Origin of the sequence: Paraburkholderia sp. SECH2, assembly GCF_030464795.1 — a bacterium.
Taxonomy (GTDB): domain Bacteria; phylum Pseudomonadota; class Gammaproteobacteria; order Burkholderiales; family Burkholderiaceae; genus Paraburkholderia; species Paraburkholderia aspalathi.
Map to the genome: position 1 here is coordinate 168,623 of NZ_JALPRH010000002.1, position 41,034 is coordinate 209,656.

At 63.1% G+C, this 41,034-nt stretch carries 38 protein-coding genes (1 of these 38 running past the window's edge); 19 read left to right on the top strand and 19 right to left on the bottom strand.

The window, feature by feature from the left end:
- The 3 genes in view from queG to xerD are tightly spaced (at most 28 nt apart) and all read left to right on the top strand, a layout consistent with a single transcriptional unit that may run on beyond the window.
- Positions 1 to 125 carry the final stretch of a tRNA epoxyqueuosine(34) reductase QueG gene (gene queG / locus M0D66_RS05120; protein ID WP_266209209.1) on the top strand. Its footprint begins 1,117 nt before the window's first position, so 125 of the gene's 1,242 nt are visible here — the last part of the coding sequence; the start codon falls outside the window, past its left edge; it ends in the stop codon at positions 123 to 125.
- A 28-nt stretch (positions 126 to 153) separates the two neighbouring features.
- Positions 154 to 624 (top strand): methylated-DNA--[protein]-cysteine S-methyltransferase, encoded by a 471-nt coding sequence (locus tag M0D66_RS05125; RefSeq protein ID WP_266209210.1) that lies wholly within the window; start codon positions 154 to 156, stop codon positions 622 to 624.
- Complete coding sequence (gene xerD, locus M0D66_RS05130) at positions 621 to 1,556, top strand: site-specific tyrosine recombinase XerD (RefSeq protein ID WP_211705861.1); 936 nt, start codon at positions 621 to 623, stop codon at positions 1,554 to 1,556. The genes M0D66_RS05125 and xerD overlap by 4 nt, the downstream gene beginning before the upstream one ends.
- A 6-nt stretch (positions 1,557 to 1,562) precedes the next feature.
- On the opposite strand, the gene M0D66_RS05135 is transcribed toward xerD, so the two are convergent.
- On the bottom strand, positions 1,563 to 3,125 hold the full coding sequence (locus M0D66_RS05135; RefSeq protein WP_266209211.1) for a class I adenylate-forming enzyme family protein: 1,563 nt from the start codon (positions 3,123 to 3,125) through the stop codon (positions 1,563 to 1,565).
- Between the two features lie 223 nt (positions 3,126 to 3,348).
- Here M0D66_RS05135 and ybaK point away from each other — a divergent pair, with 223 nt between their 5' ends.
- Together ybaK and plsY are read left to right on the top strand one after the other, a co-directional pair.
- The gene (gene ybaK, locus M0D66_RS05140; RefSeq protein ID WP_266209212.1) at positions 3,349 to 3,840 is read left to right on the top strand and encodes a Cys-tRNA(Pro) deacylase; all 492 of its coding nucleotides are present in this window, start codon (positions 3,349 to 3,351) and stop codon (positions 3,838 to 3,840) included.
- A 113-nt stretch (positions 3,841 to 3,953) separates the two neighbouring features.
- Positions 3,954 to 4,574, top strand: coding sequence for a glycerol-3-phosphate 1-O-acyltransferase PlsY (gene plsY / locus M0D66_RS05145; RefSeq protein ID WP_266209214.1), 621 nt, complete (start codon positions 3,954 to 3,956; stop codon positions 4,572 to 4,574).
- Between the two features lie 234 nt (positions 4,575 to 4,808).
- Here the strand turns inward: plsY and M0D66_RS05150 are convergent, their stop codons facing one another.
- A complete protein-coding gene (locus M0D66_RS05150; protein ID WP_054034313.1) occupies positions 4,809 to 5,294 on the bottom strand; it encodes a YajQ family cyclic di-GMP-binding protein in 486 nt (161 codons plus the stop codon).
- Positions 5,295 to 5,478: 184 nt separating this feature from the next.
- Here M0D66_RS05150 and murB point away from each other — a divergent pair, with 184 nt between their 5' ends.
- Positions 5,479 to 6,522: a UDP-N-acetylmuramate dehydrogenase gene (gene murB, locus M0D66_RS05155; RefSeq protein ID WP_266209217.1), complete on the top strand. Its 1,044-nt coding sequence runs from the start codon at positions 5,479 to 5,481 to the stop codon at positions 6,520 to 6,522.
- A 119-nt stretch (positions 6,523 to 6,641) separates the two neighbouring features.
- Here murB and M0D66_RS05160 read toward each other — a convergent pair whose 3' ends face one another.
- Both M0D66_RS05160 and argF read right to left on the bottom strand, forming a co-directional pair.
- The gene (locus tag M0D66_RS05160) at positions 6,642 to 7,868 is read right to left on the bottom strand and encodes an argininosuccinate synthase (protein ID WP_054034311.1); all 1,227 of its coding nucleotides are present in this window, start codon (positions 7,866 to 7,868) and stop codon (positions 6,642 to 6,644) included.
- Positions 7,869 to 8,107: 239 nt separating this feature from the next.
- A complete protein-coding gene (gene argF, locus M0D66_RS05165) occupies positions 8,108 to 9,037 on the bottom strand; it encodes an ornithine carbamoyltransferase (RefSeq protein ID WP_054034310.1) in 930 nt (309 codons plus the stop codon).
- Between the two features lie 437 nt (positions 9,038 to 9,474).
- On the opposite strand from argF, the gene M0D66_RS05170 reads away from it, so the two are divergent.
- A complete protein-coding gene (locus tag M0D66_RS05170) occupies positions 9,475 to 9,822 on the top strand; it encodes a DUF3579 domain-containing protein (RefSeq protein WP_054034308.1) in 348 nt (115 codons plus the stop codon).
- A 229-nt stretch (positions 9,823 to 10,051) separates the two neighbouring features.
- Here M0D66_RS05170 and rpsT read toward each other — a convergent pair whose 3' ends face one another.
- The gene (gene rpsT / locus M0D66_RS05175) at positions 10,052 to 10,330 is read right to left on the bottom strand and encodes a 30S ribosomal protein S20 (RefSeq protein ID WP_054034306.1); all 279 of its coding nucleotides are present in this window, start codon (positions 10,328 to 10,330) and stop codon (positions 10,052 to 10,054) included.
- A gap of 576 nt (positions 10,331 to 10,906) precedes the next feature.
- Between rpsT and murJ the strand changes: the two genes are divergently transcribed.
- Positions 10,907 to 12,457, top strand: a complete 1,551-nt coding sequence (gene murJ, locus M0D66_RS05180; RefSeq protein WP_093635712.1) for a murein biosynthesis integral membrane protein MurJ — start codon at positions 10,907 to 10,909, stop codon at positions 12,455 to 12,457.
- Between the two features lie 5 nt (positions 12,458 to 12,462).
- Positions 12,463 to 13,305, top strand: a complete 843-nt coding sequence (locus M0D66_RS05185) for a SirB1 family protein (protein WP_093635760.1) — start codon at positions 12,463 to 12,465, stop codon at positions 13,303 to 13,305.
- Positions 13,306 to 13,422: 117 nt separating this feature from the next.
- Here the strand turns inward: M0D66_RS05185 and M0D66_RS05190 are convergent, their stop codons facing one another.
- The 5 genes from M0D66_RS05190 to lpxK form a co-directional block, all read right to left on the bottom strand.
- Entirely contained in the window at positions 13,423 to 14,181 is a 759-nt protein-coding gene (locus tag M0D66_RS05190) for a 3-hydroxyacyl-CoA dehydrogenase (protein WP_093635714.1), read from the bottom strand.
- Between the two features lie 288 nt (positions 14,182 to 14,469).
- Positions 14,470 to 15,135 (bottom strand): adenylate kinase, encoded by a 666-nt coding sequence (gene adk, locus M0D66_RS05195; RefSeq protein ID WP_054034304.1) that lies wholly within the window; start codon positions 15,133 to 15,135, stop codon positions 14,470 to 14,472.
- 214 nt (positions 15,136 to 15,349) lie between these two features.
- Entirely contained in the window at positions 15,350 to 16,150 is an 801-nt protein-coding gene (kdsB, locus tag M0D66_RS05200) for a 3-deoxy-manno-octulosonate cytidylyltransferase (RefSeq protein ID WP_211705866.1), read from the bottom strand.
- A gap of 169 nt (positions 16,151 to 16,319) precedes the next feature.
- Positions 16,320 to 16,523 (bottom strand): Trm112 family protein, encoded by a 204-nt coding sequence (locus M0D66_RS05205; protein WP_006050060.1) that lies wholly within the window; start codon positions 16,521 to 16,523, stop codon positions 16,320 to 16,322.
- Positions 16,504 to 17,520, bottom strand: a complete 1,017-nt coding sequence (gene lpxK / locus M0D66_RS05210) for a tetraacyldisaccharide 4'-kinase (RefSeq protein WP_256455494.1) — start codon at positions 17,518 to 17,520, stop codon at positions 16,504 to 16,506. Before lpxK ends, M0D66_RS05205 begins: the two co-directional genes overlap by 20 nt.
- Before the next feature lie 576 nt (positions 17,521 to 18,096).
- Between lpxK and xseA the strand changes: the two genes are divergently transcribed.
- The 3 genes from xseA to M0D66_RS05225 all read left to right on the top strand — a co-directional run bounded on the left by xseA (position 18,097) and on the right by M0D66_RS05225 (position 23,374).
- The gene (xseA, locus tag M0D66_RS05215; protein ID WP_266209226.1) at positions 18,097 to 19,476 is read left to right on the top strand and encodes an exodeoxyribonuclease VII large subunit; all 1,380 of its coding nucleotides are present in this window, start codon (positions 18,097 to 18,099) and stop codon (positions 19,474 to 19,476) included.
- Between the two features lie 219 nt (positions 19,477 to 19,695).
- A complete protein-coding gene (locus tag M0D66_RS05220) occupies positions 19,696 to 20,274 on the top strand; it encodes a superoxide dismutase (protein ID WP_120289858.1) in 579 nt (192 codons plus the stop codon).
- 631 nt (positions 20,275 to 20,905) lie between these two features.
- Positions 20,906 to 23,374, top strand: a complete 2,469-nt coding sequence (locus M0D66_RS05225) for a glycosyltransferase family 41 protein (RefSeq protein WP_266209227.1) — start codon at positions 20,906 to 20,908, stop codon at positions 23,372 to 23,374.
- 130 nt (positions 23,375 to 23,504) lie between these two features.
- On the opposite strand, the gene M0D66_RS05230 is transcribed toward M0D66_RS05225, so the two are convergent.
- A complete protein-coding gene (locus M0D66_RS05230; RefSeq protein WP_200618252.1) occupies positions 23,505 to 23,783 on the bottom strand; it encodes a hypothetical protein in 279 nt (92 codons plus the stop codon).
- 253 nt (positions 23,784 to 24,036) lie between these two features.
- Here M0D66_RS05230 and M0D66_RS05235 point away from each other — a divergent pair, with 253 nt between their 5' ends.
- Positions 24,037 to 24,615 carry a glycine zipper family protein gene (locus M0D66_RS05235; RefSeq protein ID WP_093635762.1) on the top strand — a complete coding sequence of 193 codons (579 nt, stop codon included), beginning with the start codon at positions 24,037 to 24,039 and terminating at the stop codon, positions 24,613 to 24,615.
- Positions 24,616 to 24,948: 333 nt separating this feature from the next.
- On the top strand, positions 24,949 to 26,652 hold the full coding sequence (locus M0D66_RS05240) for a PQQ-binding-like beta-propeller repeat protein (RefSeq protein ID WP_234487519.1): 1,704 nt from the start codon (positions 24,949 to 24,951) through the stop codon (positions 26,650 to 26,652).
- 143 nt (positions 26,653 to 26,795) lie between these two features.
- On the opposite strand, the gene M0D66_RS05245 is transcribed toward M0D66_RS05240, so the two are convergent.
- Both M0D66_RS05245 and clpP read right to left on the bottom strand, forming a co-directional pair.
- Positions 26,796 to 28,226, bottom strand: coding sequence for an NYN domain-containing protein (locus M0D66_RS05245; protein ID WP_266209228.1), 1,431 nt, complete (start codon positions 28,224 to 28,226; stop codon positions 26,796 to 26,798).
- Between the two features lie 155 nt (positions 28,227 to 28,381).
- Positions 28,382 to 29,038, bottom strand: coding sequence for an ATP-dependent Clp endopeptidase proteolytic subunit ClpP (gene clpP / locus M0D66_RS05250; RefSeq protein ID WP_200618256.1), 657 nt, complete (start codon positions 29,036 to 29,038; stop codon positions 28,382 to 28,384).
- Between the two features lie 211 nt (positions 29,039 to 29,249).
- Here clpP and M0D66_RS05255 point away from each other — a divergent pair, with 211 nt between their 5' ends.
- Complete coding sequence (locus tag M0D66_RS05255) at positions 29,250 to 30,224, top strand: sigma-70 family RNA polymerase sigma factor (protein WP_266209229.1); 975 nt, start codon at positions 29,250 to 29,252, stop codon at positions 30,222 to 30,224.
- Here the strand turns inward: M0D66_RS05255 and M0D66_RS05260 are convergent.
- The 3 genes from M0D66_RS05260 to M0D66_RS05270 all read right to left on the bottom strand — a co-directional run bounded on the left by M0D66_RS05260 (position 30,180) and on the right by M0D66_RS05270 (position 34,722).
- Positions 30,180 to 31,454, bottom strand: coding sequence for an EAL domain-containing protein (locus M0D66_RS05260; protein ID WP_093635764.1), 1,275 nt, complete (start codon positions 31,452 to 31,454; stop codon positions 30,180 to 30,182). The genes M0D66_RS05255 and M0D66_RS05260 overlap by 45 nt on opposite strands.
- A gap of 283 nt (positions 31,455 to 31,737) precedes the next feature.
- Entirely contained in the window at positions 31,738 to 33,198 is a 1,461-nt protein-coding gene (gene mdtD, locus M0D66_RS05265) for a multidrug transporter subunit MdtD (protein ID WP_093635734.1), read from the bottom strand.
- A 105-nt stretch (positions 33,199 to 33,303) separates the two neighbouring features.
- Positions 33,304 to 34,722, bottom strand: a complete 1,419-nt coding sequence (locus M0D66_RS05270) for a PLP-dependent aminotransferase family protein (RefSeq protein WP_093635736.1) — start codon at positions 34,720 to 34,722, stop codon at positions 33,304 to 33,306.
- A gap of 214 nt (positions 34,723 to 34,936) precedes the next feature.
- Between M0D66_RS05270 and M0D66_RS05275 the strand changes: the two genes are divergently transcribed.
- Entirely contained in the window at positions 34,937 to 35,242 is a 306-nt protein-coding gene (locus M0D66_RS05275) for a DUF2917 domain-containing protein (RefSeq protein WP_054043580.1), read from the top strand.
- 92 nt (positions 35,243 to 35,334) lie between these two features.
- Here M0D66_RS05275 and M0D66_RS05280 read toward each other — a convergent pair whose 3' ends face one another.
- Positions 35,335 to 36,570, bottom strand: a complete 1,236-nt coding sequence (locus tag M0D66_RS05280; RefSeq protein ID WP_266209233.1) for a citrate/2-methylcitrate synthase — start codon at positions 36,568 to 36,570, stop codon at positions 35,335 to 35,337.
- Between the two features lie 134 nt (positions 36,571 to 36,704).
- Here M0D66_RS05280 and M0D66_RS05285 point away from each other — a divergent pair, with 134 nt between their 5' ends.
- Positions 36,705 to 38,096, top strand: coding sequence for a CoA transferase (locus M0D66_RS05285; RefSeq protein WP_266210423.1), 1,392 nt, complete (start codon positions 36,705 to 36,707; stop codon positions 38,094 to 38,096).
- Between the two features lie 36 nt (positions 38,097 to 38,132).
- Here M0D66_RS05285 and M0D66_RS05290 read toward each other — a convergent pair whose 3' ends face one another.
- Complete coding sequence (locus tag M0D66_RS05290) at positions 38,133 to 38,879, bottom strand: GntR family transcriptional regulator (protein ID WP_093635740.1); 747 nt, start codon at positions 38,877 to 38,879, stop codon at positions 38,133 to 38,135.
- A 204-nt stretch (positions 38,880 to 39,083) separates the two neighbouring features.
- Between M0D66_RS05290 and M0D66_RS05295 the strand changes: the two genes are divergently transcribed.
- Positions 39,084 to 39,929: an aldo/keto reductase gene (locus M0D66_RS05295; protein WP_200617993.1), complete on the top strand. Its 846-nt coding sequence runs from the start codon at positions 39,084 to 39,086 to the stop codon at positions 39,927 to 39,929.
- 80 nt (positions 39,930 to 40,009) lie between these two features.
- Here M0D66_RS05295 and M0D66_RS05300 read toward each other — a convergent pair whose 3' ends face one another.
- Entirely contained in the window at positions 40,010 to 40,492 is a 483-nt protein-coding gene (locus M0D66_RS05300) for a hypothetical protein (RefSeq protein WP_266209236.1), read from the bottom strand.
- Between the two features lie 321 nt (positions 40,493 to 40,813).
- Between M0D66_RS05300 and M0D66_RS05305 the strand changes: the two genes are divergently transcribed.
- Positions 40,814 to 41,034: hypothetical protein (locus M0D66_RS05305; protein WP_301772801.1), on the top strand; the 221-nt coding region annotated here is incomplete at its 3' end.

Here is a 41,034-nt window from a genome sequence, read left to right on the forward strand (position 1 = left end):
GGGCTTCGTCGGAGAGTTTGAGTGGGGATGCGCGCGAGGCAATTGTTGATGCGCTGAAGTTGCGCGTTGAAGATCCTTCTGCCGTCGTGCGCGAGCATGTGGAGTGGGCGTTGGAAGCGGCGTAAAGTAGCGGCAATCACGGAGCAGGCAACCATGTTCAATGCAGTGATCGATGCACCGTTCGGCAAGGTCGGCATTCGCCTCGAAGGCGAGGCCGTACGTGAGATCGTCTATCTGCCGGAGTCGGTGCAGAGCGTGACGCCGGACACGCCTCTGGCAAAGCAGGCCGTCGAGCAGATCGAGCAATATTTCGAGCGGGCGTCCGCGAAGTTCGAATTGCCGCTGGCAGCGGTCGGCACCCCGTTTCAGCGGCGCGTGTGGCAAGCGATCAGCGACATCCCGCCGGGCGTCGTGTTGACCTACGGGCAACTTGCACGGCAGCTAGGTAGTGTGCCGCGCGCGGTCGGCCAGGCGTGTGGTTCCAATTACTTTCCGATCGTGATCCCGTGTCATCGGGTGGTTAGTGCGAGCGGCATCGGCGGATTCGCGCATCACGCCGGAGACGGCTTCTTTCGCAACGTCAAGCGCTGGCTTCTGGCGCATGAAGGCATTTCCTACGCATGAGCGACACCGTGGCTGACGACGCGCCCATCGCGTCACCTTTGTTTGTATCGAGCTCGGCCTCGATCGACGCCTTCTGCGACGCGTTGTGGCTCGAGCACGGCTTGTCGCGCAACACGCTCGATGCGTACCGGCGCGATCTGCGCCTGTTCTGCGAATGGCTCGCGCAAGCCCGCAACACGTCGCTCGACACGGCCAGCGAGGCCGATCTCAACGCCTACAGCGCGGCTCGTCAGAAAGACAAATCCACTTCGGCGAACCGGCGGCTCTCGGTGTTTCGCCGCTATTACGGCTGGGCCGTGCGCGAGCATCGCGCAAAGGCCGATCCGACGGTGCGTATCCGTTCAGCCAAGCAACCGCCGCGTTTTCCGTCGACGCTCAGCGAAGCGCAAGTCGAAGCGCTTCTAGGTGCGCCGGATATCGGCACGCCCTTGGGCCTGCGCGATCGCACCATGCTGGAATTGATGTACGCAAGCGGCTTGCGTGTCACCGAACTCGTCACGCTGAAGACGGTGGAAGTGGGCCTGAACGAAGGCGTAGTGCGCGTGATGGGCAAGGGTTCGAAAGAGCGCCTGATTCCGTTCGGCGAAGAGGCGCACGGCTGGATCGAACGTTATCTGCGCGAAGCGCGTCCGGCTTTGCTCGGTGCGCGCGCGACGGATGCGCTGTTCGTCACGAGCCGCGCGGAGGGCATGACCCGCCAGCAGTTCTGGAACATCATCAAGCGTCACGCGGCGGCGGCCGACGTGCGCGCGCCGCTCTCGCCGCATACGTTGCGGCACGCGTTCGCGACGCACCTGCTGAACCATGGCGCCGATTTGCGCGTCGTTCAGTTGCTACTCGGTCATACGGATATCTCGACCACGCAAATCTATACGCACGTGGCCCGCGAACGCTTGAAGTCGCTGCATGCGCAGCATCATCCGCGCGGGTGAGGCGCGTTAGACGAATTCGCGAAGCCGGTGCTTGAGAATCTTGCCAGTCGACGCGGCCGGCAGCGCGGCGAGCACCTTCACTTCGGCAGGGCGCTTGTACGGCGCGAGACGCTCGCCGCACCACGCGATCAGTTCAGCCGGCGTCACCGTCGCGCCCGCGATCAATTCGACGAACGCGACCACTTCCTCGTTACCCTCCACCGCGCGCCCGATCACCGCCGACTGCACCACCTGCGGATGCGCGTTCAACACGTGCTCGACTTCCGCGGGATACACGTTGAAGCCCGAGCGGATGATCAGCTCCTTGCTGCGCCCGACGATATGCAATGCGCCGTCCGCGTCCTGCCGGGCGAGATCGCCGGTCTTGAGCCAGCCGTCTTCGGTAACGACGGCGCGGGTCTGCTCTGGGCTGCGGTAGTAGCCCAGCATCACGTTCGGGCCACGCACCCACAGTTCGCCGATTTCGCCCGGCGCGGCATCCACGCCGTCGAGTCCGACGAACCGCACCTCGACGCCAGGAATGACCTCACCGACTGAGCAATCGCTGCGCGGCGCATCGAGCATGGTGTGGGAGACGGTCGGACTGCTCTCGGTCATGCCATAGCCGTTGTGGAGCGGCAGGCCGTAGACGCTTTCGACGTGCGCCTTGAGCGCGGCGTCGAGCGGCGAGCCGCCCGAATAGGCAAAGCGTAGACGCGGCGCGGACCACGCGTGGCCGTGCGTTTGCAAATGTTCGAGCAGTTTGGCGTGCATGGCCGGGACGCCCTGAAAGATCGACACGCGCTCGTCGGCGAGCGCCCGCCGCACCGCTTCCGGTGCGAAACGCGGAGCGAGGCGCAAGGTCGCGCCGGCGTGCAGGCTGCCGAGGCAGACCGACGCAAAGCCGTACACGTGCGAGATCGGCAGAACGGCGTACACGACATCGTCCGGACCGACATTGCGCAAACGGCTCGAGACGGCTGCGATGAAGAGCAGATTGCGGTGGGACAGCATTACGCCTTTCGGCGCGCCCGTGGTTCCCGTGGTGTAGATCAGCGCGGCGCATTGACGGTCATTCGCGGCTTCGACCGGCTCGGCTTTCGCGTCGGCGTCGATCGTGTACGACCAGGCGCCGATATCCGGCGTGATGGCAGGCGCTGTCGTGGCTTGGTGCCGCTGCGCATGCTGTTGGGCATCCACGGAGCTTTCGACCTCATACGCGACCAAGCGAGGCTGCGCGTGCGCCCGGATCGCGTCGAGTTCGGCGGCGGACAGACGGGCATTCGACACCAGCGCCCACGCGTCGAGTTGCGCGGTGGCGAACAGCAGCACGATCTGCACGATGCTGTTCTCGGCCACGATCATCACGCGATCGCCGCCACGCACGCCCCATTCGCGCAACTGCGCGGCGGTGGCATTGACGGCTTCCAGAAGCTGCGCGCTGGTGAGGCGGCGCGCATCCTCGATCAGGGCGACGTGTTGCGGATCGCGCGCGGCCGCGAGCGCCGGAATGTCGGCAATACGCGTGGGCAGGGCGGCCAGCAGCGCGGGAATGTCGATCGTGGAACGGGTGGATGAATCGAGGCTCAATGCTGTCTCCTGTGTCGACCAGAGTTGGCGCTTTAGCGCCTTACTCTGGTCCCATGCAAAGCTGTCGACCAGAGTTCGCGCTCTGCATAGTCGCTAAACGTATTCAGTGCCCGGCATACAGTGTGCCGAAAGATTTGCGAACGATCGTGCCACAATCGCCGATCCCGCACAATTGGCCGTTCGGCAAATAGCCGTTGCGCAAACTCGCCATTACAATGCGCCGATGAGCAAATCCAGACACGTTTCCGAAACGCCCGCGACGCAGTTTCTGCGCCGTCACGGCGTCACTTTCGGCGAACATCCTTATGATTACGTGGAGCACGGCGGCACCGAGGAATCGGCGCGCCAGCTCGGCGTGGACGAACACCATGTCGTGAAGACGTTGGTGATGGAAGACGAGCACGCCAAGCCGCTGATCGTGTTGATGCACGGCGATCGCACCGTCAGCACCAAGAATCTGGCGCGACAGATCGGTGTGAAACGCGTCGAGCCATGCAAACCCGAGGTGGCGAACCGGCATTCCGGCTATCTGATCGGCGGCACATCGCCGTTTGGTACGCGCAAACAGATGCCGGTGTACGTCGAGTCGAGCATCCTCGAGATGGACAAGATCTGGCTGAACGGCGGGCGGCGCGGTTTTCTGGTCAGCATCGAGCCCACGATTTTGACCGGCTTGCTGGCGGCGAAGCCGGTTCAGTGCGCGAGCGTCGATTGACGTTTGTCTCAATGTTTTCCGGGCGGGTGGGTTCGGTAGAATGTGCGCCGCCTTGTTCCCTGTTGCGGTTGGGGTGTCGAGTTTCAGACCGCCGATCCTTATAAGAGTCCCAGATGCAAAACCTGATCGTTGCTGTCGTTGCCTACCTGATCGGCTCGGTGTCGTTTGCCGTGATCGTGAGCGCCGCCATGGGGCTGGACGACCCGCGCTCATACGGCTCGGGCAACCCGGGCGCTACCAACGTGCTGCGCAGCGGCAGCAAGAAGGCCGCGATTCTCACCCTGATCGGCGACGCCTTTAAAGGATGGCTGCCGGTGTGGTTCGTGGTGCACTTCGGCGCGCGTTACGGCCTCGACGATATGTCAGTCGCGATTGCATCCATTGCTGTGTTTCTCGGCCATCTGTATCCGATCTTCTTCCGCTTCAAAGGCGGCAAGGGCGTGGCCACCGCGGCGGGCGTGCTGCTCGCGATCAACCCGATCCTTGGCGTGGCCACCTTGCTTACGTGGCTGATCGTGGCGTTTTTCACGCGCTATTCTTCGCTGGCGGCACTGGCCGCGGCGGTGTTCGCACCGATCTTCGACGGCTTTCTGTTCGGGCCGCATATCATCGCGCTGGCGATTGTCGTGATGAGTTCGCTGCTAGTCTGGCGCCACCGCGGCAACATCGCCAAATTGATGCGCGGGCAGGAAAGCCGTATCGGCGCGAAGAAGAAACCAGACGCAGCGGCCTAGCGCGGCGGGTGGTAACGAACCTTGAGCGTGGGCGGGGTACGGCCGGGTGTTAGCCGGCGTGCCTGAGTGCCTTCACGAAGTACGAGCTGAACGCGCATGGGTCATGTGCTGAGCGCATGCAATCCGTGCGGGTGCTGAGTCGGGTGCCGAGTGTCAATGCGGCCCCTTGCCGAGCCTCAACGCACGCCCATTGCCGAGGGGCGACACGCGCTCGGCCTTGAGCGTGACGCGAGTTCAGTCGCGGAAGTTGTTGAAGTCGAGCGGAGTGTCAGTCACGTCCTTGCGCAGCATCGCGATCACGCTTTGCAGATCGTCGCGCTTGCCACCGGTGATGCGCACCGCGTCGCCCTGAATGCTCGCCTGGACCTTGATCTTGCTGTCCTTCACGAGACGCACGATTTTCTTCGACAGATCGCCAGACACACCTTTCTTGATCTTGATGATCTGCTTGACCTTGTCGCCGCCGATCTTCTCGATCTTGCCGTAGTCGAGAAAGCGCACATCCACATTGCGCTTGGCCATTTTTGACAGCAGGACGTCTTTCACCTGACCGAGCTTGAAGTCGTCGTCGGCGTAGGCGGTGATTTCGCTTTCCTTGTGCTCGACGCGCGCGTCCGACCCTTTGAAGTCGAAGCGGGTTGAAATTTCCTTGTTGGACTGCTCGATCGCGTTCTTGACTTCGATCATGTCTGCTTCGCAGACGACGTCAAACGATGGCATTGTTTTCTCCCAATAGTGCTGCGGTGCGTGGCGCGGCCGGTCGGCTGCTCACGAGGCACTCGCTATAATCACGGACCGGACGTCATTTTACCGACGCCACTCCCTTTTGCCTAAGGCCGCCGCGCATTGTCGTGCGGCCGCGGCCCGATGTCGTTTAGCTGGCCGTTCCATTCTTCTCATTCCGATGTCCCGATCCGACTCCGCCGCGTTCATTGCCGGCTATCCGCTGAAGGCGCATAACACCTTCGGTTTCGATGTTCGCGCGCAGTTTGCGTGCCGGATCGAACACGAAGCGCAACTGATGGCTGCCGTGCGCGATCCGCGTGCTGCCGGCTTGCCGCGGCTGGTGCTGGGCGGCGGCAGCAATGTCGTGCTGACGGGCGACTTCGCCGGACTGGTGCTGCTGGTGGCGCTGCAAGGCCGCCGCGTCGTGCGCGAGGACGATGATGCATGGTACGTCGAGGCGGCAGCCGGCGAGCCATGGCATGACTTTGTCGCGTGGACTTTGACGCAAGGGCTGCCTGGGCTGGAGAACCTTGCGCTGATTCCGGGCACGGTGGGCGCAGCGCCGATTCAGAACATCGGCGCATATGGGCTGGAGATGTGCGAGCGATTTGCGTCGCTGCGGGCGATTGAGCTCGAAACGGGCGCCGTCGTCGAGCTCGATGCAAAGGCGTGCCGATTCGGTTACCGCGACAGTTTTTTCAAGCGGGAAGGGCGCGACCGGTTTGTCATCACGTCGGTCACTTTCCGTTTGCCGAAGGTTTGGCAGCCGCGCGCGGGCTATGCGGATATCGCGCGTGAACTGGCTGCCGGTGGTCATGCCGATGCCGCCGCGCCGAGTGCGCAGGCGATTTTCGACGCGGTAGTCGCGGTGCGGCGCGCCAAGCTGCCCGATCCGCTTCAGTTGGGTAACGCCGGGAGTTTCTTCAAGAATCCGGTCGTCGAAGCCACGCAGTTCGAAGCGCTGAAGGTCAAGGAGCCCGAGCTTGTGTCTTACCCGCAGCCGGACGGCCGGGTGAAGCTCGCGGCGGGCTGGCTGATCGATCGATGTGGCTGGAAAGGCCGCGCGATGGGTGCGGCGGCCGTGCATGAACGGCAGGCGCTGGTGCTGGTCAATCGCGGCGGGGCGAGCGGCGCCGAGGTGTTGGCGCTCGCAAAGGCGGTTCAGCGCGATGTGCTGGCGCGATTTGGAGTTGAACTGGAAGCGGAGCCGGTTTGCTTGTGATTGCGTGAGTGGCATGCAGCAATGAAAAAGGCGCCGGGAGCTTCCTCCCGGCGCCTTTTTGCATCTGAGCTTCGGCTTAGGTTGCGCTTTTCGGCGCTTAACTTCGCTAATGCTAACGCTTAGTCGCGCTGACGACGCGCATTCTCCGCAATCCGCATACGCAGCGCGTTGAGCTTGATGAACCCGCCAGCGTCGGCCTGGTTGTACGCACCGCCGTCGTCGTCGAACGTAGCGATCGTCTTGTCGAACAGCGTTTCCTTCGAATCGCGCGCGACAACCGAGACGCTGCCCTTGTACAGCTTCACACGCACCCAGCCGTTGACCTTTTCTTGCGTATGGTCGATCAGTACCTGGATTGCGCGACGCTCCGGGCTCCACCAGTAGCCGTTGTAAATCAGCGATGCGTAACGGGCCATCAGGTCGTCTTTCAGGTGGGCCACTTCGCGGTCGAGCGTGATCGACTCGATGCCGCGGTGCGCCTTCAGCATGATCGTGCCGCCCGGCGTTTCATAGCAGCCGCGCGACTTCATGCCGACGTAACGGTTTTCGACCAGGTCCAGACGGCCGATGCCGTGCTTGCCACCCAGACGGTTCAGCTCGGTCAGCATTTCCGCCGGCGACAGACGCTTGCCGTTGATCGCGACCGGGTCGCCGTGCTCGTACTCGATGTCGAGGTATTCAGCCTGGTCGGGCGCCTGTTCCGGCGACACCGTCCAACGCCACATATCGGCTTCGGCTTCGGCCTTCGGGTCTTCCAGGTGACGGCCTTCGAACGAGATGTGCAGCAGGTTCGCGTCCATCGAATACGGCGCGCCACCTTGCTTGTGCTTCATTTCGATCGGAATGCCGGCCTTTTCAGCGTACGCGAGCAGTTTTTCGCGCGACAGCAGATCCCATTCGCGCCACGGTGCGATCACCTTGATGCCCGGTTCCAGCGCGTAATAACCGAGTTCGAAGCGAACCTGGTCGTTGCCCTTGCCGGTTGCGCCGTGCGAGACCGCTTGCGCGCCAGTGGCGCGGGCGATTTCGATCTGACGCTTGGCGATCAGCGGACGTGCGATCGACGTGCCCAGCAGGTATTCGCCTTCATAGATCGTGTTGGCGCGGAACATCGGGAACACGTAGTCGCGCACGAATTCTTCGCGCAGGTCTTCGATGAAGATGTTGTCCTGTTTGATGCCGAGTTGCAGGGCTTTCTTGCGCGCCGGTTCCAGCTCTTCGCCCTGGCCGATGTCGGCCGTAAACGTGACGACTTCGGCGTCGTAATTGTCCTGCAACCACTTCAGGATGACGGAGGTGTCGAGGCCGCCCGAATAGGCGAGCACGACTTTCTTGATATCGCTCATGGTGAACTCGTAGCTGGAGAAAGCTGGAAAACAAGGCGCGCCGGCGGTTCCGGAGCGCGGAAAACCACTATTTTGACACTAAACCGCCGCTTGCCCGCGTTTTTGGAGTGCTGCGGTGGGTGAGCCGGTTCCGTTTGCTTTCGCGGACGCCGGCTCGATGCGTGGCGTTAAACGTGGATGCCTTGCCTCGTATTCAAGGCCCCGTCACGCTTCACGCAGGTGCTGCGTAGCCGGCTCGCTTAGTGATTCAGCTTGCCGAGCAGCAGGTATTCCATCAACGCCTTTTGCACGTGCAGACGATTTTCCGCTTCGTCCCACACGACACTTTGCGGGCCGTCGATCACTTCCGCGCTGACTTCCTCGCCGCGGTGGGCAGGCAGGCAGTGCATGAACAATGCGTCAGAATTGGCGCGCGCCATCATTTCGGCGTCGACGCACCAGTCTGCAAAGGCTTTCTTGCGGGCTTCGTTTTCAGCCTCGAAGCCCATGCTGGTCCACACGTCCGTGGTGACCAGATCGGCGCCCGTGCAGGCCTCGTTCGGGTCGTCGAATTCCTGATAGAACGGGGCACTTTCGGCGGCGACCATGGCGTGGTCGAGCTTGTAGCCCGGCGGCGTGGACAGGCGCAGCTTGAAACCGAGAATCTGGGCGGCTTCGATCCACGTGTACAGCATGTTGTTCGCATCGCCGACCCACGCGACCGTCTTGTCGCGAATCGGACCGCGATGTTCGAAATACGTGAAGATGTCCGCCAGCACCTGGCACGGGTGATATTCGTTGGTCAGCCCATTGATCACCGGCACGCGCGAATTTTCGGCAAAGCGCGTGAGAATGTCCTGGCCGAAGGTGCGGATCATGATGATGTCGACCATGCGCGAGATCACTTGCGCGGCGTCTTCGATCGGCTCGCCGCGCCCGAGCTGCGTGTCGCGTGTGCTCATGAAGACGGCGTGGCCGCCCAGCTGGAAGATGCCGGCTTCGAACGACAGGCGCGTGCGCGTCGAGTTTTTCTCGAAGATCATCGCCAGTGTACGGTCGTGCAGCGGGTGGTAAGTCTCGTAGTTCTTGAATTTGCGTTTCAGAATGCGCGCGCGTTCCAGCACGTACTCGTAGTCTTCCAGCGAGAAATCCTTGAACTGCAGGTAGTGGCGAATTTTCTTGGCGGTCATGAAACAAATACGGCGGTCTCACCCGGCAGGATTGCCGGACGGCGCCGCCGTCTTTTGTGGTAACTCAATGCAGCATAAAGGATTTCGCCCCGTTTGACGAGTCGGCCAAAAGGCCAGGCAAGCTGTCTGAAAGCCTTTCGCAACGTTCAAACGAGGCTTGTGTGCGCTGCGGAAAAAGGTCCGCTGCGCTATAATCTACCGGTTATCCCTAAGCCCAGCAGGCCGGTATTAAGCTCGCGGGACACGGCTCGCGCACTCCGGAAAGTTTCGTCGCGATGCGCCGTCAAGATGAGCGCCGAGGCGGCTTATCTGGCCCTTCGTGGTTTCTGGCGGCGCAGCTCGCCATTCAGGCGTGGCCAACGTGTTCAGGCATCCCAAAGCCGCTTTGCAGTCAGCTTTGCCGTCATCCCGCTGGGCAGTCACACAGGTATTCCTACATGGCCGAAGCAGCTCCAACCGAATATTTCATTCAGGGCATCACGTCGACCGGAAAAAAGTTTCGGCCGAGTGACTGGTCGGAGCGGCTCGCAGGCGTCATGGCGTGCTTTGGTCCCAGCCCACGGGGCAGGGGCCCGAATGCTTACCTGCAATACTCGTTGTATGTCCGGCCCACCATGATCGGTGACCTCAAATGCGTGATTCTCGATTCGCGCTTGCGCGACATCGAGCCGATGGCCTTCGATTTCGTTCTCAACTTCGCGAAAGATAATGACCTTCTCGTGACCGAGGCTTGCGAGTTGCAACTCGAGCACGCTACGCCGCAAGAGAAAAGGCACGTGATCTAACGCGAGCTAGCCGGGCCGGATCGGCAAAAGAAAAACCCGCCATTGGCGGGTTTTTTTGCGCCTGAAGCATTGGCTTCAAGGCGGGTGGCTTCGATGTGCAGCCAACTGACTCGCGAGCAGGCGTGAGTCAGCGTCCGTTTCCGTCGGGCCAAGCAAAAAAGCCCGCCGAAGCGGGCTTTTCTGTAGCAGCGGAAACAGGAGGTAGCCCACCGAAGCGGGCTGACCGAATTTACTGCGCTGCGGGTGCTTGCAGACCCTTGAGGGCTGCAGCCAGACGGCTCTTGTTACGAGCTGCCTTGTTCTTGTGAACGATTTTCTTGTCGGCGATGATGTCGATGGTCTTCGACGATGCCTGGAAGATCTCGACGGCCTTAGCCTTGTCGCCTGCTTCGATTGCCTTGCGGACAGCCTTGATAGCCGTGCGGAACTTCGAGCGCAGTGCCGAGTTGTGCGAGTTTGCCTTGGCGGCCTGGCGGGCGCGCTTGCGTGCTTGTGCGGAGTTAGCCATGACGGTTCCTTATCCTGTTCCTGTTTCCAGTACCTGACCTTCAAGTGGTGAGGTGCTGCTTTTAGATCGAACTCTTGGAAGCGATTGCCCAAGAGCGCAAAAGTGTCGAAATAATTCGAAAAATCGATCGGCCTACGCGAAGGCGGGCCCGTGTTCCGGTGTATTTCGAGGCTGGTTGGCGCCTCAATATGGCTTGCGCGCCGCTGGAGCGACGCCTGCCTACTGCGTGCCCGAACCTCCTCGAAAACCCGTCCGAAAATTGAGCGAGCTTCGAAACCGGCGATTATAGCAACAAAATCAGGCACGTGGCAACGAGGAATCGCCAATTCTGATACGCCGGGTCGGCGCGCCTCGCTGGGGATTCTGTTAGTTTTGGCGAGTTTCGGCGATTCACGAACGTCTTGGCGCCGCCACAACGGGCAAGCGCGGCAGCGAGGGTGCGACTCGCGGAATCCGCGGCAAGCAACAAAAAACAACCCGATCCGCTCATCCGACCGAACGTCTGCGGCGCAAATCGGTCCGATTCGCGTTCCGGCTCGTCGTCCGCACCTGCGGCACCCGTATAATAAGCGCCCCATGAATCTATTCCGAGCCCTGCTGACGGTCAGCGGCTTCACGCTGCTGTCGCGCGTGACCGGACTGGCCCGCGAAACGCTGATCGCCCGCGCGTTCGGCGCCAGTCAATATACTGACGCGTTTTACGTCGCCTTCCGCATTCCCAATCTGCTGCGCCGCATTTCCGCCGAGGGTGCTTTCTCGCAAGCCTTTGTGCCGATTCTGGCCGAATTCAAGAACCAGCAAGGACACGACGCCACCAAGGCGCTCGTCGACGCGACCTCGACCGTACTGGCCTGGGCGCTCGCGATTCTCTCGCTGATCGGTGTGGTGGGGGCGTCGGGCGTCGTGTTCATTGTCGCGTCAGGGCTCGCGCATGAAGGCCAGGCCTATGCGCTAGCGGTCACGATGACGCGCATCATGTTCCCGTACATTATTTTCATCTCGCTGACGTCGCTGGCGTCGGGCGTGCTGAATACGTACAAGAACTTTTCGCTGCCCGCGTTCGCCCCGGTCCTGCTGAACGTCGCGTTCATCGTCGCGGCAGTGTTTGTCGCGCCGCGCCTGCAAACGCCGGTCTACGCGCTCGCGTGGGCGGTGATCGCCGGCGGCGTGCTGCAATTCGTCGTGCAACTGCCCGGTCTGAAGAAGATCGACATGCTGCCGCGTATCGGCCTGAATCCGCTGAAGGCGCTCGCGCACCGTGGCGTGAAGCGGGTGCTGTCGAAGATGGTGCCGGCGATGTTCGCCGTGTCGGTCGCGCAGATCAGCCTGATCATCAACACTAATATTGCGTCGCGCATCGGCCCGGGCGCCGTCTCCTGGATCAATTACGCCGACCGGCTGATGGAGTTTCCCACTGCGTTGCTCGGCGTCGCGCTCGGCACGATCCTGCTGCCGAGCCTCTCGAAGGCACACGTGGACGCCGATCCGCACGAGTATTCGTCGCTGCTCGACTGGGGGCTGCGCGTCACTTTTCTGCTGGCCGCCCCGAGCGCCGTCGCGCTGTTCTTCTTCGCCCAGCCGCTCACCGCGACGCTGTTCCACTACGGCAAGTTCGACGGCAATTCGGTGGTCATGGTTGGCCGTGCGCTGTCGGCCTACGGCATCGGCCTGATCGGCCTGATTCTCATCAAGATCCTCGCGCCCGGTTTTTACGCGAAACAGGACATCAAGACGCCGGTGAAAATCGGCATCGGCGTGCTGATCGTCACGCAACTGAGTAACTATCTGTTCGTGCCAATCTTCGCGCATGCGGGTCTCACGTTGAGCGTCGGGCTTGGCGCTTGCGTCAACGCTCTATTCCTGTTCCTCGGCTTGCGCAAGCGCGGCATCTACATGCCGTCGAACGGCTGGTTGAAGTTCTTCGTGCAGTTGTTCGGCGCCTGTCTGGTGCTGGCCGGCACGATGCATTGGCTTGCGATCAGCTTCGACTGGATCGGCATGCATAACCGGCCGGTCGACCGGATCGTGTTGCTGGGGGCGTGCCTGGTACTGTTCGCCGCGCTATATTTCGGTATGCTTTGGCTGATGGGCTTCAAGTACGCGTATTTCAAAAGGCGAGTGAAGTGATCACGATGACGCGAGTTCTCGACTATTTCAGTACGCTGGTTGCCGAAGATGACAGCCTGCCGCTGACCGAGGCGGCGCTCTCGCTCGCGCAGGACGCTTATCCCGATCTCGATTTGCAAGGCACGCTGGCCGAGATCGACGAGCTGGTTTTGCGTTTGCAGCGCCGCATGCCGGACGATGCCGACATCAGGCAGAAGGTCGGCATTCTCAACCGTTTCTTCTTCCGCGAGCTGGGTTTCGCCAGCAACCTCAACGATTATTACGATCCCGACAACAGCCATCTGAATATGGTGCTCAAGCGGCGCCGCGGCATTCCGATTTCGCTGGCGGTGCTGTATCTGGAGATGGCCGAGCAGATCGGCGTCCCGGCGCGCGGTGTGTCGTTTCCGGGCCACTTCCTGTTGCGCGTCACCACGCCGGATGGCGACGTGATGCTCGATCCGACTAGCGGGCATTCGCTGTCCGAATCGCAGATGGTGGACATGCTGGAGCCGTATGTGGCGTCGGCGGGCGAGTCGGTGAGCAGGGCGCTGCGCATCTTGCTGCAGCCGGCCACGCGCCGCGAGATCATCGCTCGCATGCTGCGCAATCTGAAGTCCACGTATCTTCAGACGGAACGCTGGCAGCGTCTGCTGGCTGTGCAGCAGCGTCTCGTGATTCTGCTGCCGGACAGTATCGAAGAAGTGCGCGATCGCGGTTTCGCCTACGCGCGGCTCGATTATCTGCGCCCGGCGCTCGAAGACCTCGAACGCTATCTCGGCGATCGGCCGGATGCGGAGGACGCGACGGTGGTGGAGTCGCAGTTGCACGAACTGCGTCAACGCACCCAGTACGACGATCGCGACTAAGAGCCGCTTTCCGGCCTACCGGTAAAAACAAAACGCCTGCACATGACGCATATGATTCATGCGGTGCAGGCGTTTTTCATTAGCGCAGCCGCATAAAGCGCCGCGCCGGGTAAATCATTACTTCGGCTGCATCCGGATCGCGCCGTCCAGGCGAATCACTTCGCCGTTGAGCATCGGATTGTCGAAGATCTGCTTGGCCAGCATCGCGTACTCGGCCGGCTTGCCGAGGCGTGGCGGGAACGGCACCATCGCGCCGAGCGCGTCCTGCACTTCCTGCGGCATGCCGAGCAGCATCGGCGTTTCGAAGATGCCCGGGGCAATCGTCATTACGCGGATTGCGTTGCGCGACAGGTCGCGTGCGATTGGCAGCGTCATGCCGACCACGCCGCCCTTGGACGCAGCGTAGGCGGCCTGGCCGATCTGGCCGTCATACGCGGCCACCGATGCCGTGTTGATGATCACGCCACGCTCGCCATTCGCATTCGGTTCGTTCTTCGACATGGCCGCGGCGGCGAGCCGGATCATGTTAAAGGTGCCGATCAGATTGATGGAGATGGTGCGAGCGAACGACTCGAGCGGATGCGGGCCGTCTTTGCCGACCGTCTTGATGGCGGGCGCAACGCCCGCGCAATTGACGAGGCCGCGCAGCGTGCCGAGCTTCGTGGCGGCTTCGACCGCTTGCGTAGCGTCGTCTTCGCGGCTCACGTCGCACTTGACGAACACGCCGCCGAGTTCCTTCGCGAGCGCCTCTCCGGCATCCTGATTCAGATCGGCCAGCACCACCTTGCCGCCGTTTTCGACCAAAAGGTGCGCCGTGGCCGCGCCGAGACCCGATGCACCGCCGGTGATCAGGAATACGTTGTCACGAATCTCCATGTCTTCTCCTTTGCTTCAGTTCAGTAATGTCTCGATCGAATATCTTTTCGATGATCGATTGTAACGGCTATGCTGCAATGCGGAAAGCGAAGCGGCGGGGATGCCGGCCGGGTGTGGCCCCTGGGGGTCGAAAACCCATAGTGCCGCTGAACTGCTACGGATGGCTAATCAATGCAGGGCATCGTGGACGACGGAGACCGGAGAAGCGCGAACGCCACGCCACGCCGCAGGCAATAAAAAACCCGCCGGAATGGGCGGGTTTTTCGAGCGACAACCGCAAATGCGCGATTATTTCAACGCGTCGAACGCGCGGTTGCGAATTTCGTCGACCGAGCCGAGGCCCGAAATGCGGCGATATTGCGGTGCCGTCAGCGAAGTCGCCGGGTCGCCGTTTTGCGCCCAGTTGTTGTAGTACTCAATCAGCGGCTTGGTTTGCGCAACGTACACGTCGAGGCGCTTCTTGACCGTTTCTTCCTTGTCGTCGTCGCGCTGGATCAGCGGTTCGCCCGTCACGTCGTCCACACCTTCAACCTTCGGCGGGTTGAACTTGACGTGGTACGTGCGTCCCGACGCGGCGTGCGAGCGGCGGCCGCTCATACGCACGATGATCTCTTCGAACGGCACGTCGATTTCCAGCACGTAGTCGATCGCGACGCCTGCCTGCTTCATAGCTTCCGCTTGCGGAATGGTGCGCGGAAAACCGTCGAACAGATAACCGTTCGCGCAATCCGGCTGCTGCAGGCGTTCCTTCACCAGATTGATGATCAGCTCGTCCGTGACCAGTTCGCCGGCATCCATAAAACGCTTGGCTTCAAGACCGAGCGGCGTGCCTGCCTTGACGGCGGCGCGCAGCATGTCACCGGTGGAAATTTGCGGAATGCCGAATTTTTCCTTGATGAAGTTTGCCTGAGTGCCCTTGCCCGCGCCGGGCGCACCCAAAAGGATCAAACGCATGTGATATCTCCAGATCTATGTGAATTCTTTGGTGACGCTGCAGCCATCCCGCGATTCGTCGAGGGACCCGCATCGGCTTCCGTTTCGCGTCTCGCGCTGCACGTCGAACACGACGGCGCTGCAAGACCACAACGATGCGACCGGGGCAAACCCTGACTCTCGCGTTAAAAGGGAGGCGCGCACAACCGTCCGATTATGCCATGGGTTTTTCCGCTCAAGCCCCGAATAAAGCCTGTACGCGCGCGAGATCGGCGGGCGTGTCGACGCCGGGCAGCGGCGCATTCTGCGTGACGAGCACGGCGATTCGCTCACCATGCCACATCGCGCGCAGTTGTTCGAGCGCTTCGACCTGCTCGATCGGCGAGATCGCGAGACCCGGATACGAGCGCAGGAATCCGGCGCGGTACGCGTACAGGCCGATATGCCGGTGGACGACTGCGGGGGCCGGCGGCGTGGGCATCGACGCGACGTCGGGCCAATGCGGCTGATACGCGTCGCGTGCCCACGGAATCGGCGCGCGCGAGAAATACAGCGCGACGCCGCGCGCATCGAGCACGACCTTGACGACGTTCGGATTGAAAATTTCCGCGGGGTCGGTGATCGGATGCCCGGCGGTGGCGATCGCGCAGCCAGGGCTCGAAGCCAGGTGCGACGCCACGCCGCACACGAGGGCCGGGTCGATCAGCGGCTCATCGCCCTGAACGTTCACCACGATCGTTTCGTCACTCCAGCCGAACTGGGCCGCTACTTCCGCGAGACGGTCGGTGCCCGACGGATGATCGGCGCGCGTCAGCACGGCTTCGAAACCGTGCTCGCGGGCGACATCCAGCACCGCTTGCGCGTCGGAGGCGATCAGCACCTGCTGCGCGCCCGATTCGCGTGCGCGTTCGGCGACCCGCACCACCATCGGCTTGCCGCCGATGTCGGCGAGCGGCTTGTTGGGCAGACGCGTCGAAGCGAGCCGGGCCGGCACGACGGCGATGAACGGGGGAGTGGTGGCGTTAGCGTTGGTCATCGGAAGGACGAGCGGCGATGAAACCGGAAGAAAGCGCTCGCAAGTGCAGGGCGGGCGCTGATGGGAAAGACTGCAAACAGGACGGCAAATGCGGCAATTGCGGACTAGACACGCGCGACGCGCTGAATGGTCTCGCGCCGCACCCGCCTCGCGTCGGGCAAAAGCTGATTCAGGCCACCGAGCCCGGATTCAGGTCGACCGGCGTGCCTTCCACGGTCTGGCGTGCTTCGTCGACCAGCATCACCGGAATGCCGTCGCGGATCGGATAGGCAAGTTTGTCCGCGTTGCAGATCAGTTCCTGCGCAGAACGGTCGTAGCTGAGCGGGCCCTTGCAGATCGGGCAGACGAGAATTTCAAGCAGGCGAGCGTCCACGGACTTTCTCCACAACTAATGCAATGAGGCGATGATCGAGCGCGGCTTCGACAGGGACAACCCAGATGCGCGCGTCGTGCCAGGACCCTAATTTTACCGCATCCTTTTCAGTTATCAGGATGGCGTCCGCGTCGACGTCCGCAAAAGGATTGCGTTCGAACGCGTAGTGATCCGGCAAGGCGCGGGTAGCGGGCGTGAGGCCGGCCGCGCGCAGCGTCGCGAAAAAACGCTCCGGCGCGCCGATGCCGGCCGCGGCCAGTACGCGCTCGCCGCTGAATTGCGCGAGCGGGCGGCGCAGAGCGGGGTTGTCGAGATGCCAGGCGTCGGCGGGCGCGAGTTGCAGCGCGAACGTGTTCGGCCAGGGAGGCAGCGTGCGGGCGTACGGGTCGTTGATCAGCGTCGCATCGCGATGGCGCGACAGCGGCTCGCGCAGCGGACCGGCCGGCAGCAGGAAACCATTGCCGCCGAGCCGGTGATCGAAGACCACCAATTCGGCGTCGCGTTCGAGGCGATAGTGCTGCAAGCCGTCGTCGCTGACGATCACGTCGATTTCGCGATGCGCGGCGCACAGCGCCTGCGCGGCCGCGACGCGATCAGGGCAGACCCACACCGGCGCGCCGGTGCGACGCGCGATCAGCAGCGGCTCGTCACCGCCGACGCTTGCCGCCGACGTCGCGAGAACCGCCGTCGGTCCTTTGACGCGCGCGCCATAGCCACGCGATACCACGCCGGGCTTAAAGCCGGCGGCGCGCAAGGCTTCGACCAGGGCGATGACGGTCGGCGTCTTGCCGGTGCCGCCAACGGTAACGTTGCCGACCACCACCACCGGCACGCCGATGCGCACGGATTTCAGCCAGCCGAACGAGAAAGCGGCGCGGCGCGCGGCGGCAATCGCGCCGAACACGCACGCGAAGGGCGTCAGCGCCCACGCAAGCGGTCCGCGCTGCTGCCACTCGCGCGCGAGGCGTGCTTCGAGACGGTCGCTCAGTCCGCTCATCGGCAAGCCGCAAGAGCAGGCGAAAGGGGCCGGGACGGCGGCATGGAAGCGCCAGGCGCAATACGCGGTGCAAGCATCAACGCGGTTCTCCGGACAATCGAAAAGTGAAGCGAAAAGGTCAGACAGTGGCTATATCCGATGCGCTCGCGCGGTGTGCCCGCAGTGTGCAGTCTATGGGCTGTAATGGCGAGCGCGGCGGACTTTCAACATGCTGTCGAACCCGCCACTCTAGCGCGCGCACGTCCCGCCCGGCAAGTCACGCACCTCGCGCCGCGCGGCAAGTGGCGGTTCCGGACGATGCCCACAGCCTGTGGATAACTTTGTGGAGAACCTGCCCGTCAACAGGCTGAGAGGGCCGCGCCGAGCGCTCCGTATCGGCAATCGTTCTCTTTAACGAGATGCAAAATCTATATAAATCAATGACATGCTTCCAATTCACGCGACCTGGCGGGCGATCTGGCGGCATTCGTCTAACGGCTCCCGACATGTGGACACTTTTAACAATTCGTCTGCTGTGCTGGACGCCGATGGCCACTCGGTCTATCGTCTGTCCGGCCAGTCACCGATATTCCTCGCATGAATCCCGAAAGCCCTTTTTCTTCGTCGGCCACGCCCGGCGGTGAAGTTGTCGTCCCCGTTTCCGCGCTCAACCGTGCCATTGGCACGATGCTCGAACGCTCGTTTCCGCTCGTCTGGGTGTCCGGGGAAGTGTCGAACTTCACGCGTGCCGCGAGCGGCCATTGGTATTTCTCGATCAAGGACGCGCAGGCGCAGATGCGCTGCGTGATGTTCCGCGGTCGCGCGCAATACGCCGAGTTCACGCCGCGCGAAGGCGATCGCATCGAAGTGCGCGCGCTGGTGACGATGTACGAACCGCGCGGCGAGCTGCAACTGAATGTGGAAGCGGTGCGCCGCACGGGGCAGGGGCGTCTTTACGAAGCCTTTCTCAGGCTGAAGGCGCAACTCGAAGCCGAGGGGCTCTTTGCCGCCGAACGCAAACGCGCCTTGCCGGCCCATCCACGGGCGATCGGTATCGTGACATCGTTACAGGCCGCCGCATTGCGTGACGTCCTGACCACCTTGTCGCGCCGCGCCCCGCATATTCCGGTGATCGTCTATCCGGCGCCGGTGCAGGGCGTGGGCGCCAGCGCCAAAGTAGCCGCGATGGTCGATGCGGCCAACTCGCGGCGCGAAGTCGATGTGCTGATCGTGTGCCGCGGCGGCGGCTCGATTGAAGACCTGTGGGCGTTCAACGAAGAAGTGCTGGCGCGCGCGATCGCCGAAAGCGCGATCCCGGTGGTGAGCGGCGTGGGTCACGAAACCGATTTCACGATCGCCGACTTCGCCGCCGACGTGCGCGCACCGACGCCCACCGGCGCCGCCGAACTCGTCAGCCCGCAGCGCGTGCTGTTGCTGCGCGAGCTCGATCATCGGCATGCGACGCTCGCCCGTGGCTTCGGCCGCATGATGGAGCGGCGCGCCCAACAACTCGACTGGCTCGCACGCCGGCTGGTGTCGCCGGCCGAGCGGCTCGCGCGGCAGCGCACGCATTTGCAGCAATTGAGCGTGCGGCTGGCATCGGCAGGCGCGCGCCCTGTGCGTGACGCCCGAGCGCGGTTTTCTCTGCTGCAGATGCGCTGGCAGCGCTGGCGGCCGGATCTCGCCGCGCATCAGGCAAAGCTCGGCATGCTCTCGCAGCGCCTGGACGCAGCATTGTTACGTCAGCATGAACGTCAGTCCGCGCGTATCGACACGCTGGCCGCCCGGCTCGAAGTACTGAGCCCGCAGCGCACACTGGAGCGTGGTTATGCTGCCGTGCTCGACGCGCAGAGCGGCCGCGCGGTGCGTGCGCCGTCGTCACTGAAGCCGGGGCGGCGCCTTACGGTACACCTCGCGGAAGGGGCGGCGGACATCGCCCTCGCCGACGTGCAACCGCGCCTGACCGACGGTTTCTGACACTTCGCCGATGGCGCGCCAAAGCGCATTTTTGACCGTCGCCGAGACCGGGCACACGCCGTGCGAAGGCACTAATTACGCTATGTATGCGGCATGTTCGCCGATGCCGGACATAAAGTCCGTTGGTTTGCGGGGTTATTCCAACTCGCCTACAATCGAGTGCTCTAAAGCCTTATCCGCAGCCTCCCCCACAACAGATACAGACACAAGGAAAGCACCATGGAACATACGCTCCCGCCGCTGCCGTTTGCAAAAAACGCACTCGTTCCGAACATGTCGGAAGAGACGCTCGAGTATCACTACGGCAAGCACCACCAGACCTATGTGACCAACCTGAACAATCTGATCAAGGGCACGGAGTTCGAGAACCTGTCGCTCGAAGAGATCGTCAAGAAGGCATCGGGCGGCATCTTTAACAACGCTGCTCAGGTGTGGAACCACACGTTTTTCTGGAACAGCCTGTCGCCGCAAGGTGGCGGTGCACCGACCGGCGCACTGGCTGACGCGATCAACGCCAAGTGGGGTTCGTTCGACAAGTTCAAGGAAGAATTCGCCAAGACCGCAGTCGGCACGTTCGGCTCGGGTTGGGCATGGCTGGTGAAGAAGGCTGACGGTTCGCTCGACCTGGTGTCGACGAGCAACGCAGCTACGCCGCTGACCACGGACGCGAAGGCACTGCTGACGATCGACGTGTGGGAACACGCGTACTACATCGACTACCGCAATGCGCGTCCGAAGTTCGTTGAAGCGTACTGGAACATCGTCAACTGGGCATTCGCGTCGAAGAACTTCGCGTAAGTTTGCCGGTTGCAGCGTGACAGGATAGTTCGGATATCCAATCAAATTGGAGATCCGAACAGATCGCTGCAATGATGTCTGGAAACGGTAGTAAAACAGAAAGCCCTCCTTCGTGAGGGCTTTCTGCTTTTTGGTTCTTCAGGTTTGCCGTCCGTCGCATTTGCGCGTCAAATCTTTCGTCATTCCTATCCATTGTTACTTACGGGTTACTGAATATTTCTTGCGGACGGCAAGCTTCGTCAGCGTTCCGCATTCAGGATGCGGTCTTGTCGAAAGCTCCTGGTCTTGCCATCGAAAGACTCGTCATCGTCTTCTCCATCAGCTGAACTGAGCGTGCACCGCCATGGCTATGCGCCGCGCGCTTGCCATGCTCGCTTACAGTTTCGAACCTTGAAAGCTTCCGTGAAGTTTCGCTCCCCGGCTGGAAGCGGTGTGACTGCATCGCCACATGTTTCTTGTGGTGAGCAATGGTAAACCTCGGTAAGGACTCGCTCGCTATCGTTCGCTGATGTTCGTTCCCCTTCGCGCCGCCTGTGGTTCGCCTCGCGCGACGGCATCACAAGGATGTGATGCGGACAGCGGTCCGGGTCGAAGTGACATCGGTGAAACAGCAGTCCTCCGGCGGGGCACGATGGAAATCACTCAGATTCTGGATCTCGCGACGGCACATCATCTCGCGGGTGAGTTCGGCCATGCCCGCGAGTTGTACGAACGTACGCTCGCGATCAACCCCGACGACGCGAACGTGATGTTCCGCCTCGGTGTGCTCGACATGCAAGGTGGCGCGTACGAGGCCGCACTTGCGTGGCTCGATGCGGCGCTGACTCGCGCACCGGAAAACGCGCGATATCACTTCGTTCGAGGACAAGTGTTTGCCGCCGCGCAACGATTTACCGAAGCGATCGACGCCTATCTGCAAGCACTGTCTTTCGAAGCCGGCTCCGCCGACGTGCTATTCGCCCTGGCGGCGGCGCTGCAAGCAGTCGGCGAATACGCTGCTGCGATTGAGATCTATACGTCGCTGCTGGCGCTTGAACCAGGGCACGTCGATGCGCTCAACAACCTCGGCAACTGCCACCGGCAACAGGGCGACCTGCATGCCGCGGAAGCCGCATACCGCCGCGCGATCGCAGCGCAACCCGAAGACGCCAACGCACTCACGAATCTCGGCACACTCCTCGAGGCGCAAGGCCGTCTGGACGAAGCCGTGATGCAACTCGAGGCAGCGGTGCGCGTGGCACCCGACTCGCCCTGCAGCCTGGTGAATCTCGGCGTCGCGCTTCACCGGCGCGGCGAGTTCGTACGATCCGCTGCGTTGCTGACGCACGCGCTCGAGTTAGACCCCGTCTTCCCCGAAGCAGCGTACAACCTGGCCAATGCGCTGCATGCGCTCGGTAGGCGGAGCGAAGCGGTAAGCCACTATCAGCGGGCGATCGGGCAAGCGCCGGCACACGCCGATGCCTACAACAACCTGGGTATCGTCCTGCAAGAGTCGGGCTCGCACGAGGACGCCGCGCAAGCGTTTAGCACGGCGATCCGCCTGCGCCCGGGTTTCGTTGCCGCGCTCAACAATGCGGCGACCCTGATGCGTACGCTCGGCCGCATCGCCGAGGCGGAATCTCATTTGCGCGAAGCGCTCAGCGTGGACCCGCATCATTCGGTCACGCACAACAATCTCGGCAACGTGCTGAAGGACCAGGGTCGCCTCGACGACGGCATCGATTGCTATCGTCGGGCGCTCACGTGCGATCCCTACAATGTCGTCGCGCACAGCAATCTGGTCTACGCATTGAGCTTCCAGGCCGAGCATCCTCAGCCGCTACTGGACGAAAGCCGTCGATGGTCGGCGCGGCACGAGGCACCGTATCGCGGCACCCACGAGCCGCATCCGAACGATGCGACGCCGTCCCGCCGCTTGCGCATCGGCTACGTGTCGCCGGACTTCCGCGATCATTGCCAGACGCTGTTCACGCTTCCGCTTCTCTCGCATCACGATCACGAACAGTTCGAAGTCTTCTGTTACGCGAGCGTCACCCGGCCGGACGATCTGACGCAGCGCGTAGCCTCTTATGCCGATGTTTGGCGCGACGTACGCGCACTCACCGACGAGCAGCTCGCACAGATGATCCGCGACGACCGGATCGACATTCTGATCGACCTGACCATGCATATGGCGGATGGCCGTCCGCTGCTGTTTGCGCGCAAACCCACGCCGGTGCAGATCGCCTGGCTCGCCTATCCGGGCACGACCGGCATCGATGCGATCGACTACCGGTTCACCGACCCGTGGCTCGACCCGGTCGGCAGCGATGCCTGGTATAGCGAAGTTTCCATCCGTCTGCGGGACTCTTTCTGGTGCTATGACGCGTTGACGGATACGCCTGAGGTCAATGCGTTGCCTGCGCTATCGAACGGCTATCCGACGTTCGGTTGCCTGAACAACCCGTGCAAGCTGCGAGATGCGACCTTCAGACTGTGGGGCGACGTGATGCGCGAAGTGGCGGACGCCAGGCTGCTATTGATGGCCCCGAACGGCGCGGCCCGTGCGCTTCTACTCGAGCGTTTGGGACATCATGGGATCGCGGAGGAGCGGGTCTCCTTTACGCCGTTCCGCCCGCGCGCGGACTATCTGCGGACGTATCACCAGATCGACGTCGGGCTCGATACGTTTCCGTATAACGGCCATACGACGAGCCTCGACTCGTACTGGATGGGAGTGCCGGTCGTCACGCGGGTCGGCAGCACGTCAGTGGGGCGCGCGGGACTGAGCCAACTGGAGAATCTGGGTCTGCGCGATCTCGCCGCGGACAGCGACGCACAGTTTGTCGAGACCGCCGTCCAGCTGGTACGCGATCTGCCGCGCCTGAGCGCGATGCGTGGCAGCCTGCGGGCACGGCTCGCGGCATCGCCGTTGATGGACGGCGCGCGCTTTGCGCGCCATGTCGAGGCCGCTTACCGCCACGTCTGGGGAACGTGGTGCAGGCAGGGGCAACGGAGCACGCCGGCGAGGCGCGACAGCGCTACAGCTGGAGGTATGACGATGCCAGGTGAAGCCTTCGGAGGGCGCGCAACGCGTGTTTCTCCGGCAGTTACGAGGTAACGGGGAGAGATAGTCGTCGGGTTGGCACCTGCGAGGCCGGTCGGGAGTGCAAGCTTTGTCACAGATAGTAACTGCGGCGAGGTCAGGTGGACCCTTGTTCCGCGCCGATTCAGACCCTGCGGGCGTCCGATCAAGGCTGCGTCGACGCACCCCCGGCCGTATCTGAATCCGCCGACATCTGCCGATGCCGATGACCGCGTCCGCCGCCGCTGGGCGACGCCGAACTCGCAGGCGCGGGAGGTGGCGGCGGGTGATTGATGTACTGAAAATTCTGCGCGATCGAGGCGCTGGGAAAGGTCGTTGTCGACGGTTCGATCGCGCTGCTCGGCAATGTCGTGTTCGACTGCGCGAAAACGGGCGATATGCAGGCGGCAGAAGCCACCGCCGCCAGAAAAACAAGCCGGTTCATCGAGTCATCCTCTGATTCATTGCCTACTATTACCGCAAGCCAGTTTAGGCCGCGCCCTGCGAAAACAGATTGCGGCTTCGCTTACAAGCATTGCCCGATATGACGTGGCTGCGCGGGCCTTTCAGGCTGTGAGACCATGCGGCGCGAACGCGCGCGAGAATGTAAGCGAAAAACTTTCTGTAACGATCTCGTAACCAAGCGCGATACCGATTGGCATAACGTTTGAATTCCAATGTCATTGAAGCGCACGAACATGATCTCCAGCACCAAGTCGATTAGCCTCGCCATACCGGCCGCCGTCGTTGCGCTCGCGCTCGGCGGTTGCGCGGTCATGCCGCCGAGCGGTCCAAGCGTGGTCGCGCTGCCGCGCAGCGGCGAGCCGCTCGGGCAGTTCCAGCAGGACGACTATGCATGCCGCGACTATGCGAACCGTTCGACGGACCCGAACGCGGCCGCCCAGGCGGCGACCACCAACAGCGTGAACAGCGCCGCGCTGGGCACGCTCGGCGGCGCGGCGGTCGGCGCACTGATCGGCGCGGCGGCGGGCAATGCGGGCGCGGGCGCAGCGATCGGCGCGGGCAGCGGCTTGCTGATCGGCGGCGCGAACGGCGCGAATGGCGCGCAGTATTCCGCGGCGGGCCTGCAAGCGCGCTACGACGCCTCCTACGCGCAGTGCATGACCTCGAAGGGCAACACGATCTCGCAGCCACCGCAACCCGCCTACTACGCGCCGCAGCCGGCCTATTACGCACCTCAGCCCTACTACTATGCTCCGCCGCCGCGGTATGTCGCGCCGCCTCCGGTGATGTACGCGCCTTACCCGTATTACTGAAACTGAGGTCGATCGGAAACCTCGCTTCGCCGAAACACACCGTTTGCGCCAGGGGGCAGGCAAGCTTGTTGCTGTAAAGCTTTTGTCATCTCTGGCGGAAAGACACGAAACGATGGCGGCAGGCCGCCCGGCAAAGGGCGTACGTTTGGATAGAGGGCCAGGGACGCCGGTTGTCTGACGGTTCCGCACAGCCCGCACACTCCACTCCATCCCTGCCGGCCCCCGCCGTTTCTGACTCCGCCGTTCGACGCAGCCCGACGCACGGAGTGAGCCGGACATCGTGCAAACGAGGCGACCATGCAGCGACCGCAAACCGGCACGTTCAATCCGAGAATGTGGTCCCGCGTGTGCGAGCGGCTGGCGATTGCACTCGTCGCCGGCTGCTTCCTTTCTTGCGGCGGCGGCTCGGGTGGCTCATCGGGTACGGGTTCAGGTTCGTCCGCCGGCGGCGGCACCACCGGCAGCGGCTCGTCGACCGGCAGCGGCGGTACCGGCTCGACCAGTTCGGGTGGCACGTCGATGGGCACGACAGCCTTCGCCACCGACGTGCTGATGCATCACAACGATCTCGCCCGCACGGGCCAGATGCTCGCCGAGACCACGCTGACGCTCGCGAACGTCAATTCAACGAGCTTCGGCAAAGTCGCGTTTCTCGCCGCGGACGGCAAAGTCGATGCGCAGCCGCTGTTCGTCACCAGTCTGCCGATTGCCGGCACCGCACACGATGTGGTCTACGTCGCCACCGAACACGATAGCGTGTACGCGTACGACGCCACCACCTTCGCGCAATTGTGGAAGGTCTCGTTGGTCGGCAGCGGCGAGACACCCAGTGACGATCACGGTTGCCAGGACATCACGCCGGAAATCGGCATTACGTCGACGCCGGTGATCGATCGCAATCGCGGCGCGAATGGCGTGCTGTATGCCGTGGCGATGACCAAGGACGGCAGCGGTGGGTACCATCATCGGCTGCATGCGCTCGATCTGACCACGGGGGCAGAAGTGCTCGGCGGCCCGACGGAGATTGCGGCGAGCTTCCCCGGTAGCGGCGCGGGGAGCGTCAACGGCACCATCACCTTCAATCCATCGCTGCATACCGTGCGCGCGGCGCTCACGCTGGTCGGCGGCAACGTCTATATGGGCTGGACCGCGCACTGCATGTCAGGCGCTTACACCGGCTGGTTGATGGCCTATAGCGCCGACACGTTGAAGCAGACCAGCGTGTTCGACGTCGCGCCGAACGGTAGCCAGGGATCGATCTGGATGGCCGGCTCAGGCATGGCCTCGGACGGCACCTCGATTTACGTCGTCGACGGCAACGGCACGTTCGGCACCACGCTGAATGCGCAGGGCTTTCCGGTTGACGGCGACTTCGGAAACTCGCTGATGAAGCTGTCCTTAGGAAACCTGCAGGTCACCGATTACTTCGCCATGAGTAACGTCGTGGCCGAGGCAAATGCCGACAACGATTTCGGTTCGGGCGGCGTGATGCTGTTGCCGGATCAGACGACCGCGGGCGGCGTTGTCAAACACCTGGCGGTGGCGGCGGGCAAGGACAATCTGATCTACGTGGTCGATCGCGATTCGATGGGTAAATTCAGTCCCACGGCGAACAATAACTGGCAGGTGCTGACCGGCACGCTCGCGGGCGGCATCTGGGGCTCGCCGGCTTATTACAACGGTGTGGTCTATTACGGCGGCTGGAACGATAACCTGAAGGCGCTGCCGATCTCCGGTGCATTTCTCGCGACCACCGCATCGTCAAAGAGTCCAACCACGTTTGCCTATCCCGGCGCGACACCGGCCGTGTCGGCCAATGGCTCGAGCAACGGCATCGTCTGGGTGGCGGAAAACGGCACGACGGGCGCCCTGCATGCGTACAACGCAAGTAACCTCGCGAGCGAGCTGTACAACAGCAATCAGGCCGGCACGCGCGATCAATGGGGCGCGGGCAACAAGTTCATCACGCCGATGATCGCGCGCGGCAAAGTGTTTGTGGGCACGACGAATGGGGTGGCGGTGTTTGGTTTGTTGTAGGTGTTGCGAACTGGAAATGGAAAAGCCCCTGCTCGTTGCGAGCAGGGGCTTTTTGTTTGCGACGGAGTTTGCGTTGTTGCGGCATTCACATTGCTATCGGTGTACCGGAGGAAATCCGGTGCACGTCACGCAAAGTGAGACGCTTATTCCGCCTCGCTCGTTGCCGCTGCCTTACGCGGACGGCGACTGCGTGGGGCGGTTTTGCGCGCTGCCTTTTTGGCGGCCACGGGCGCTTTTTCTTCGGTGACAGACGCTGCCGGCGCTTCAGCAGGCGCCGCGATCTCCGGGACCTCATCGATCTTTCGCGGTGTTGCCTTCTTCGTTTTCTTCGCGGCTGTCTTGCGCGGTGCGCGTTCCTTGCGGCGCTTAGGTTGGGCGGTGCCCGCTTCCGGTGTTTCTTCTGCGGCTACTGCGACCGGTTCAGTTGCAAAGGCCTCCGGTTGTGCCCAGGTGGCTTCCGGCTGTTCGAAAACGGATTCACTGGCCGACGGCGCGTGCGTGTGTCCCGTGTCAGTTTGAGCCTGTGCATGACGGCTGTGGTCAACCGCCACACGCTCTTCCTGCGCGCTTTCCTGCTGGCCACGGCCGGGCTTGCGATTGCCACGGCCTCGGCGGCGCGACTCGTGCTTGCCGCCCGACTCGGCGACCACGGTTTCGGCAACCTGTGCTTCAACGATTTGCTCTGCCGAATCACTCGTTTCGGCCGGCTCGTTCACGTTTTCGGCGCCCGCATTTCCAGCCGCGCCCCGATAGACGTAGGCGCCTGACTTCTCATCGCGGCCAAATTCGAGCAGCCCGCGTGCATGCGCTTCTTCCAGCAGATTGCCGAACGCACGAAAGCCGTAGTACGTCTCGTTGAAATCCGGCTTGCGGCGCTTGATCGCGTTCTTCAGTACCGATGCCCAGATCTTGCCGCTGTCGCCACGTTCGGAGGCGAGCGCGTCGAACGTCTGCACGGCGATCTCCACCGCTTTGGTGCGGCGTTTTTCGAGGTCCTCCTTGCTGCGCGACTTTTCTTCGTCGGGCGTACGTTTGGCTGTCTGCTGCGCGGTCTGTTGCGGGCGCGACGACTCGCGCTTGGCGACCGTGCGCTGACTTTCGCGCACGAGGTCGTCGTAAAAGAAGAATTCGTCGCAGTTCGCGATCAGCAGATCGGAGGTGGATTGCTGCACGCCGACACCGATCACCTGCTTGTTGTTCTCGCGCAGCTTCGACACCAACGGCGAAAAATCCGAGTCGCCACTGATGATGACAAAGGTATTGACGTGCGATTTCGTGTAGCAGAGGTCGAGCGCGTCGACCACGAGCCGGATGTCGGCGGAATTCTTGCCCGATTGGCGCACGTGCGGAATCTCGATCAACTCGAAATTGGCCTCGTGCATCGCGCCTTTGAAACTCTTGTAGCGGTCCCAGTCGCAATACGCTTTCTTCACGACAATGCTGCCCTTGAGCAGCAGACGTTCGAGCACCAGCTTGATGTCGAACTTGTCGTACTTCGCGTCGCGCACGCCGAGCGCAACGTTTTCGAAGTCGCAGAATAGCGCCATGCTGACGGTTTCGTTGGATGACGCCATGAATATCTCCATTGAAGCGATCGTCGAATTCGACGAATCGCGACCATGATAGCGATTCCAGCGGAGGTGATCAGCTTTTGTGTTTCAGGCGCACCGATAGGAACGGCAAAAACCGTCCGGGGCGAGGGCGTTTCTGGCGGTGCGGCCGTGCCGCGCTACATGTCACGGTGACGAGCCGAGTCGCCTGGATTGCCGAGCGCCGCGCGTGTTTCCAGCACCTCGTCGACGAGGCCGTAATCCTTCGCGCCTTGAGCCGACATGAAGTTGTCACGGTCGGTGTCGCGCACGATCTCCTCGATGCTGCGCCCGGTGCGCTCGGCCATCATCGCGTTGAGACGTTCGCGCAGGTAGAGCACCTCTTTCGCCTGGATCTCGACGTCGGCAGCGGTGCCCTGGCTGCCGCCCGACGGCTGGTGAATCATGATGCGCGCGTTCGGCAGCGCGTACCGCTTGCCGCGCTGGCCGGCGGTCAGCAAAAACGTGCCCATGCTGGCGGCAAAGCCGGTGCACAAGGTCGACACCTCGGGCTTGATGAATTGCATCGTGTCATAGATGGCGAGGCCGTCATACACCGAGCCGCCCGGCGAATTGATGTAAAAAGAAATATCCTTGTCGGGATTCTCGGATTCCAGAAACAGCAATTGAGCGACGATCACACTGGCTGACTGTTCGTTCACCGGACCGACCAGAAAGACGATGCGCTCGCGCAGCAGACGCGAATAGATGTCATAGGCGCGCTCGCCGCGGCCGGATTGCTCGATCACGGTGGGCACGAGGCCGAGGCCGGTGATGGACGGATAGCTGGAATGCATGTTTGCCTCGTTTCAGGTGGCGCGTTGCCGGTAGCCGGGAGCGGTGGCCGATTCGAACAACCTCGAACAACCACGCGCCCATTGCACGGGTTGTTGTCCTTATGACGAGAGGAAGGGCGGCGGCGTGACAGGAATATTTTTTCGGTGGGCTGTCACATCGGCGGGAGCCCGGGCGTCAAGGTAAAAAGGATGCAGATCAGGAGGTTCAGGCATGACGGAACAAGGAATCGACAAGGCATCCAGCTTCGAGGCCGTGCGTGCCCGCCTGCTAGCGCTGGCGTACCGCATGCTCGGCAGCCGCGCCGAAGCGGAAGACGTGGTGCAGGACGTCTGGCTTAAGTGGCATCTCGCCGATACGCAAGAGGTGCAGACACCGGCCGCCTGGCTCACCACGATCACCACGCGCGCGGCGATTGACCGGCTGCGTCACGTGCAGCGCGAACGCGCGTCACAGGCTGCCGGCTGGCTGCCGGAGCCCTGGCTCGACGAGGTGGCGCCGTCGGCGGAGGAATTGGCCTTGCGTGCAGCGGAGATGTCGTACGGCGTGATGCTTCTGCTCGAGCGTCTGAAGCCGGATGAGCGGGCGGCATTCGTGCTGCACGAAGCGTTCGATTGCGACTACGCGGCGATTGCGAAAATCCTCGACCGCACGCCGGCCAGTTGCCGGCAGATTGTCCATCGGGCCAAGGCGCGGTTGCAGCGTGCGGGCGCGCCGCTGGAACGACCGGATCCCGCCGCGCATGCACGGATCGTGGAACGCTTGCGCACCGCGCTGGAGGCGCAGGATCGGGCGGCCTTGTTACGCCTCTTTAGCGATGCGCCGGAAGTCGTCAGCGACGCGCCGGTGTGCACGCAGGAACTGGGGCCAGTGGCCTGGATGGAGACGGTGACAGCGCTCGCGCATCAGGCGAGCCATGCAGAGGTGGTGTCGGTCGAAGGCGCAATGTGTATTGCGTTGCTCTTCGACGGCGAGGTTGCGGGGGTGATCGACGTGTCCACGCTAAATCAGGCGGACGGCTCGACGAAGATCGTCGCGTTGCGCGCCGTCACCAGCGCGGCGCGGTTGCAGGCGGCTAACCGCTTGCTGGGCCGCGCGGCTGTCATGAAGCTCCTCGCGCGGATCCAGCGGAACGCCCTTGCCTCAATTACGATGCGCAGCGACTTCCCAGTTGATGTCAACGCATAGCACCTGGGTGCCGTGCGGCGTATGCGCGGCGATCGAGGCCGTTACGCACAGGTGTGCTTCGTTGATCGAGAGGTAGGGCGGCGTGAGGTGCACCTGGCCTGGCACGCGCATGGCCTGAATGAAGTACGGCCGGCGTTCCCAGCTCGCGCCTTCCGAATGCAGCAATGGCCGGAAGCGCTTGGCGCGTTGCGAAGCGCGTCCCGCCGGCAGCACGTTGTCGCCGATCTGCCGGCCCGAACCGTCCAGCACAAAACAGCGTGCCGTTTCGCCGAGCGTGAGCAGCGTCGCGGTCGCCTGGGTTACCGATTCCCCGGCCACGAGTTGGGCAGCCGCCGTTTCCAGCGCCGTGACATAGGGTGCGAGCCGTGCTGACTGTGCGCGTTCGCGTGTGGCAACCCGTTCGCGTAGTGCCGCGGAGAGCGAGTCCATCAGGCCGGCCGCCGCTTGCGGTTTGACCGGCTCGACGCTCGGGCCCGCGAAGTACGCGCCCTGCACGAAGTCGACGTTGCATTCGAGTGCGATCAGCGCATCGCGCTCGGTGCTTAGGCCGCCCATCAGCACCAGTTGGCCGGATTCGTGTAGCAGCGAAACGAGGCCCGGCAGCACGCGTTCGATATGCGAGTGTTCGCTCGCTTGCGCGAGAATGCAGCGGTCGAGCGTGACGATGTCCGGACGCAGATTCCACACGCGGTCGATGTTCGAATGTTTGGCGCCAAAGCCGTCCAGCGCGATCAGGAAGCCGGACTTGCGCAGCGCGTCGATGATTTCGGCGAAGCGCGTGGTTTCACCGCCGGCCTGTTCGGATACTTCCAGCACCACCCGCTGCGGCGGCAAGCCCAGCGCCTTGAGGCCGGCGAGCAGTGCGTCGCCGTAACTGGTGTCCATCAGTGCGGCCGGGTGCAGGCTCAGAAAAAGCCATTCGTCGTGGCTGTCGAATGCGTTGAAGTTGCCCAGATGCAGCGATTCGGCGAGCCGCCCGAGTTCCAGCAGGTCGCCGCGCCGTGCCGCCTGCGTGAAAACCTCGTGTGACGGCACCTGCAGCGCATGTTCGTCGTGTGCGCGCAGCGAAGCGTGATAACCGATCGCACGCCGGTGCGACACCGAAAAAACCGGCTGGAACACGCTGAAAACCGTGTAGCCGCCGTACAGAACGGTGCGCCGGGAGCCTTCGTCGCCCGCCATCGGGCGCGGCGGCTGGAAGCCGGGAGGATCGAGTTCGATCATGCTCATCATGTCAGTCGTGTGGAAGTGGCGGCGCGCTTCTCATGCTCGGCACGAGTGGGCACGCGCAAAAATGTGAGTTTACAGGGTAGGCGAGCAAGAACTATGCGCGTGCGGAAACACTCTGCGCGCGCCCGCTTGCCGCTGTCAGTACGGCGATTGTGCGCTAGCGCGGGCGCGAACGCGATGATTCGCACTTCGGTGGTGCGGCCCGCGCCCCTTTGCGGGTCGGCGACGGGGCGCGGCGGGTAGCGGCGGTTAGGGGCAACGCCACCGCAGCCTGGCGCAAAACTCAGGTCCGTTCCGAAGGATCGGTCTTTTTCGCGGGCGTGCGGATGTCCGGCGACAGTTGCGCGAAGATCCACGACGAGCCGGCGGTGATGATGCCGACACACAGGAACGTCGCATGGAAAGCGGGCAGCGAGTTGGCGGCCGTCACGCGCGGCAGGAGGCCGGTGAAGGTCGCGAGCAACGCGCCGGCAACGGTCACGCCGAGACTCATCGACAGCATCTGCACGAGCGAGAACAGGCTGTTGCCGCTGCTCGCGCCGCCGGTGCCGAGATCCTTGAGCGTCAGTGTGTTCATCGCGGTGAACTGCATCGAGTTGACCGCGCCGAAGAATGCCAGTTGCACGAGCCGCAGCCACAGCGGCTGGCTGGCTGAAGTGAGCGCGAAGCTTGCCATGGTCAGGCCCACCAGCACCGTATTGACGATCAGCACGCGCCGGTAGCTGTATTTGACAATCAGTGTGGTGACGAGGCGCTTAGCCGCCATGCCCGCAGCCGCCACCGGCAGCATCATCATGCCGGCTTCGAAGGCGCTATAGCCGAGACTCACCTGCAGGAGCAGAGGAATCAGATAAGGCATCGCGCCGCTGCCGATCCGCGCGAACAGATTGCCGAGCAACCCGACGCTGAAGGTGTGGATCTTGAACAGGTCGAGCGGGAAGATCGGTGCGGGCTCGCGTACGGCGTGCAAACCGTAGGCGACAAAGCAGGCGAGGCTCAGGATTAGCAGCACCAACACTGTGGCGTGCTGGATGCCGAACTCTGTGCGGCCGTCGAGCGCGAATGAGATTGCCACCATGCCGAAAATCAGCAGCAGATAGCCCTTCAGATCGAACTTGCCGGTATGCTCGTTGCGGCTATCCGGCATGAAGATGAAGGTGGCGATGCAACCCACGATCCCCACTGGCACGTTGATCAGAAAGATCCAGTGCCACGAAGCGATCTTCACGAGCCAGCCGCCGAGCGTCGGGCCGATCAGCGGTCCGATCAGTCCTGGAATCGCCACGAACGACAAAGCCGGCAAATAGCGTTCAGCCGGGAAGGTACGCAGCACCGCGAGCCGCCCGACCGGCAGCAGCATCGCGCCGCCCACGCCTTGCACGATGCGGTAGATCACCAGCTGATTCAGGGTATGCGCGTTGGCGCACAGCAGCGAGCCGACTGCGAACACGAGGATCGCGCTGAAGAACACGCGCCGCGTGCCGAGTTTGTCGGCGAGCCAGCCGGACACCGGGATCATCACCGCCATTGTCAGCGAGTACGCGATCACCACCGATTGCATGCGCAACGGCAACTCGCCGAGGCTTGTCGCCATCGCGGGGAGCGCGGTGTTGACGATCGTGGAGTCGAGCGTCTGCATGAAGAAGCCGGTGGCGACGAGCCACAGCATCACGGTGAGCGAGCGGGCCGAGGGGCCTGAAGTGGCGGCGGGGGCTGAGGCGGGCAGGGTCGGCGGCGTGGACATGGAAGGCGGCTAGGCGCGCAGGGACGGGCTGGGACTCGCTATTCTAGGGAAAAGCGTGGCCCGGCGCAGCGGATATGCGCTCAGCGCGAAGACAAGATGATGAGGTCAGTCCGAGGGAGGCAACGCCACAGCAGCACGGAAAAATGCCTGGGCGCGCGGGTCATTGCCGAACGCGGCGTGAATCCTGGTCCACGGGCTCATTTCCATGTTCGGCCGGAAATAGCTGCCAGGCGCCACGGTCACGCCGAGCGGTGCGCCGCATGCCACCAGCCGTTCGGCGTTACCGACGTGCGGCACGCGCGCCCACACGAACTTGCCGCCGACAGGCTTTTCGAACAGCTCCCAGCCGGCGTCTTCGAGTGTTTGAATGGTTGAGCCGAGCGCGTCGCGCATGCGGCGGCGTAGCCGTTCCAGATACTTGCGGTACGCGCCGCGCTCCAGCAACGTAGCGGCGACCGCTTCGGCAAAGCGTGAACCGCCGATGCTCGTCAGCATCTTGATGTCGACGAGATCCTTGATGATTGCGTGGCTCGCTACCACGCAGCCGATCCGCAACGACGACGACAGCGTCTTCGACAAGCCACCCACGTAAATCACGTGTTCGAGCTGGTCGAGGGTGGCGAGACGATCGGTGACGTCGGACTGGAAGTCGGCGTAGATGTCGTCTTCAATGATCGTGAAACCGTGTTCGCGCGCCAGTTGCAGCAGCCGGAATGCCACCGGCGGCGCGACCGTGGTGCCGGTCGGATTGTGGAACACCGTGTTGATGAACATCAGCTTCGGCCGATTCACTTGCAACTGCGCCTGCAGCACATCGAGATCGGGACCGTTGCGGGTGCGCGGGATGCCGATCAGCTTCACGCCGTGCAGCTTCAGCAGACCGTTCAGGTTGTAGTAGCCGGGGTCCTCCACGAATATCGTGTCCCCGGCTTTGAGCATGTAGCGCATCAGCAGATCGAGTGCCTGGCTCGCGCCATTGGTGATCAGAATCTGCGAGGCGTCCGCCTGAATCCCCAATTGAGCAATACGACCTTGCAGATGTTCACGCAAGGTCAGATTGCCGAGCGGGAGCGCGTAATCGACCATGCTCGCGCTATCGGTGCGCGACACGTGGCGGATCGCTTGCGCGAGGCTCTCCGTGTCGCGCCACGCATCAGGGATGAAGCCGCTGCCAAGCTTGAGCGTCTCACTCTGGTAGTTGAACTGCTGGAGGATGTGCCCCGATTCGTCCTCGGCGCGGCGCGGGTCCGAGGTGCCCTGGCATTGCGCGCTTGGCGGCTGGCGGTCGGCGACATAGAAGCCCGAGCCGTGCCGCGAGTCGACGTAGCCGAGCGACACCAGCCGGTCGTAAGCCTCGATCACGGGAAACCGGCTCACGCCGTAGTCGGCGGCGAACTGGCGGATCGACGGCAGCTTGGAGCCGGGGTGAGCGGTGCGCGAACGAATCCAGGCGGTGACGCCCGTGACGATCTGTTCGGTGAGTGGTACGCCGGTTTCCCGATTGAGTTGGATTTCGAGTTTCATACGGTGCTTTTCCTTCGCCGGGCAACCAGGGTGTCGGCGCGCCGAGCTTTCGGTACGGCGTGCGCTGCACGTGCCTATGAAGCGCGATTGCCGTCAACTGTCCGTTTTTTCGACTGAACAGTTCCGATGAAAGTGTTCGGAACTGTGCATGGGTATCTGATGATCGCACGTCAATAATCAATACAACAGGAAAGTTCTTTGAAGGAGAACAGTGATGCGTGAAGTCCGGATTTTCGAAATGGAACATGACGAGCCTGCGGCGGCCTGGCGTGTCGCGCGTCCGTCGGTCTTCAAGGTGATCTCGGGTGAGATCTGGTTGACGGTCGAAGGCGAAAACGGCGATCACTGGCTGGCAACGGGGCAATCGATCGAGTTGCCGCGCGGTGCGCTGGCGTGGGTCAGCGCAGGGCGGGCCGGTGCGCGTTTCGCGCTGGCTAGCGGGTCGGAGCGCGCTGTAACACGGCCGTTGAGCGGTTCGCCGATGCTGAACTGGCTGCCGCGCTGGTTCGGTGTGGCGTGACGGAGTGAGGTGGCTGCGGCAATTGCTTCAGCCGCTGTAACGACTGCGGCTGATGCGGCCACGAATGTGCACCGCGTCTGCTGCGCGGCCGGTTAAGGCCGCGCCTCAATCTCCCCGATATAGCGCGCGCGTGGCCGGATCAACCGGCCGTCGCGCGTTTGCTCCATTGCGTGAGCAATCCAGCCGACCACCCTGCCGACCGCGAACAGCGTGAACGCGGCGCCGGCCGGCAGGCCGAGTACCCGTTCGATGCCCACGAGCGCGAAGTCGACGGTCGGCTCCGCGCCGGTCGTCTCGCGCACCGTGCGCGCGATTGCCTGCAGTTCGCCTAGCGGCGAACGGGCCGGCGCGCAGTCAGCGAGCATCTCGAGCAGTAGACGCGCGCGCGGATCGCCGCCCGGATAAAGCGGATGACCGAAGCCCGACAACACCGGCCCAAGCGTGCCGTGCTCATGGCGGGCGAGCCGGTTCGCCAGATAGCGGTCGAGATCGGGTGCGCGTGACGCTTCATCGAGCAGCGCGGCGATCCGCACCGTTTCGCCACCATGTCGCGGGCCGGCCAATGCGGCCAGACCGCCGGCCACGGCGCCGAACATATGTGTTCCCGTCGACGTGATGCAGCGAACCGTGAAAGTCGACGCATTCAGTTCATGATCCGCGCAGGCCACCAACGCCGCGCGCAGCAGCCCCGCCTGCTGACGGTTGCGTATGTTCCACGCCGACGCCAATTGCTTGTGCAGCGGTTCGTTCGACGGCGCCGCCGAGACCATCGCGGCGGCCAGCAAGCGCATGACCGCGCAGGCGGTATCGAGTTGCGCGTCGCGGCCGAGCGCCCATACCCGCGGCATTTGCGCGGCGGCGGCCGGCAGCAGCACGAGCGCGCGGTCGAGCGGCGTGCTGTCGCTCCAGAGCTTGAGCCACGCGGCCCACTGCGCGGCGGCGAAGGGGACGGCCGGTGCATCGGCGATACGCCTCGCACTGCATTCCCACAACAACGCCGCGATATCCTCGAGGGATGCCGTGCGCGCCAGTTCCATGGCGTCGTGCCCGCGATACAGCAGGCGGCCGTCGGCCACCAGCGTGATCGACGATTCGAGCACCGGCACGCCCCAGTCAAGCACCTTTTGCGCGACCTTGCCGGCGCGCTTGCCGTCTTCCTTGCGTCGGGCGAGCCGCCGCACTTCGCCGGCGTCGTAGAGCCGGTGCTTGCCTTGCGCATCCGGCGATGAGCTCAGCATGCCGCGGCTGACATACGCATACAGCGTAGGCAGGCTGATGCCGAGCGTAGCGGCGGCTTCGGCGGCGGTGAGGGAATTGGTGGGCGGCATGGAAACGCGTAGAAACCGAAGAAATCAATATATATTGATTATCATAATCAAGATTGATTGCAGCAAGGCGAAATTCTAGACTCGATTCACTTTCTTCCTGTCCCAACTCGAACGAGATGAACGATATGAGCACCATGACGCCTGAACTCGCACTCAAACATATCTGGATGACCGCGCAATGCGACCCGACTGCGCTGCGCTCCGTCTCGCTTCCCGGCACCGACCCAGGCTTGCCGTCGGTCTATCGGGTCGGCGCGTTGGCGCAGGCGACCATCGCCGCGAGCGGCCTTGCAGCTGCCGAATACCATCGCTTGCGCACGGGGCGCCGGCAACACGTCACCGTAGAGATGCGGCGCGCGCTGGCCTCGTTTCGCAGCGAGCGCTATCTGCGTATCGACGACGGTCCGCCACCCGCTTTGCGCGATCCGGTGATGGGTTTCTACGCGACGCGCGACGGCCGCTGGATTCAACTGCACACAAACTTTCCGCATCATCTCGAAGGCGTGCTGAAGGTGCTCGGCTGCGCGAACGATCGCGCGGCGGTGGCCGAGGCGATTCGCGGCTGGGATGGCGCGACGCTTGACCAGACGCTCGCCGACGCCGGTTTGTGCGCGGCATTGATTCGCACGCCCGACGAGTGGGCTGCGCTCGATCAGGCGAAAGCGATTGCGGGGCTGCCCTTGTTCGAGATCGAGCGCATTGGCGATGCGCCGGTCGAGCCGCCGCGCGAGGCAGGCGCGGAGCGGCCGCTGGCGGGCGTGCGGGTGCTGGATTTGTCGCGCATCATTGCGGGGCCGGTGGCGGGACGCGCGCTCGCGCAGCATGGCGCCGAGGTCTTGATGGTCAACGGTCCGCACTTGCCGAACATTGCGCCGCTGGTGATCGACAATGGGCGCGGCAAGCGCTCGGCTGTGATCGATTTGCGCGATGCAACTGGCCGGGAAACGTTAAATGGCCTCGTTAGCGACGCCGACGTGTTTTTGCAGGCGTATCGGCCAGGGGCGCTCACGGCGCGCGGGTTCGGTCCCGAGGAACTGGCGCGAGTGCGGCCGGGGATCGTCTATGTCTCGGTTTGCGCTTATGGGCACAAAGGACCATGGGCTGCGCGGCGCGGCTTCGATAGTCTGGTGCAGTCCGCGAGTGGAATTGCTTTTACGGAGCGCGAGGCGGCGGGATGGGACGAGCCGAAGCATCTGCCTTGTCAGGCGTTGGATCACGCGACGGGATATCTGGCTGCGTTCGGCGCAATGGCCGCATTGGCGCGGCGAGCCACCGAAGGCGGAAGCTGGCACGTGAGGGTGTCGCTCGCGCAGACCGGACGGTGGTTGCAATCCTTCGGATTGCTTCCCGACGGCTGGAAGGCGCCCGACGTTTCGATCGACGATGTGCGGGATTGTCTGGGAACCGTGCAGTCGGCGTTCGGGCGAGTGCTGGGCGTTCTACCGGCTGAGCGTCTTGAGGAGACGCCTGCGCGCTTTGACTTGCCGCCGGCTCGGATAGGGGCGCATGAGGCGAAATGGGCGTGAAGGCGTTGCGATTGCCCCGAAGGACAAACGCCGCGCTTACTTTCTCAACTCCGCCACGAAATCATAGTAATCGTTGCGGCAGTAGGTATCGGTCAGCTCGATCGCCCGCTGATCCGCCGTGTACCCGACGCGCGTGATCAGCAACAGCGCCTCGTTAGGGGCAATGCTCATCTGCTGCGCGATCTCGTCGTTCGCGTTCACCGCGCGAAAATGCTGCAGCGCGCGCACAATCGTCAGTCCGCGATTTTCCAGGTACGTGTACAACGAATCGCCAATTGCCTGAGGATCGGGAATCACCGCGGCAGGGAAGGTGGAATTCTCCACCGCCATCACGATGCCGTCCGCGAGACGCAAACGGCGCAGCCGGGTTACGGCTGCCGCCGGCGACAAGCCCAGTTGAATCACCTCATCGCGGTTAGCGGGCGAAATTTCTCGCGACAACCACTTCGAACTCGGCGTAAAACCGCGTCGCCGCAGCATTTCGCTGAAACTCGACAGCCGCGATAGCGGATCTTCATAGCGCGGCGTGATGAAGCTGCCCGCGCCTTGAGTGCGGCGGATCAATCCCTGTTCGACCAGCAGGGCAATGGCTTTGCGCGAGGTGATCCGCGATACGCCGAGCGCTTCGGACAGCACGCGCTCGGAGGGCAGCGCTTCGCCCGCGTTCCAACGGTTTTCGTGAATCGCACTGCCGAGCTTGCGAGCGAGTTGCAGATACAGCGGCGTGTCGTTTTCCGGGTCCGGGCGCAGGTCGCGCCAGCGGTCTTCCGAGGCAGAGGTCATGGGGCTCACGCAAGAAGGGCAAGCGGCAATTCTAAGACATCGGCGCGCTCCGTTATAGCGGGCTTTTGCCTGGTGCCCGATCCGATGCTCGTGCAACCGCTAAACTCGTCCCTACGATTTGCGTATCATGCGCCGCGGATTCGCCTGCGCCGCCGCATCGACATGAACGCGTTGCCCTATGTTTAGCCACTTCGAGGAGAAAGCATGACGACCGATATCGCAAGCGTGAGCCTGCCCGACGGCGAGCGTATTCCGAAACTGGGGCAGGGCACCTGGGAGATGGGTGAACAGCCGGCGCGGCGTGCCTCGGAACTCGCCGCGCTGCGCTGCGGCATCGAATTGGGCATGACGCTGATCGACACGGCGGAAATGTACGGCGACGGCGCCACGGAATCGCTTCTCGGCGAAGCGCTGGCGGGGCTGCGCGATCAGGTCTTTCTCGTCAGCAAGGTGTATCCGCATAACGCCAGCCGGCGCGGCGTGATCGCGGCCTGCGAGCAGAGCCTCAAGCGCCTGAAAACCGATCGGCTCGATCTGTATCTGCTGCATTGGCGCGGCTCGGTGCCGCTTGCGGAAACCGTCCAGGCATTCGAGGCATTACGCAGCGCGGGCAAGATTCGCCACTGGGGCGTCAGCAACTTTGATACCGACGATATGGAAGAGCTCGTCGCCACGCCGGGCGGCGAGGCGTGCGCGACCAATCAGATTCTCTACAATGTTGCGCGCCGTGGGCCGGAATTCGACCTGTTGCCGTGGCTTGCCGCGCGCAACATGCCGGGGATGGCATACAGTCCGGTCGATCATGCGCGCCTGCCGAAACGCTCGCCGCTCGACGATATTGCCGACGCACGCGGCGTCTCGGTGTTTCAGGTGGCGCTTGCGTGGGTCTTGCAAAAGCCCGGCGTGTTCGCAATTCCGAAAGCGGGCCGCGTCGAGCATGTGCGCGACAACTATCGGGCGTCGCAACTACAACTCGACGCGCACGAACTCGCTGCCATCGACACTTACTTCAAACCGCCGCGCAGCAAGCGGCCACTCGAAATGCTGTGAGCGCAGTAGCGGCCGTCAGCGAACTGCAGCCGGCCATGGAGGCGGCACTTATGGCGCTGCGGCTCGCTGCGCGGGCGTCATCAATTGCAACTGTGGTGCATGTGCACGGAACCCAGAACGGCGACTTCAGCGGGCGTGTGCTTGAGCGAGTCTTCGTTGACCTGGGCGGCGTCGGCAATGAATTCGTCGACGATCGACGACACCTGCGTATTGCGCAGACACAGCGAGACACGCTGCGTTTCGTTGGGCGGCAGCGACGCGCGCTGACCGAGGAACAGCACGCCGTACTGATAGCCGTGGATGATGCCGCGGATCGCGCCGACGCATTGACCTTGCGCGACGTTATCGTTTTTTAGCTTGCAGGTTTGCGCGAGCGAATAGGCGGAGAAGGTGGGATCGACCGGCGGGGCGGCTTGCGACAGGGTTTGCGGCTGCGGCTGAGCCGACGTAGCCGGTGTTTGCGCCGAAGTTTGCGCATTAGCGAGCGATGCGAGGCCCAGAGCGGCGACCATCAGCAGGCCGGTGGCCGTGCGCGCCATGGTGTGGGGGACGTTTCGTTGCATGTTGTGGTGCCCTCATATCGAACGTTGAATCTGATATGAGGCAATCGCTTCGGTTTGGTTCCGGTCACGCGCGACACGATCGATTGTTTTAGTTTTAAACGTGTGCAAGAGCGGAACTGCCTGTCAGCGTTTCGAGGCCTTGCGTGCTGTTTTGCCGGGCCGCCTGCGGGTGTTGCCAACATCGACCGGCTTCGGGCGGTGACGCTCGACCGGGGGATCGAGACATCACCGCCGCTGCCGGGGGACTGCGAACGGCATACGCATGTCGTTAGCGACGGGTAGGGCGCGGGGGCCCCCTACCCGGGAAACAGGCGACTGTCAGTGCCCGTTTCCTCCGCCATTGCCACCATTGCCGCCGCCACCCTTGCCTCCGTGACCGCCGCCGGAGCCTCCGCCAAAGCCGCCGCCGAACCCGCCACCGAAGCCTCCGCCAAAACCACCACCGGGGCCGCCTTTACCACCGCCGAACCCGCCGCCGGGGCCGCCACCGCAACCGCAGCCGCCGCTCCCGCTGCTGCCGCCACTGCTTCCGCCACCGCCGC

Bases quoted from the DNA above. Each gene is read 5' to 3' on its own strand.
- M0D66_RS05295 (WP_200617993.1), top strand. From the start codon at position 39,084: ATGACGACCGATATCGCAAGCGTGAGCCTGCCCGACGGCGAGCGTATT.
- mdtD (WP_093635734.1), bottom strand. From the start codon at position 33,198: ATGTCCACGCCGCCGACCCTGCCCGCCTCAGCCCCCGCCGCCACTTCA.
- M0D66_RS05150 (WP_054034313.1), bottom strand. From the start codon at position 5,294: ATGCCATCGTTTGACGTCGTCTGCGAAGCAGACATGATCGAAGTCAAG.
- M0D66_RS05160 (WP_054034311.1), bottom strand. From the start codon at position 7,868: ATGAGCGATATCAAGAAAGTCGTGCTCGCCTATTCGGGCGGCCTCGAC.
- M0D66_RS05225 (WP_266209227.1), top strand. From the start codon at position 20,906: ATGGAAATCACTCAGATTCTGGATCTCGCGACGGCACATCATCTCGCG.
- M0D66_RS05280 (WP_266209233.1), bottom strand. From the start codon at position 36,570: ATGCCGCCCACCAATTCCCTCACCGCCGCCGAAGCCGCCGCTACGCTC.
- M0D66_RS05190 (WP_093635714.1), bottom strand. From the start codon at position 14,181: ATGGAGATTCGTGACAACGTATTCCTGATCACCGGCGGTGCATCGGGT.
- ybaK (WP_266209212.1), top strand. From the start codon at position 3,349: ATGAGCAAATCCAGACACGTTTCCGAAACGCCCGCGACGCAGTTTCTG.
- xseA (WP_266209226.1), top strand. From the start codon at position 18,097: ATGAATCCCGAAAGCCCTTTTTCTTCGTCGGCCACGCCCGGCGGTGAA.
- adk (WP_054034304.1), bottom strand. From the start codon at position 15,135: ATGCGTTTGATCCTTTTGGGTGCGCCCGGCGCGGGCAAGGGCACTCAG.
- M0D66_RS05235 (WP_093635762.1), top strand. From the start codon at position 24,037: ATGATCTCCAGCACCAAGTCGATTAGCCTCGCCATACCGGCCGCCGTC.
- clpP (WP_200618256.1), bottom strand. From the start codon at position 29,038: ATGCATTCCAGCTATCCGTCCATCACCGGCCTCGGCCTCGTGCCCACC.
- argF (WP_054034310.1), bottom strand. From the start codon at position 9,037: ATGACCGCCAAGAAAATTCGCCACTACCTGCAGTTCAAGGATTTCTCG.
- M0D66_RS05260 (WP_093635764.1), bottom strand. From the start codon at position 31,454: ATGAGCATGATCGAACTCGATCCTCCCGGCTTCCAGCCGCCGCGCCCG.
- M0D66_RS05275 (WP_054043580.1), top strand. From the start codon at position 34,937: ATGCGTGAAGTCCGGATTTTCGAAATGGAACATGACGAGCCTGCGGCG.
- lpxK (WP_256455494.1), bottom strand. From the start codon at position 17,520: ATGAGCGGACTGAGCGACCGTCTCGAAGCACGCCTCGCGCGCGAGTGG.
- M0D66_RS05255 (WP_266209229.1), top strand. From the start codon at position 29,250: ATGACGGAACAAGGAATCGACAAGGCATCCAGCTTCGAGGCCGTGCGT.
- M0D66_RS05300 (WP_266209236.1), bottom strand. From the start codon at position 40,492: ATGCAACGAAACGTCCCCCACACCATGGCGCGCACGGCCACCGGCCTG.
- xerD (WP_211705861.1), top strand. From the start codon at position 621: ATGAGCGACACCGTGGCTGACGACGCGCCCATCGCGTCACCTTTGTTT.
- M0D66_RS05170 (WP_054034308.1), top strand. From the start codon at position 9,475: ATGGCCGAAGCAGCTCCAACCGAATATTTCATTCAGGGCATCACGTCG.
- M0D66_RS05285 (WP_266210423.1), top strand. From the start codon at position 36,705: ATGACGCCTGAACTCGCACTCAAACATATCTGGATGACCGCGCAATGC.
- M0D66_RS05230 (WP_200618252.1), bottom strand. From the start codon at position 23,783: ATGAACCGGCTTGTTTTTCTGGCGGCGGTGGCTTCTGCCGCCTGCATA.
- M0D66_RS05185 (WP_093635760.1), top strand. From the start codon at position 12,463: ATGACGCGAGTTCTCGACTATTTCAGTACGCTGGTTGCCGAAGATGAC.
- M0D66_RS05290 (WP_093635740.1), bottom strand. From the start codon at position 38,879: ATGACCTCTGCCTCGGAAGACCGCTGGCGCGACCTGCGCCCGGACCCG.
- murJ (WP_093635712.1), top strand. From the start codon at position 10,907: ATGAATCTATTCCGAGCCCTGCTGACGGTCAGCGGCTTCACGCTGCTG.
- M0D66_RS05125 (WP_266209210.1), top strand. From the start codon at position 154: ATGTTCAATGCAGTGATCGATGCACCGTTCGGCAAGGTCGGCATTCGC.
- M0D66_RS05240 (WP_234487519.1), top strand. From the start codon at position 24,949: ATGTGGTCCCGCGTGTGCGAGCGGCTGGCGATTGCACTCGTCGCCGGC.
- M0D66_RS05220 (WP_120289858.1), top strand. From the start codon at position 19,696: ATGGAACATACGCTCCCGCCGCTGCCGTTTGCAAAAAACGCACTCGTT.
- plsY (WP_266209214.1), top strand. From the start codon at position 3,954: ATGCAAAACCTGATCGTTGCTGTCGTTGCCTACCTGATCGGCTCGGTG.
- rpsT (WP_054034306.1), bottom strand. From the start codon at position 10,330: ATGGCTAACTCCGCACAAGCACGCAAGCGCGCCCGCCAGGCCGCCAAG.
- murB (WP_266209217.1), top strand. From the start codon at position 5,479: ATGTCCCGATCCGACTCCGCCGCGTTCATTGCCGGCTATCCGCTGAAG.
- kdsB (WP_211705866.1), bottom strand. From the start codon at position 16,150: ATGACCAACGCTAACGCCACCACTCCCCCGTTCATCGCCGTCGTGCCG.
- M0D66_RS05245 (WP_266209228.1), bottom strand. From the start codon at position 28,226: ATGGCGTCATCCAACGAAACCGTCAGCATGGCGCTATTCTGCGACTTC.
- M0D66_RS05270 (WP_093635736.1), bottom strand. From the start codon at position 34,722: ATGAAACTCGAAATCCAACTCAATCGGGAAACCGGCGTACCACTCACC.